This window comes from Cysteiniphilum litorale, assembly GCF_003428165.1.
In the GTDB taxonomy this organism is placed as follows: domain Bacteria; phylum Pseudomonadota; class Gammaproteobacteria; order Francisellales; family Francisellaceae; genus Caedibacter; species Caedibacter litoralis.
The window spans coordinates 1-57,671 of record NZ_QLIQ01000017.1; the positions used below are offsets into that span (position 1 = coordinate 1).

General features: G+C 39.2%; 50 protein-coding genes (1 of these 50 running past the window's edge). 26 read left to right on the forward strand and 24 right to left on the reverse strand.

Annotated features, from left to right (window positions below; genetic code table 11):
- Nucleotides 1-582: 582 nt before the first annotated feature.
- A complete protein-coding gene (locus DNJ75_RS07905; RefSeq protein ID WP_150468882.1) occupies nucleotides 583-1,326 on the forward strand; it encodes an RNA polymerase sigma factor sigma-70 region 4 domain-containing protein in 744 nt (247 codons plus the stop codon).
- A 22-nt stretch (nucleotides 1,327-1,348) separates the two neighbouring features.
- Here DNJ75_RS07905 and DNJ75_RS07910 read toward each other — a convergent pair whose 3' ends face one another.
- Nucleotides 1,349-2,170 (reverse strand): mTERF domain-containing protein, encoded by an 822-nt coding sequence (locus tag DNJ75_RS07910; RefSeq protein ID WP_117002912.1) that lies wholly within the window; start codon nucleotides 2,168-2,170, stop codon nucleotides 1,349-1,351.
- 287 nt (nucleotides 2,171-2,457) lie between these two features.
- Here DNJ75_RS07910 and DNJ75_RS07915 point away from each other — a divergent pair, with 287 nt between their 5' ends.
- A complete protein-coding gene (locus DNJ75_RS07915; protein ID WP_117002913.1) occupies nucleotides 2,458-3,210 on the forward strand; it encodes a hypothetical protein in 753 nt (250 codons plus the stop codon).
- A 36-nt stretch (nucleotides 3,211-3,246) separates the two neighbouring features.
- Here DNJ75_RS07915 and DNJ75_RS07920 read toward each other — a convergent pair whose 3' ends face one another.
- Nucleotides 3,247-4,956, reverse strand: coding sequence for an RHS repeat domain-containing protein (locus DNJ75_RS07920; protein WP_117002914.1), 1,710 nt, complete (start codon nucleotides 4,954-4,956; stop codon nucleotides 3,247-3,249).
- A gap of 84 nt (nucleotides 4,957-5,040) precedes the next feature.
- Entirely contained in the window at nucleotides 5,041-6,657 is a 1,617-nt protein-coding gene (locus DNJ75_RS07925; RefSeq protein ID WP_157968265.1) for an RHS repeat domain-containing protein, read from the reverse strand.
- 313 nt (nucleotides 6,658-6,970) lie between these two features.
- Here DNJ75_RS07925 and DNJ75_RS07930 point away from each other — a divergent pair, with 313 nt between their 5' ends.
- Nucleotides 6,971-7,438 (forward strand): hypothetical protein, encoded by a 468-nt coding sequence (locus DNJ75_RS07930; protein ID WP_117002916.1) that lies wholly within the window; start codon nucleotides 6,971-6,973, stop codon nucleotides 7,436-7,438.
- 42 nt (nucleotides 7,439-7,480) lie between these two features.
- On the forward strand, nucleotides 7,481-7,924 hold the full coding sequence (locus DNJ75_RS07935; protein ID WP_117002917.1) for a hypothetical protein: 444 nt from the start codon (nucleotides 7,481-7,483) through the stop codon (nucleotides 7,922-7,924).
- 164 nt (nucleotides 7,925-8,088) lie between these two features.
- On the opposite strand, the gene DNJ75_RS07940 is transcribed toward DNJ75_RS07935, so the two are convergent.
- From DNJ75_RS07940 to DNJ75_RS07980, 9 genes are all read right to left on the reverse strand, one after another.
- The gene (locus tag DNJ75_RS07940) at nucleotides 8,089-8,886 is read right to left on the reverse strand and encodes an alpha/beta hydrolase (RefSeq protein ID WP_117002918.1); all 798 of its coding nucleotides are present in this window, start codon (nucleotides 8,884-8,886) and stop codon (nucleotides 8,089-8,091) included.
- Between the two features lie 23 nt (nucleotides 8,887-8,909).
- Nucleotides 8,910-10,310 (reverse strand): SGNH/GDSL hydrolase family protein, encoded by a 1,401-nt coding sequence (locus DNJ75_RS07945; RefSeq protein ID WP_157968266.1) that lies wholly within the window; start codon nucleotides 10,308-10,310, stop codon nucleotides 8,910-8,912.
- A gap of 34 nt (nucleotides 10,311-10,344) precedes the next feature.
- Entirely contained in the window at nucleotides 10,345-11,808 is a 1,464-nt protein-coding gene (locus DNJ75_RS07950; protein ID WP_117002920.1) for a hypothetical protein, read from the reverse strand.
- 26 nt (nucleotides 11,809-11,834) lie between these two features.
- A complete protein-coding gene (locus DNJ75_RS07955; protein ID WP_117002921.1) occupies nucleotides 11,835-12,311 on the reverse strand; it encodes a hypothetical protein in 477 nt (158 codons plus the stop codon).
- Between the two features lie 80 nt (nucleotides 12,312-12,391).
- Nucleotides 12,392-13,786: an alpha/beta hydrolase gene (locus DNJ75_RS07960; protein WP_117002922.1), complete on the reverse strand. Its 1,395-nt coding sequence runs from the start codon at nucleotides 13,784-13,786 to the stop codon at nucleotides 12,392-12,394.
- Nucleotides 13,787-13,803: 17 nt separating this feature from the next.
- Complete coding sequence (locus tag DNJ75_RS07965; protein WP_117002923.1) at nucleotides 13,804-15,327, reverse strand: RHS repeat domain-containing protein; 1,524 nt, start codon at nucleotides 15,325-15,327, stop codon at nucleotides 13,804-13,806.
- 87 nt (nucleotides 15,328-15,414) lie between these two features.
- The gene (locus DNJ75_RS07970) at nucleotides 15,415-19,395 is read right to left on the reverse strand and encodes an RHS repeat domain-containing protein (protein WP_117002924.1); all 3,981 of its coding nucleotides are present in this window, start codon (nucleotides 19,393-19,395) and stop codon (nucleotides 15,415-15,417) included.
- 106 nt (nucleotides 19,396-19,501) lie between these two features.
- Nucleotides 19,502-21,055: an RHS repeat domain-containing protein gene (locus DNJ75_RS07975; RefSeq protein WP_117002925.1), complete on the reverse strand. Its 1,554-nt coding sequence runs from the start codon at nucleotides 21,053-21,055 to the stop codon at nucleotides 19,502-19,504.
- 9 nt (nucleotides 21,056-21,064) lie between these two features.
- Complete coding sequence (locus tag DNJ75_RS07980; RefSeq protein WP_117002926.1) at nucleotides 21,065-21,562, reverse strand: hypothetical protein; 498 nt, start codon at nucleotides 21,560-21,562, stop codon at nucleotides 21,065-21,067.
- 276 nt (nucleotides 21,563-21,838) lie between these two features.
- Between DNJ75_RS07980 and DNJ75_RS07985 the strand changes: the two genes are divergently transcribed.
- On the forward strand, nucleotides 21,839-22,306 hold the full coding sequence (locus DNJ75_RS07985; RefSeq protein WP_117002927.1) for a hypothetical protein: 468 nt from the start codon (nucleotides 21,839-21,841) through the stop codon (nucleotides 22,304-22,306).
- Nucleotides 22,307-22,464: 158 nt separating this feature from the next.
- Nucleotides 22,465-22,848, forward strand: coding sequence for a hypothetical protein (locus DNJ75_RS07990; RefSeq protein WP_117002928.1), 384 nt, complete (start codon nucleotides 22,465-22,467; stop codon nucleotides 22,846-22,848).
- Between the two features lie 6 nt (nucleotides 22,849-22,854).
- Here the strand turns inward: DNJ75_RS07990 and DNJ75_RS07995 are convergent, their stop codons facing one another.
- The 4 genes from DNJ75_RS07995 to DNJ75_RS08010 form a co-directional block, all read right to left on the reverse strand.
- Complete coding sequence (locus tag DNJ75_RS07995) at nucleotides 22,855-24,024, reverse strand: M20 metallopeptidase family protein (RefSeq protein WP_117002929.1); 1,170 nt, start codon at nucleotides 24,022-24,024, stop codon at nucleotides 22,855-22,857.
- Nucleotides 24,017-25,231 (reverse strand): cation:proton antiporter, encoded by a 1,215-nt coding sequence (locus tag DNJ75_RS08000; RefSeq protein WP_117002930.1) that lies wholly within the window; start codon nucleotides 25,229-25,231, stop codon nucleotides 24,017-24,019. Before DNJ75_RS08000 ends, DNJ75_RS07995 begins: the two co-directional genes overlap by 8 nt.
- A 79-nt stretch (nucleotides 25,232-25,310) precedes the next feature.
- Nucleotides 25,311-26,039, reverse strand: coding sequence for an outer membrane lipoprotein chaperone LolA (gene lolA, locus DNJ75_RS08005; protein WP_117002931.1), 729 nt, complete (start codon nucleotides 26,037-26,039; stop codon nucleotides 25,311-25,313).
- Nucleotides 26,040-26,044: 5 nt separating this feature from the next.
- A complete protein-coding gene (locus tag DNJ75_RS08010; RefSeq protein WP_373282848.1) occupies nucleotides 26,045-28,453 on the reverse strand; it encodes a DNA translocase FtsK in 2,409 nt (802 codons plus the stop codon).
- 353 nt (nucleotides 28,454-28,806) lie between these two features.
- Here DNJ75_RS08010 and DNJ75_RS08015 point away from each other — a divergent pair, with 353 nt between their 5' ends.
- From DNJ75_RS08015 to DNJ75_RS08025, 3 genes are all read left to right on the forward strand, one after another.
- Nucleotides 28,807-30,000: a glycine C-acetyltransferase gene (locus tag DNJ75_RS08015; protein WP_117002933.1), complete on the forward strand. Its 1,194-nt coding sequence runs from the start codon at nucleotides 28,807-28,809 to the stop codon at nucleotides 29,998-30,000.
- A gap of 31 nt (nucleotides 30,001-30,031) precedes the next feature.
- Nucleotides 30,032-31,081, forward strand: coding sequence for an L-threonine 3-dehydrogenase (gene tdh / locus DNJ75_RS08020; protein ID WP_117002962.1), 1,050 nt, complete (start codon nucleotides 30,032-30,034; stop codon nucleotides 31,079-31,081).
- A gap of 90 nt (nucleotides 31,082-31,171) precedes the next feature.
- Complete coding sequence (locus DNJ75_RS08025; protein ID WP_117002934.1) at nucleotides 31,172-32,584, forward strand: peptide MFS transporter; 1,413 nt, start codon at nucleotides 31,172-31,174, stop codon at nucleotides 32,582-32,584.
- Between the two features lie 111 nt (nucleotides 32,585-32,695).
- Here DNJ75_RS08025 and DNJ75_RS08030 read toward each other — a convergent pair whose 3' ends face one another.
- Together DNJ75_RS08030 and DNJ75_RS08035 are read right to left on the reverse strand one after the other, a co-directional pair.
- Nucleotides 32,696-33,580 (reverse strand): DMT family transporter, encoded by an 885-nt coding sequence (locus tag DNJ75_RS08030; protein WP_117002935.1) that lies wholly within the window; start codon nucleotides 33,578-33,580, stop codon nucleotides 32,696-32,698.
- A gap of 24 nt (nucleotides 33,581-33,604) precedes the next feature.
- Nucleotides 33,605-34,396, reverse strand: a complete 792-nt coding sequence (locus DNJ75_RS08035; RefSeq protein ID WP_117002963.1) for an SDR family NAD(P)-dependent oxidoreductase — start codon at nucleotides 34,394-34,396, stop codon at nucleotides 33,605-33,607.
- A gap of 131 nt (nucleotides 34,397-34,527) precedes the next feature.
- Between DNJ75_RS08035 and DNJ75_RS08040 the strand changes: the two genes are divergently transcribed.
- The 10 genes from DNJ75_RS08040 to DNJ75_RS08085 all read left to right on the forward strand — a co-directional run bounded on the left by DNJ75_RS08040 (nucleotide 34,528) and on the right by DNJ75_RS08085 (nucleotide 44,631).
- Nucleotides 34,528-36,351 (forward strand): RNB domain-containing ribonuclease, encoded by a 1,824-nt coding sequence (locus DNJ75_RS08040; protein ID WP_117002936.1) that lies wholly within the window; start codon nucleotides 34,528-34,530, stop codon nucleotides 36,349-36,351.
- Between the two features lie 3 nt (nucleotides 36,352-36,354).
- A complete protein-coding gene (hrpA, locus tag DNJ75_RS08045) occupies nucleotides 36,355-40,215 on the forward strand; it encodes an ATP-dependent RNA helicase HrpA (protein WP_117002937.1) in 3,861 nt (1,286 codons plus the stop codon).
- Nucleotides 40,216-40,698: 483 nt separating this feature from the next.
- The gene (locus tag DNJ75_RS08050; protein WP_117002938.1) at nucleotides 40,699-41,202 is read left to right on the forward strand and encodes a hypothetical protein; all 504 of its coding nucleotides are present in this window, start codon (nucleotides 40,699-40,701) and stop codon (nucleotides 41,200-41,202) included.
- Nucleotides 41,203-41,317: 115 nt separating this feature from the next.
- Nucleotides 41,318-41,674 carry a ribosome hibernation-promoting factor, HPF/YfiA family gene (hpf, locus tag DNJ75_RS08055; protein WP_117002939.1) on the forward strand — a complete coding sequence of 119 codons (357 nt, stop codon included), beginning with the start codon at nucleotides 41,318-41,320 and terminating at the stop codon, nucleotides 41,672-41,674.
- A 42-nt stretch (nucleotides 41,675-41,716) separates the two neighbouring features.
- Complete coding sequence (locus DNJ75_RS08060; RefSeq protein ID WP_117002940.1) at nucleotides 41,717-42,169, forward strand: PTS sugar transporter subunit IIA; 453 nt, start codon at nucleotides 41,717-41,719, stop codon at nucleotides 42,167-42,169.
- Nucleotides 42,162-42,608, forward strand: coding sequence for a phosphoenolpyruvate carboxykinase (ATP) (locus DNJ75_RS08065; RefSeq protein ID WP_117002941.1), 447 nt, complete (start codon nucleotides 42,162-42,164; stop codon nucleotides 42,606-42,608). The genes DNJ75_RS08060 and DNJ75_RS08065 overlap by 8 nt, the downstream gene beginning before the upstream one ends.
- Before the next feature lie 57 nt (nucleotides 42,609-42,665).
- On the forward strand, nucleotides 42,666-43,532 hold the full coding sequence (gene rapZ / locus DNJ75_RS08070) for an RNase adapter RapZ (protein WP_157968267.1): 867 nt from the start codon (nucleotides 42,666-42,668) through the stop codon (nucleotides 43,530-43,532).
- On the forward strand, nucleotides 43,529-43,924 hold the full coding sequence (locus tag DNJ75_RS08075; RefSeq protein ID WP_117002943.1) for a PTS sugar transporter subunit IIA: 396 nt from the start codon (nucleotides 43,529-43,531) through the stop codon (nucleotides 43,922-43,924). The genes rapZ and DNJ75_RS08075 overlap by 4 nt, the downstream gene beginning before the upstream one ends.
- Nucleotides 43,921-44,211 carry an HPr family phosphocarrier protein gene (locus DNJ75_RS08080; protein WP_224742239.1) on the forward strand — a complete coding sequence of 97 codons (291 nt, stop codon included), beginning with the start codon at nucleotides 43,921-43,923 and terminating at the stop codon, nucleotides 44,209-44,211. Before DNJ75_RS08075 ends, DNJ75_RS08080 begins: the two co-directional genes overlap by 4 nt.
- A gap of 96 nt (nucleotides 44,212-44,307) precedes the next feature.
- The gene (locus DNJ75_RS08085; RefSeq protein ID WP_117002944.1) at nucleotides 44,308-44,631 is read left to right on the forward strand and encodes a hypothetical protein; all 324 of its coding nucleotides are present in this window, start codon (nucleotides 44,308-44,310) and stop codon (nucleotides 44,629-44,631) included.
- A gap of 9 nt (nucleotides 44,632-44,640) precedes the next feature.
- Here the strand turns inward: DNJ75_RS08085 and DNJ75_RS08090 are convergent, their stop codons facing one another.
- Nucleotides 44,641-45,018, reverse strand: a complete 378-nt coding sequence (locus DNJ75_RS08090; RefSeq protein WP_117002945.1) for a YidH family protein — start codon at nucleotides 45,016-45,018, stop codon at nucleotides 44,641-44,643.
- Nucleotides 45,019-45,174: 156 nt separating this feature from the next.
- Here DNJ75_RS08090 and elbB point away from each other — a divergent pair, with 156 nt between their 5' ends.
- On the forward strand, nucleotides 45,175-45,873 hold the full coding sequence (elbB, locus tag DNJ75_RS08095; RefSeq protein WP_229667687.1) for an isoprenoid biosynthesis glyoxalase ElbB: 699 nt from the start codon (nucleotides 45,175-45,177) through the stop codon (nucleotides 45,871-45,873).
- On the opposite strand, the gene alr is transcribed toward elbB, so the two are convergent.
- Genes alr through DNJ75_RS08115 form a run of 4 tightly spaced genes read right to left on the reverse strand, consistent with a single transcriptional unit; the run spans nucleotide 45,804 to nucleotide 50,899 of the window.
- The gene (gene alr, locus DNJ75_RS08100; RefSeq protein WP_117002947.1) at nucleotides 45,804-47,024 is read right to left on the reverse strand and encodes an alanine racemase; all 1,221 of its coding nucleotides are present in this window, start codon (nucleotides 47,022-47,024) and stop codon (nucleotides 45,804-45,806) included. The two genes, elbB and alr, sit on opposite strands and share 70 nt — an antisense overlap.
- On the reverse strand, nucleotides 46,997-47,596 hold the full coding sequence (locus DNJ75_RS08105) for an anthranilate synthase component II (RefSeq protein WP_117002948.1): 600 nt from the start codon (nucleotides 47,594-47,596) through the stop codon (nucleotides 46,997-46,999). The genes alr and DNJ75_RS08105 overlap by 28 nt, the downstream gene beginning before the upstream one ends.
- Nucleotides 47,597-47,604: 8 nt before the next feature.
- Nucleotides 47,605-49,425 carry an aminodeoxychorismate synthase component I gene (pabB, locus tag DNJ75_RS08110; protein WP_117002949.1) on the reverse strand — a complete coding sequence of 607 codons (1,821 nt, stop codon included), beginning with the start codon at nucleotides 49,423-49,425 and terminating at the stop codon, nucleotides 47,605-47,607.
- Nucleotides 49,418-50,899 (reverse strand): class I adenylate-forming enzyme family protein, encoded by a 1,482-nt coding sequence (locus tag DNJ75_RS08115; protein ID WP_117002950.1) that lies wholly within the window; start codon nucleotides 50,897-50,899, stop codon nucleotides 49,418-49,420. Before DNJ75_RS08115 ends, pabB begins: the two co-directional genes overlap by 8 nt.
- Before the next feature lie 158 nt (nucleotides 50,900-51,057).
- Here DNJ75_RS08115 and DNJ75_RS08120 point away from each other — a divergent pair, with 158 nt between their 5' ends.
- From DNJ75_RS08120 to mutY, 5 genes are all read left to right on the forward strand, one after another.
- Nucleotides 51,058-52,404, forward strand: a complete 1,347-nt coding sequence (locus tag DNJ75_RS08120; protein WP_117002951.1) for a dihydroorotase — start codon at nucleotides 51,058-51,060, stop codon at nucleotides 52,402-52,404.
- Nucleotides 52,405-52,857: 453 nt separating this feature from the next.
- Nucleotides 52,858-53,505 carry an orotate phosphoribosyltransferase gene (gene pyrE, locus DNJ75_RS08125; RefSeq protein WP_117002952.1) on the forward strand — a complete coding sequence of 216 codons (648 nt, stop codon included), beginning with the start codon at nucleotides 52,858-52,860 and terminating at the stop codon, nucleotides 53,503-53,505.
- 404 nt (nucleotides 53,506-53,909) lie between these two features.
- Nucleotides 53,910-54,677: a substrate-binding domain-containing protein gene (locus DNJ75_RS08130; protein WP_117002953.1), complete on the forward strand. Its 768-nt coding sequence runs from the start codon at nucleotides 53,910-53,912 to the stop codon at nucleotides 54,675-54,677.
- 100 nt (nucleotides 54,678-54,777) lie between these two features.
- A complete protein-coding gene (locus tag DNJ75_RS08135) occupies nucleotides 54,778-55,311 on the forward strand; it encodes an adenine phosphoribosyltransferase (protein ID WP_117002954.1) in 534 nt (177 codons plus the stop codon).
- The gene (gene mutY / locus DNJ75_RS08140) at nucleotides 55,304-56,314 is read left to right on the forward strand and encodes an A/G-specific adenine glycosylase (protein ID WP_117002955.1); all 1,011 of its coding nucleotides are present in this window, start codon (nucleotides 55,304-55,306) and stop codon (nucleotides 56,312-56,314) included. The genes DNJ75_RS08135 and mutY overlap by 8 nt, the downstream gene beginning before the upstream one ends.
- A gap of 290 nt (nucleotides 56,315-56,604) precedes the next feature.
- On the opposite strand, the gene adk is transcribed toward mutY, so the two are convergent.
- Nucleotides 56,605-57,276 carry an adenylate kinase gene (gene adk, locus DNJ75_RS08145; RefSeq protein ID WP_117002956.1) on the reverse strand — a complete coding sequence of 224 codons (672 nt, stop codon included), beginning with the start codon at nucleotides 57,274-57,276 and terminating at the stop codon, nucleotides 56,605-56,607.
- Between the two features lie 283 nt (nucleotides 57,277-57,559).
- Here adk and rpsO point away from each other — a divergent pair, with 283 nt between their 5' ends.
- Nucleotides 57,560-57,671: the beginning of a 30S ribosomal protein S15 gene (rpsO, locus tag DNJ75_RS08150; RefSeq protein ID WP_117002957.1), read on the forward strand. Its footprint extends 155 nt past the window's final position; 112 of the gene's 267 nt are visible here — the first part of the coding sequence; it begins with the start codon at nucleotides 57,560-57,562; its stop codon lies beyond the right edge, outside the window.

Sequence of the window (57,671 nt, forward strand, 5' to 3'; positions counted from 1 at the left end):
GAAAAACTGCTATGAGTTATCCAGAGAGTTATTTAAAAGTGTCATTGCTAAGTTTGTGACTGAGTTCGCACCATCGATGGAATCGCTACTACCAAAATTCATGCCATCCATCAATGCGTAAGTCCTAATCTTATCTTAGCTTCCCCCATCATTCTTTTTGGTATGGATGTTGCATTTGCGCAATTATTTTTGCATATCAAATTAGGAAGGTTTCCTAATGGGCAGTTTACTGTTTTGGCAGTTTTAGCAGTCTATGCCTTTGTGATTAGCAGCCTTTTCATTCTAAACAGTCTAGTGAGGCATGTGAAAAAGTAACAACGACCATAAAGTTACAGGCAACGCGTTACGTATAAAGCAATAATGATTGATACAATGGCACATACTTGGTGCTGCACAAACCAACGGTATTAAAATCTTGGGCGTTACTGAGAAAGATATTAAGCACGTTCTTGCACGTGACTTATTTTGAGGTAAGATCAAGCCGTAAAACACATAGAATAAAGATCAAAACTGCTTGAATTAATAACTATAAAAGGTGATCATTAGTGCAAGTTTATATTAACAAATCTTCTGATGTTGCCTATGATGTATAACAGTGAGTCTTATGGTGTGATAAGTAGCTATGTCCATTCTGATGAAAAGGATGAGCTTATAGCAAAATTTGCAAAGGACATGCAAGGAAGAGTGATCGCTTGCAATAAAGCATATCTGCACTATGCCGGATTTAGGAAAGAATCTGATCTATTGGGGAAAAGTGCATCACAAGTGCCGTTATGGCGTGATATTTATGAGTTTTGTCTGTTGGGTGAAATGGTTGTTTTAAAAAGTGGCACAAAATACCTTAATATAGAAAATTTTCCGCTGCCATTTGGTGGTTCAAACATAGTAATCACAGAGAAGGAGCCATTATTTATTGAAGGTAGAGTTTGCGGTTTATTAGGGCGTTCTAAACCACTTTTAGGCGATGCGGGTATTACAATAGATAAGAACCCACTAGGTAGAGAAATTATAACGATTAGCAACCGCTACTTTCATACGATTGAATTACCACTTAAGTTGTTCAAAGTACTGATTTATGCTACTTGGTTTCAACTGGATTATAAGGCAATTGCTGAGCTACTGTTTTGTTCAGAAAGTACAGTGAAAAAGCACTTTAGCACGTTGTATGACTATTTCGTATTGTATAACAAACAAAGAAATCTTTATGAGTTAAAACGGATTGCTAACTTATTTATTAATCAGGTTGTTGTTGATATATGTTTTGATGTCTACAAACGCACCAAACTCAAACGTCCGAACTATACTGTTAAGTTAATATTTGATTGATCGATATACATGTCTGTATGATTTATAGTTGATGGAGATGTTTTAAGCGAATAAATACATAGGCAATAATTTCAGGCATGGATTTTACGAGATGATAGAGTTCATATTTGTTACTACATCCTAGACACTCACGGATGTATTCCAATCGATTTTCAATAGTACGTCTAGATTTTTTGAGGGTTAGAGCAATATCATTGGCATTAATATCACCAAAATAAAGGGCTTTAAGGATTAAAATATCTGTCATTGATAGGCTTTGTATTTCAGGAAATTGAGCAAAGAAGCGATCTAATATTCTAGGAGTGTCACGCAAGGCTATTAAGTCAGCGCTAATATTGCAAGCCTCATAGAAGCTTTTATTGGGGTGAAAAAATGCTTCAAAATCATTCATAATCTTATGTGCTATGTTATGATTCAGTGGTGAGTTTAAGTTGATAAATTCATTGCTAAGTACCCCTAGTAGTGAAATAGATGCATCGAAATTATGCTTAATGAAAATATTATAACTGCCAATGATCGGGTTTTGTTGCATGTAGCGGTCAAATTGCAGTATTCGCTCATTGTTTTTTTGTGTTAAAACATCGGTATAACGACCATATTTTCCAAATCCCAGCATATGTTCGTATACATAGGATTTGTCATGGATCTTGTCGTCAAAGGAATACCAGATCTCAGATACTTCTTTTGACATGAGCGGCAGGTTGTAGACTGTCCCATCTAGTAGTAAATGACTATACCAAGCTTCCTTTGCATAGAGTTCTTGACGTAGACGTTTTTGAAATGACAAAAATTTTCTATAATGACGTTGGTAAACAGTATGGTAGATTTCATCAATAACACTCATAGCTTATGGGGGCTTACTTATTGTTCTATTTGAATAAGGGCATAATTCTAAATTTTCCCATGATTATTTGCGTATTTTGCCTAAAGCAAGATTGGCAAGTGGGCATTCTAGAGTAAGCGGTAGCAATAGGCAAATGAAAAAAAATTAAAAGATCACTTATAGTGTGTTATTTGCACTGATAAGAGTAAAATTACTCTGTCATAAATATTTGTTGAGCAGTATAAATAGCCTGTAAGTTATCATTAAGTTGATGAATTTTAGAGATAAATATATGGGTGATGATAGAAATGCATGGAAATAAGCTAAAGCAAATAATAACTAGTTATGTTGAAATGGTGGATAAAGAGTCAGGAGTTGCCAGATTTGCCAAAGATTTAAATGGGAGAGTTATTGCATGTAACCAGTCGTATTATCAATTAGCAGGCTACTCAAGTGCAGCACAGTTGATAGGAAAGACGGCTGCTGAAGTGAGCGCTTGGCAGAATTTGTATGCATTTTGCATATTGGGTGAGCATATTGTGCTAAAAAGTGGGACTAAATATCTTAATTTAGAACGTTTCCCAGGACCCTTTGGTGAATCTGATCTCGTTGTCACAGAAAAGGAGCCTGTTATTGTTGATGGACGAATTTGTGGCTTGGTTGGGCGATCAAAACCCTTAAATCTTGAGCTTAAAGTAGATATTCGTAAGGATAAATATTTAAGAGAGGTAGTCATAGTTGATAATCGTTATTTTCACACCATTAATTTACCTATCAAGCTTTTTAAAGTTTTGATTTATGCCACTTGGTGGCAATTAGATTATAAAGCAATTGCACAGTTACTTTTTTGTTCAGAAAGTACGGTAAAAAAGCATTTTGGTGCACTGTATGATTATTTTCAACTGTATGACAAACAACGCAACTTATATGAGTTGAAAAAAATTGCGAATCTATTTCTTACGCAAGAAATTGTCGATTTATGTTTTGGTGTCTATAAGAAAAGTAATCTAAGGCGTCCAAATAGTCTATCTAATCTGGCATTTAAATATGCGTGTTTGTGAGATAGGAAGATGGTTGGTTAATGGTGAAAAAAGCTGTCATCGAAAGAAATGATTGTCGATGCTTGCGTGCCAAGTAATGGTTTCAGTGGTTAGGTTTGCAGTGAAGCCGTATTGAACTGCTGCAGGATGCTTTAACTCAATTATGTCTAAGTTTGCAGAATTTTTAGTTGTCCACGTATCATGAAATGTACCAGTTACTGTTTTATTTTGTAAATTTATTTCATAACATACTTTTTGAGTTTGAGAGCCATTTGCAATACCCCATTGAGCTACGACTTCTTTTACAACAGAAGCAAATGATGATTGATTTGCAATTTTCTTATAAATGTCATTTAAATCAAGTTGGGTAACATTTTCGCGGGTTATGTTATGGACTGTGCCATTTTCATCAATAAGTGTGAGTTTATTTCTGCCCAAATCAATATCAAATGATTCTAGGCTATTGTTATTAAATTCAGATAATCGAAACGTACCGATCATCGAGACAGGCAGTGTTTGAACTATACCCATAGCAGCTCCCGTGACTGTGCCAATCGCAGCATTCGTCAAAAAGCTGTTAGTATTAAAGCCTTGTTGAGCACCTAACGCCATAGCTAAACCTTGCGAAGTAGCTGCTTGTGTGATAGCACCTGCCGCAGCTGAAGCAACAATAGCGCCAGTAGTTCCGGCAATAGCAGGACTCAGTAAGGCACCTGTACCACTACTGACAATACCGGTAGCTTCAGCACTTCCTGCGGCAATCACAGCATTCTTCCAGCCAGTTGATTTCATTTGCTGTTGCCAGTTTTGATGATAGGTTGCATTGTTAATAGAGTCTGTGGCAATGGAGGCTGTGACAGCCCCAAAGGCAGCCGAAGGGATCACAAATGCTAGAGGTCCTGCTAAAGGCATCAATGCAATCGGCGCGAGTGTGCCAAATATGGTAGAACCGCCGTGACCCCAAATCTTCTGCCATACACTGCTATGCCCTGAAGGGTCAAACGCCATAATTGGGTTGTTGTCGCTATAGGTATAGCCATTGATACCGCCTGCGTCAAAGGGTGACAGACTATCTTGCTGCATAAACTGACGTAACTGTGGGTTATAGGCGCGATAGCCATTCCCTAAAAATTGCAAACCTGAAGTGTGATCACTCAATATACCGTTATAAGTTTTACTTGAGCTGTCTAAATCAAATACATCAAAGGGTTTTGGATCATGGGCTAAGGCATCACTTTCAAAGCCAAACGGTAAGTAGCGGTAATAGTGTTGCAGTTTGTTGTGATGATCGATCAAACTAATGGTGCTGCCAAGATTATCTTTAACATAAAAGCGTTTTTGTATGCCTGAAGGGTTAATGCGTAGTAAAGCTGCTTCGCTGTAATAATTTAAATTGCCATTTTGTAGATCGCCGTTAATGGCACCGTGGTTGTAGTAATGATAAAGAGGCTCGGCGTTGTTGACTATTTGTTTAATCTGCTGACCCATAGCACTATAGTGGTAGTGGATAATAGCACCATCTTTTTGGATGATTTTAACCAGCTCATCATTGCTACCATAGATGAGGTGATTCTCATTGTTATCAAAAATGATATTGCCATTTTGATCTTGTTGGACATTTATGATTGTATTATCATCAATGACATGGGTAAGTTGCATAGCTAAAGGATTAAAAGTGCTTGCATGACCCGTATTACAGTAGCAAAGCATGATTGTGAAAAGTACAATCGCATTTTTAAGTCTGAAGGAGATTAAGTTATCTTTCATAAAATGATCCGTAAAATGATTGATGATGGATATATATGTAAAAAATGTTCGATTTAAAAATGAGCTTGATATACAGAGCTATTTCTATACTCCATGTGTATAAGGCTGTTTTAGTCTCAAGATTGTATTCTCTAGTATAGTGATTTCATCGATCTGAAGTCGCATTACCGATGCATGTACAGTTTGGTTAGCTTGTAGCGTCGCTACCTGATCTTCTAAATAGCTTACTTGAGCTGCATGAATAGCTTCCAACTGTCTATAATTGTCTGTGACGGTCTGTAGTTCATTCTCTAATCTTTGTCTTGCTGTAAGTTCATTACCATGCTCGATCATATACATGACGACGTCATTATGTAGTGATTCAATATAATTATTTAATGGAGTTTCACCACTGGCAGGAGTTCGTACATATAAACCTTCTAATTGTGGGGTTTTTCCATCAGGTTTAACAATAATTTTCTTTGGGGTAGTTTGTATAATTCCTGCTGCTATGCCAATTGCAGTGCCAATCGCAGCATTTGTCACAAAGCTTTCAATATTAAAGCCTTGTTGCGTGCCTAACGCCATAGCTAAACTTTGAGATGTACCTGCCTGTGTGATAGCACCTGCAGCAGCTGAGGCGATAACAGCGCCAGTAGTTCCGGCAATAGCAGGACTCAGTAAGGCACCTGTACCACTACTGACAATACCAGTAGCTTCGGCACTTCCTGCAGCAATCACGGCATTTTTCCAACCGGTTGATTTCATCTGTTGTTGCCAGTTTTGATGATAGGTTGCATTGTTAATGGAATCTGCGGCAATGGAGGCTGCGGCTGCACCAAAGGCAACCGAAGGGATGACAAATGCTAATGGTCCTGCTAAAGGCATTAGTGCGATCGGTGCAATCGTGCTAAATATAGTTGAGCCGCCGTGACCCCAAATCTTCTGCCATACACTGCTATGCCCTGAAGGGTCAAACGCCATAATTGGGTTGTTGTCGCTATAGGTATAGCCATTGATACCGCCTGCGTCAAAGGGTGACAGACTATCTTGCTGCATAAACTGACGTAACTGTGGGTTATAGGCGCGATAGCCATTCCCTAAAAATTGCAAACCTGAAGTGTGATCACTCAATATACCGTTATAAGTTTTACTTGAGCTGTCTAAATCAAATACATCAAAGGACTTTGGATCATGGTCTAAGACATCACTTTCAAAACCAAAGGGTAAGTAGCGATAATAGTGTTGCAATTTATTGTGATGATCGATCAGACTAATGGTGCTGCCTAGATTATCTTTAACATAGAAATGCTTCTGTATGCCAGAAGGGGTGATGCGTAGTAAAGCTGCTTCGGTGTAATAATTTAAATTACCATTTTGCAGATCTTCATTGATGGCACCGTTGTTGTAGTAATGATAGAGTGCTTCTGCATTATTAACGGTTTGTTTAATTTGCTGACCCACAGCATTATAGTGATAGTAGATAATAGCACCATCTTTTTGAGTTATTTTAATTAGTTTATCATTGCTGTCATAACTAAGCTGATTTTCGTTGTTATCAAAAATGATATTGCCATTTTGATCATATTGAATGGGTTGTGCAGCGTTATCTTCAATAACGTAATGTAATAAATTTGCTTTATCTATGACTTGGCGGGTAGATGTAAATGTTGGAAGTGCATAGCTTTGATTGCCTAATGTTGATAGCAATATCGTAGACATCACTATTCCAAAATGATGACGTTTGTGCTTTGTGAGGTTACTTATTCCCATTGATTGATTACTCCATAGTTTATTGATGCAGATAAGTGTATGAGTACCTAACATAATAAAAGAGTGACCTACGGTTATGTTTAGTGATTGCCCAAATAAAACGTTAGTCAAGCACAAAATAACTTAGGGTTACTATTCGGGGAGAAGTGTATCTACTAAAGTGTGTTGACTACTTACTATCTAAAATCATATTAAAATTAATGCTTTAAAAGACGGCTTGGTAGATAAATATGAACTGTATAAACAAAAGGAGCTATTGCTAATGAAATTTAAACAGTTAAGTGCTATGGCATCATTACTCACAAGTGGAGGGTGTTTTGCATCATCACTTCATCCTGTGACATTTCAAAATGATACAAATGATACTGGGTTATCAGTAAATTACATCACGGGGCACAAATATTCAAAATGTATAAGTTATGTTAGCCCACAAGCATTAATGATTGCACCTGATGGGGCTGAAATATCTAATTTTAAGGACAGAGATAATAATTCATGTTCTAAAGCAAATAAGCGCGCATCATGGATTTTGAAAGTGGCAGGGGGTGGTGAGGCGATTATTACATTCAAACGCGAGCCCAGTAGCAAAGATATTTTTAATGTCTATACTTGGAACGAATTTCTTGTGGTTAATGGAGAAAAGGTCAAGGCAAATGATGTTATCCCGCTTGGAAATTATCAGCTTAAAATTAATAGCATGAATTATGTAACAGTAATCCCAAAAAAGTAAAGGTTTGATTATTTGAAATACAACACATACAGAGAAGTGGTTATGCAGAATAAACATATATTAACAGGCGGGATGCTATTGGTAGCAGCTTTTGGTTTTGCTGCAAGTTCGCACCCCGTCAATTTTCATAATGATAGAAAAGATACAGCGATAAGTATCCAGTATTTAACAGGGCATAAATACTCAAAATGTGTTTCGTATGTGCGCCCGCCAACACTCATGGTGAACCCAGGTCAGGTGCAAACATCTACCTTTAGAGATAAAGATCATCTAAGCTGTAATGGTATAGATAAATATGCCTCTTGGCTGATAAGAACTGTAGATGATGCATCTGCTATTGTTACTTTAAGACATGATCGAACTGGTGATTGGGTGACTTATATAGAGATTAATGGGCATATAGTCAATAATGGCGATACAGTGCCAATTAATGGCGGAAAATATGCTCTACGCGTAGATAATAATGAGAATATTGTATTTTATTGATTTGTCATGAGGCATTGGCTCGTGATGGCAGCGTGGATGAGCGTAGGGGAGTGCGCTAGATACCGCCCATAAGCTATTGTGTAGCATTTATACCATTGAATTTTACGCCCTTTTGAGTGATTGATATTTTAGCAATAGCGAATGCGTTAAGAAACAATGAATAGTTAATTTAGTGTATGTTGTAGTGTGTTTATCAGCCAAGCAATTGGTTTTTGGCTTTGTTCATCTAAATCCACTAAATGTGATCCTAAGTGTCCACCATTAAATGCTTTGGCGATCACTGGCACCTTAGCAAGTTGCAGTTTCTCACTATACAGTTGACCTTGCTCAAAAAGAGAATCCTCGTTGTTTAGCACAATAATGCTTGTCGGCATGTTCTCAAGCTGTGCATACAAAGGAGAGTATAATGTATTCTTCAAATCATTAGGGTCATGAATATAAGCATCGCGAAAATTTAGATATTTTCCGGGATTAACCATGTCAATGATTGGATTAATTAATATTTGTGCTTGAAGTTCCAGTTGATTTACCTCTTTATCTAATAATGCGCATACGGTTGCAATATTTGCTCCCGCGCTATCCCCAATTACTGCTAGCTTGCTTTCATATCGGTGAATAAAACATAGTGCTTTGTAACATGAGTTGATAACCATGTCACTTTTATGCTCAGGTGCTAAAGGATATTCTATTGAAAGCACTTTACACCCGACTTTTTGTGAAAGCATGCGGCATAAATTATCATGTGAGTCAATGCTGCCTGCAACAAAGCCTCCACCATGAAAAAATACTAAGGTTGTCTCTTTTAGTAAACCTTCAGGTTGATAAAGTCGTGCATTCATATTTACGAATTGTTTATCCAGATTAAATGCATTGGTAATTTCTCCTGTAAAAGGATAAACGGGGGAGTTCATGCTAATATTTTGTAATCTTTCTCGTAGTTGTTGAACGCTGGGAGTAGACATCAGGTTTTCCTTAGTTTTGTTTGTTATCTATGCTTATTTATAATGTTCAAATCGTTAAGTATATATTGATAAATCGCTTTTTGAATTTGATAAGTGGGGTGGACGTGATCCCAGAAAATATAATGCTGTGGATCAGCGCATAAACTACCTGAGTCATCTACTAAAAAATTTGCTTTTGCATCTCTAGAAAACTTACCTTGATAAGGAAGCTGAAGATGCTGATCTGTTATTGTCGTTAGATAACGATACTTAAAATAACCACCTTGCCAGCAGGATAAAGCATTATTTTCAGGATCAATGACTGTATTAAATTGAGCGTTAAATTTTTGAGGATCGTTTAGTAATAAAGAAAACATCTGATCGATATCAATAAATTTGATATGAGCATTACTTGAGGCAAATCGCTGTAGCTGAGAGTTATGTGCTTTAGTTAGCTTTGAAAGTATTATTTCATTGTTACGCTCATGCGATTCGGGGGTAAAGGATAAATCAGGAAGTCCAATAATTAAGGTATTTGCTGCATTAGCCTCATTAATAGCATTGATAATTTTATCGGTAACTTTGTGACTGATTTGCTGTATGTCGCTGTCAGATAAGGATTTATCGGCTGTTAAATAATCATTAGCACCAATAAAAAATATCGCTAGTTTTTGCTCATCTTTGCGCCAGTTTTTTTGATCTAGCTGGTAGGCTTTAAGTTCAGCGTCAAGATTATAAGGCAGTCCCAAGCTTGTCCATTCTGGTTCAAAAACAACGGTAGCGCCACCGACGGCATAATTGCTTACTTCGATATTAATGGCTTTAAGTGTATTTTTAAGTAGTACTGACCACGGTGCGCCATTTGAAAACATACCGCGATAATAAGGTGTGGATTTAGGAATCATGCCAGCGGAGTAGTGATATAGATTTCCTTGATCACTAATGCTATCGCCAAAGATAACTATACGCTGAATATCTGCTATATCACTCTTTGAGATATCATATGTTTGTTTGCAAGCAGATACAGTAAAGCTTGGAATCTCTTGTTTGCCAGAAAGCGTATAGCTATGCCATGAGTAGCTGTAGTCTTTGCTAAGTGGCATATGCTCAATTTCTATATCGCCATCTGCCTTGGTAAATGTGGCTGTATTATTTGTGAAACCATTGTTTAACAAGTAGCTAACACGCCCGTTATGTTTCAAACTATTAAATTGAATTTGGATGTTTGAGGTGGTGTGTTCAAGTGTATTGGTATTGACATAACTCCCAGCAAAAACATATTGATTTGGGTTAAGCTCAACCGTATAGCTTTGACCCGCCTCGTCGGCATTGATGCTAAACTGCACGGACTCAGCACAGTTATTCTCAAATGTCAGTGTTGATCTGGCATCTGCATAAAGATGGTTGATATAAGATAAAGCGAATAAAAGCGCTATTTTTTTCACTATAGACTCCTTTCTTGTTAGCGGTGATATAAAATTAATGTATGGTGCATTGTTGCATGCTGGTGTTGCCATTTAGCTGGTTGTAATACAGATCGCCTGTTTTGCTTAAGCTTATAGGAGCGCTAGTATTGATCGATTTAAAATTACCAAAATCATCATAAATAAACATTTGTACGTCACCAGGATAGTTCTCAGGACGAGCCCAGCCAAGATAAACAAGCTTATCATTGCCGCCAACATCAAGCCCAACACTCGAAGCCCCTTGTTTTGCATCATCAGAATCAGAACGATTAAAATAGGCTTGTGTAAACTGGTCCATGGTAGGGTGGATCAGCACATTGCTGCAGGCAAAGTTAGCTGCCTTAATATAAGTGATGAGTTTGGATCGGTTATCCCCTTGACATTGATTATCACCCAGTGGACATTTAGTATAAATGCCAGTGTTATCATAATCAAAGTAATTATAGTTATTCGGATCTGTCAGATTAGCGCCATTGGCATTGGTTCCAATATTTTGGGTTTGCGATGCGGTAAACGGCTCTTGACAACCATACATACCAAATTGCAGGGTCGAAACGGTTTCTCCAGAGGTGTTCTTATTCACTCGAGCATATAAAATATGTCCGGAGCTTAGCATATTGTTATGCATAATTTGATAGCCAAGCGCGATATGTAAGTCAAGAGAATCGTCTTTATTTTGTGGCAGTGGCAAACTGGTCTGAGTGAAGCAAGGTGCTCCATTTATCACATCATTAGTGGGCAAGCTACTTGCTAGTATGGCGTATTGACTAGTACTTACCGGAACGTCACCTTGTAAGTCTATGCCATAGATATTCATTTGAGGCAGTTGTTGTTGCGCACGCAGTTGTACATAAAAAATCCGACTGATGGAAGATGGATTGTCACCTAAAGCATTACGACTAAAAAGCATCATATTTTGATTGTTTGGATGCTCATAGGTTCCTGTCTTGAGGTTTTGGTTTTGGATGCTTGTAATACACATACTTCCTTGACCATTATTAATATTGAGCCATTGGTTTGGTGTCCAATCAATGTGTAATTTGGCACTGGCATCTGTGTAACTTCCATCTAAAAATGGGACTCCTTCGCGCCACGTATAGCTATTGAGATTGCCATCTTGTAACTTGGCAAAGAGATCCTGCTGACATGCCGTATTAGCGCCTTGTTCATCATGTGTTAAAGATAATTTATATGGGTTTTGTTGATCAACTCCTTGGGCGTTAGTGATATATAAACCGATACGATCCCAGATATGCTGTTGTGTATCTTCATCGGGCTGCCCGTCAAAGTTCAGTGTGACTAAAATGGGAAATTGTTGTAAGCCATTGGTATAACCATAAACAGTTGTCCCAGTTTGCTGATTAATATCACTGACCGAAATACCTGTGAGATTGACATTGTTGTTTTGTGTAGCTAAACCTATATTGGCTACGCCAAAAATTGATATGAAGGCTAATGACAATAGTTTAAATTTCATAAAATGATCCTCTTAAGTTATGCAGATTATCTAGTTGTAAAGTCGGTGATTTGACAGGCATCAATATAAGCAGAATCAATCCCTTTATTTAGACTGTTATAACAATCCTGTGGATTAGCAACCAAAAGTTGCTGTGGAAACTTGCTTTTGCTAATATAGCTTTTGGCAACACCATATTGGTTGGTTTTGGTAAAAATTCGAACCTCAACTTGAACGGTCTTCCCGCGAGAACCATTATATTTTTTGCAGGCAGGGACATAAATATTAAAGTTATTACTATTCGTGATGCTCAGAATTTGACTCATATCATTGTGATTGTAATGCGAGGTTCTTTTGCAAGTTCTGTGAAGATAAATACCAGTGACCCCTAACTGGGCAAAGGTGAAGCTGCGTACAACACCATTATTATCGGTATAACTTGGTGGTGAGATGGTGATATTTTCCCCTGCATTAGCTATGCCGCAAATAAGTAAACTGCTGCAAATAAGTGTTTTTTTTAACATGGTTGTATAAGCTCCGTGTGCTGTGATTTAACGCACGCTCATCATACTTAATGTTTTTATTTTTCAAGAGTGACGTGAGGTTATTTGAGAAGATAATCGTCTACATTTTGATCAATTGATTTGTCTTGTGTCAAGCGATAACTACAGTGCCCACCGCCATGATAACTCACCAGTGTCGAGTGTGGGATAAGCTCATGCATGGCTTTAGCATCGACATAGGGAGTTTGTGGATCATAATGATTAGCAAGCATTAGTATCTGAGGCGTATCATCAGTAAAGCTCAGCTTTGTTGATGCTTTCATTAAATTTTGCCAAAGTCCCGTGCAAGGCAATGAGAAATCAATCGCCATATGTTTGGTAATGGCGTCAAACGTTGGTTGGTTTAAAAACACTAGAAATGAATTGAAGTTAAGGTGATATGAATCCTGACAAATAACGGCAGAATAAGCCGCTTGAATGGCAAGTTGATCATTGCGACTAAAATCAAATAGGTCATCAATGTTCTGTTTTTGCATGATCTTGTCAATCAGTAGATAGATTTTGTCATAATCCTTTTCATTATTAACAAAGTCCATGAGGCGATATAAAAAATCGCTTTCTAACACTTGGTGTTTGTGGGCATAGACTTCACCGTATTTTACACGTGTTAATGCTTGGTAAAACCTTATCCATGGATTGGGATAGATAGGACAGTGTGTGTCTTTAGCACAAAGGTCAAAAGCATAATCAAAGCTTTCTTTATCAGCGATAGCCAGAGTTTTATTTGCCTCATATAAATTGCGATCAGCGCCCATTACCCCATCAAGCACAAGCTTATTAACATGTTGTGGGTATTTTGCCAAATAATACTCAGCTAAATAGGTACCATAGGATTGTGCAAGAAAGTTGATCTTGCCAAGATTTAACTGTTGGCGAATTTTCTCTAGATCTTGTAGCGTGTACTCTGTGCCCATACGCGTGAAAAGCTTGTTATCATGTTTTTGGCAGCTAAGGTAGATTTGATTGCGTAATTCAATAAGTCCTGTGATGGCTTGTGGTAATGCTTCAACTTTGGCAAATTGATCATAAATACGCTCATTGATGTGACAGTTAAGCCGTGTGCTTTGTCCGAAACCACGCGGATCAAAGCCTAAAATAGCATAGTCCTTTAATAGCCGTTGGCTAAATAGTGGTTGTAGATCCAATTCACTGACTGGCAACCAAGGGCCTCCTGGGTTATACAATAGAACCTTTTGCGCATGATAAGGATTGTAAAGCGTAAGATAAATATCAATATTGCCAAGCTCAGGCTGGTTATATTCCAATGGTAACTTCAGCGTTGCACAGAGATAGTCCTTTGAATTTTGATGATTGCTGCAGGCTTGCCAGTGAATGGGTGAGTCTGAGCTATTAAAACTATTACTTGCTGATAGTGATGTTAACGTAAAGCATGATAGTAATAATCCGCTCGCTAGTGAAGTGGTATGTTTTAGCATATATTAATATTACCTTGTTATGCAGTAATTAAACCAAAAGGCTTGTGAAGTGGTTGCTGTTCTGGTTTTTCACTGCTTTCTACAGTCAGGTTATGGTCACCATTAATGCGCTTGAATTGTTTGTTAGGCGTTGTTGACAGAGAGTCAGCCCTTTGTGGAAACTTGGAAGATGCTGTAGAAGCATTATTAACTGATGTTATAAAGTTGTGTGTTGCATCAGTCTGACTAGTGAAAGAATCTGCCTTAGCGAGACGTGTCTCAAGAGCATTTCTAACACGATAGGCTTTGAGATTATCAATATTATAGCCAACACTCATGCTTGCTGCATTTTTAACAACTGAAATGGCATAGCTCTCCCAGTCCCATTTACTCTGATAACCAGCGCCAATCATAACACCTTGCTCAATTGCAGGTTCAGAGAAAACCATAATCGCACCATAGGAAAGTTTCATGGATGCCGATGCCTGACTTCCTCCAACGGCACCGCCTGCTGCTCCAAGTGTTGTTCCTATCGCCACGCCAACATAACCGCCATTACGCATTTGTTTGGCAAAATTTTGTTTATTTAAGCCGGCATTTGTCGCTTGTGCAGCAACGGAAGCAGAGCCCCCAGCGATAGCACCGCTAATGGCTGCCATTATCATTGGGTGTGCCACGGCAGCACTGGGTGCTAATGCCCCGCCACTAGCAGCGATTGCCATGCCCATCGCTGTAGCTGTGGTAACGCCAACGCCCCAAACGATAACATGTTTTGCCCAATCGGGGATATGCCCTGAAGGATCAAATGCCATAACCGGATTGTTATCACTATAGGCATAACCATGTATGCCACCTTCACTAAAGGGAGATAGACTGTCATATTGCAGAAAAATACCTAAGCGAGGATTATACGCGCGATAGCCATTACCTAAAAATTGATTACCAGTCATTGCATCCATTGATATGCCATTGAAACCTTTTAAGTGTTGATCTAACTCTGGCGTATGCATTAAATCATCATTTTTATCGATATCGCTTATGAAACCAAAGGGTAGGTAACGATAATAATGATTGAGCTTTTTATCTGGGTTGATATGACTGATAATGCTGCCTAGATTATCGCTTATGTAATGCTGAGTCTCCAACATGTTACTTTGACGGCTTAATTTAAACTCCCCTCCATCAAAGTAGAATTTAAGCAAATGATGCTGCTGACTACCAATAAATTTATTATTGGCATAATAATGGTAAACAGGACTTTGATGTTGAAGTGTTTGCGCAATTTGTTGCCCTTTAGCATCGTAGCGATAATGGATTATTTTGCCATTAGACTGGATTGATTTGATCAATTCATTGTTGCTGTTATAGCTAAATTGCGTGGCTTGATCATCAAGTAGTAAATTCCCACCTTGATCATAGTTGAGCATGTTGCTTACACCATCTTCAATGATATGAGTTAATTGTGTTGGATGTGTTGCCTTGGCAACAAAAGGGATGCTTAGCGCTACTCCGATGAGTAATATGCTAAACTTCTGTGTGTTCATATCTGCTGCGTGTTCCATATAAGCTATCCTTCCCGATTAATTAATACATCCAACACAGTAACAGTATTAAGCATTCTTTAAAGTAACCACAGGTTATTTTTGTTGTTATGCACCATAGACATATTCGGTTTTATGCTCAATGGGCTTGTTATTTGCATCATGACCTTGGGTTGTGACTAAATCAAGTCGGTTTAACGCTTTGTTGTAGCGATAGCTGGCATGGTTAACAATATCACTATGGCTATCCGCAGGGCAGTAGAACGTATCAGTTGATGCGGCATCTTTTTCTTGACAGTCAAACGCCAATAGTTGCTGGGTATCTTTGTCATATTGATATTGATTAATCGTATGTGGTGTGATGGTTTTGATGATATTGCCATCATCATTATAGGTCATTGTATAATCATAATGCACACTGTTATCGGGTGTCACTTGACTGAAGTAAGACAGCTGCGGTAAGCCATTATGTCCGTTGTACTCATAGCGTTTGATCAACACTGCATTACGTGATTCAACTATTTGCCCGCGATCATCATAGCGATAGGTGGTTTTGCCTGCTAAGCTGTTGGTTTTGGCAATAACCCTACCAAGATGATCGTATTCATAATCAGTGGTTGTATGCGCCAGCGAATCCGCTGTTTGTGTCAATACCCCATAGTTATTAAGCACTTCCGTATAGGTAACGGGGATCAAATTATCTAATGTCGTTGTTGTTTGATAAACCGAGCCATCAGGATAGTAGCTGTAATTGATTTTGCTATTCTCATCCGAGACTTCAGTGACTTGTGTTGGAATCGCTGGGTTATCATAGCGATAGTTGATTGTTTTATCGGGTCGAGTAATTGTAATCAGTGAACCCAGTTCATTATAGCTATAGTTAAAAACATCACCTTTTGCTGTTGTTTTGGTCAGCAGATCACCTTGCGGGTTGTAGGTATAAGTGGTTGTAGCACCTTGGACGGTTTCGCTAATCAATTGCCCTAATGCATTATATTGACGTGATCCTAGGAGATAGGTGACATCATTATTCGCATGATCAATGACTGAAAGATTGGTTATCTTGCCATAAAGGGGATCATATTGATAAACAAGACTACTTTGTGTGGCTTGTTGATCTTTTTGAGTCACCTCTCCTTTATTATTGTAGTGATACGTCGTTTTGTTGCCATGTTCATCTGTAGTGTTCGCAGTGCGTCCTAGACCATCATAGCTCTCTATAGTAGTTTTATAGGTTTCATTTTGCGCAATAATGCTATCTATCGTGGTTGATAAGGTATTTGCATTTGGCGTATTGCCGTTGCCAAGCGCGCTTAGTGCATTCAGTAGCTGTGTTTTGGTTTGTGCATTATAAAGTGCTTTGCCATTATCAAATTGCGCATCAGATTTAGTTAAAATGACATAGCTGTGTTTGCCTAAAAACAGAGATTGTGTTTGGTTGTTTACTTTTGTTGCAACGACATTTTGTTCACTAACATTAATTAAGTCAGCTTGGCATCCAGTAGGTTGCCCCATGGCGTTATGGCAAGGACTATTTGGTGCGTCAATCACTTGACCATTGCTGTAAAGCTTAAGGCTGATGCTACGATTACGGATGCGGTCGTTGATAGAATAATCAGCACTGCCGTCGGGGTTGATGGTCAGATCATTATTACCTGCGACATCATAGTGATAATAAGTGGTTAACGTTTTGTTTTGGTCGATATAACTGGTTTTATCGCTTATTTGCCCAAGTGCATCATAGTGTTGCGATGCAAGCGGGCGAATACCTGCGGGCAAATCCGTTGCATAATTTGTCGTGCTGTGATTAGTATCACTGCCAGCGCGTGCAATCTCACGACCTAAACTATCGTAATATACAAAGTCAATATCACCAGTGGCAGCATTGGTTTGCTTCACAGATAAAAGCCCGCGTGTTGGATCAATATGGTACTCATAGTTATTAATGATTGGATTGGCGCGATTAGCAAAGGCGATGCTTTGGGTCACTCGCCCAAGTAGGTCATACTTGTAGGTCATAACATTGCCATAAGCATCTGATTCGCTAATCATTTGTCCTGTATAGGCGCTAATTGTTTTTGTTTTACCCTGAACGTGCTCTTTGCCATTAGTAATAGCTTCTTGAACAGTAATGGGTGCAAATGGTGTGCTATTGTCTTGATGGTAACTTGTCGTCATGGTGGCAGCTGAGTTATTGTCATCATTGAAGCTTTTTATCTTGTATAACGTGTTTAAATTTGTTGAAGTTGTAACGGTTTCGGCTGTAGTCAATCCAAAGTCAACTGCTGTTGGATCACTACTAGACACCGTTTTTTGCACACTTAATAATGGCTGACTAGCAGATAGTAGGGCGTGGCTGTTAGTAGTCGCAGTATGAATTTCTTTGCCACTGACATAAGAGCTGCTATAGCTTTGAGCGCCATTTTCACGATTAATATTGGCAATTGGATAATTGGTTGTGATGGCATCAGGGGTTATCATACCCTGGATGGTTGCAGGTGTTGTCGTTTCACTTGAAACAATATGGTCAAAAGGACCAGCAACACTGGCAGGATAATACTGATAATCGGTACGAATGCTATTTTGATCAATCTTAAAATTCATGAGTCCAGTATTTTGATCAAAGCCTGCGTAGCTGTATAAAGTGGCACCTGCTTGTCCGCCTTGACCATTGATACCAAAGCTTTGTTCTTGCATTGCAATAGGCTGTAAGTAGCCAGCGCTAAGTCCACTGAAGTATCCATTGCTACTTTGCTCATAAGTCTGTGAGGTTTTCTTAATGAGTTGTCCATTCGCATAGATTTCGGCTTTTATCGGGCGATGAAAATGGTCATAAGTTGTTGTCGTGGTTCGCGTGTTGCCATTGTCATCCTTTATTGTCTGACTTGATTGATAGGTATAACCACTTTTAACATTGACCAGCATTGGATCTTCATGGCTTGATGGTTTTGCCCCTGAGCCAAACCCAAGATAGTTATGTCCGCTTGGGTCGTAACTGTATTCGATAACTTGTGCGGGCTCCATCATGGTTTGACCATTTGACATCCAGCTTGGATATTGGGTGTTTGAGCGAATGATTTGCTTAGAAACAACAGGGATTGCCTGTCCTGTTAGGGTTTTAAGGGAGGCGTTGTAATCAACATGAAACGTTGCACCAGTAGGCAGTGTCAAATCACTAACAAAACCTAACGGATTATAGCCGATAATGGTTGTGGCTTGCTCGCCATCATCTATAGGCGTTGTCACGGATATAAGTTGCTTTCCTTGAATATTAAGCGTCACATTTCTAGGTGTGCCATCGATGCCTAGCGATTGTATGTTCACGGTGCTTGTTTGATAGTTTATTTTGATTCTGCGCACATTTTTGCTATTCTCATCACCGTCAGTTATGGCAATAAGTTGGTTTCCTTGATAACTATAATTGGTGGAGTAGCCTAAGGCGCTGACTGTCTTAACAATATAGCCCTTTTGGTTAAAATAGCTGACATTCCCACTGGCATCGGTAAAACGATAACTGCCATCTTTAGCTTGTTGGAAGGCAAATTGAGAACCTTGGAGTTTAGCATACTGCAGTTGATTACCTGGAAGCATGCGATAACGTCCGCCACCAGGGAGCAAGAAAGTTGCTGTTTGCATATCGACATAAGGTAAACTAAAGCTCCAACTAGGCGCTACAGGATAGGCACTAAAGGCATTTGACCCTGTGTATTCAATACTTAAATCAACTTGCCCACCTTGTAGTGCGTTTGCCCATAAAGAACCGACTTTGAATGAAACACCAAGGCTGCCGGTGCGTGGGTCAACCTCAAATCCGCCCATGCTTTTTAAGTTGTAGGCGTTGGAGACAATATCACTGTTGATAGCGGTAGCTGTTAAGTTAAGCTCGGCATGATTAGATGCTTTTGTTGTGGTAGTGTTTGATTCAGCTAGATCATTAGTGGCCTGAGGAGTTTCTAAAGATCCTGTATCAGGTGCAGTGACGATGCTACTATGATCTGTGCTAACATTTGCATAAATGGGTGAGCTCAGTAAGGTGCTTAATAATAAGCAGCTGATTTTTTTTAGTTTGAAGGTGTGTCTATCTTTCATAATTTTCCTTGATGTAAGTGGTGGTTAGTCAAAAAGCTATTCTAATTTAACAAAGCAACGGAAACTTTGAAGTGACTTGACGTTACATTTGATGTTGTCTTAAGTGCTAGAATACCCCAGCCCAATTAGCTACAGCCTTAAAGTTTTCGTCTGTACCATTAAAAGAAAACATATTCTCAAAACTCGTCAATCCATGAGCATTACTAAATTTATCGATATTAGCTCTATAAAAATTTTTCCTTGCCGCAAGGGGTTCCTTTCCACTATTTTTCGAAATATTAAAATTATCATTAAGTTCTGCTAAGCCATTCTCAGGTATTGGTGTTGTTGCTAGTGCCTCCTCAAAGGTTGGCATGGAATCGAAATTAAGCGATTTTCCGTTGTATCTAGGGATGACTATTTCCCTTGGCATGGAGGCATGGATTCCGGTGTGAATGATAGCATTTGCTGCAAAGTTTATGCCAAAATTCTGTAAATTAACCCCTTTTTGTAATCCGGTGGCGATGCTTAGGCTCTCTTGAGCGATAGCGCTTGCTGCAGACTTAGCTATCACATGTGCAGCCATATTTGAAGTAACCTGACCAATGCCGTATCCTGCCGCTTCTCCTGCGGCAAGAGTGCCAAGACCAACGACCACATTTTTCCAACCGGTAGAGCGCATTTGATGCGTCCAGTTTTTGCCGGTTCCAGCATCCGCGATAGAGTCTGCAATAACTGGAGTGGTGACTGCAACACCAATCGATGCAGCCGATAATGTGCTGGTATAGCCAGCAACAACAGCGGGGGTTGCTGCACCGCCTGTTGCCATAATCGCTAAGGCAGAAGCAATAGCAGTTAGCCCAAGACCAATGCCCATATCAATTTTTTGCCATTTACTCATATGTCCTGAGGGATCAAATGCCATAATGGGGTTATTATCACTGTAGGCATAGCCATTAATGCCCCCTTGATCAAATGGCGATAAACTATCGTATTTCAGAAATAAACGCAGTCTTGGGCTGTAGCTGCGATAACCACTTCCTAAAAACTGATTGCCAGTAACCTGATCTGTAAGCATATCATTGTAGCCCTTACTTGAGTCAGCTAAGTCAAATACATCAAATGTTGCGCTATCTGGCTTCATGTCACTTTGGTAACCAAAGGGTAAATAGCGATAGAAGTGAGCAAGTTGCTGGGATTGATCAATAAGAGTAACAACGCTACCAAAATTATTCTGTAAGTAATATGAGGCTTTTATTTGATTGTTTGTAACAGACAACTGCCCATGTTCAAAATAATGCGTGATATCGTTAACTTGCACGTCATCCAGAATTCGTCGATCCTGATAAAAATGATAAAGTGGTTCACTTTGATTGAAGGACTCTGCCATTTGCTGATTCAGTGCATCATAGCGGTACTCGATAGTATTACCATTGGTTTGCAATACTTTTATTAGCTCGTCATCGCTGTCGTATGTTAGGTGGTTGGCTTGATCATCGAACGAGATATTACCATTTTGATCATATTGAATGGTTTTAACAACGCCATCTTCAATGATGCTACGCAATTGGTCTGGGTTACTGGGATAATTTAACGTGGCATATGCGTGCCCGTAAGTGTAAAGCAATACTAAAGGCACTAAACTAAAATAGCTCAATCCTATGTGGCAAAAGTTTCGCATGGTATGTCCTTATCTACTCACTAGCCTTACCTTCCTGAAACTATCGAACACTAATCGGTAGTGGCTGCCAAAGTTATAAGATACGGGAAAATCGGTTGAAAAATCGTTTAAAATATCTGTTTCTGCTATTTTATTACCATCTACAACGATTATGTCATTGTATGTTGTATATGCTCTGCCATCTTGCACAGGCTCATGTTTAAAAGTGAGGATGGTAGAACTGCCATCTGCGGTTTTTAATACCCAAGAAGCACGTTTATTAGCGCTATTGCAGGTTCTAGAATCTTTGTCCATAAAAATAGAAAGCTCAGCATCTTGTGGATTGATATTAAGCGTGTGCGGTCTCACATACGACACACATTTAGAATATTTATGTCCGGTAATGTAGTTGACTGATAGCTGTGTGTCATTGGCATTATTTTGAAAAGTAACAGGATGTGAGCCGGAGGCAAAAGCACTCATGCTGCTTAGCAGTCCCAGTGTGATGCATAATTTAATGGTTCGCATATAAAAACTCCTTGGGTTTATGAAAAATATTAAACTTGTTAATGCTCTTATTAGGCTAAAGCATAGGGGTATCATAACGAGATAATACATATGCACCAGTAACTTAAGGTTCTTTGTGATTGATTTTAGAGCTTTAGGAGTGATCAATCGAGTTAATAAAGTGACCTGTGGTTGCTTGTGGGGGCAAAGTGCTTAGTGGTACATTCACGTTGTGGTCATGGTTAAGAATAAAAAGCCGTGGTCACACCAAACTTAAATTTAGCCACAAGGAGATATATGAAACTAAAACAGTTAACCCCAGTACTTTTTCTAATCATTAGCAGTCACGCTTTTGCCGCATCCTCGCATCTTGTTACTTTTCAGAATAATGCTGGAGGTGATGTCAATGTGAATTATCTAAAAGGGCATGCCTATTCAAAATGTGTGTCTTATGTTGATCCAGCACATCTAACTATTCCAATGAATGCTGCGAAGACATCAGTGTTTGAAGATCGTGATAGTAGGTCTTGTTTAAATGGTAATAAAAGAGCTTCTTGGGAAATTATTGCGCCTAATATAGATAAAATAGTGATTACTTTGGAGCATAAAAAAATTGGAACCCGTTGGCGAACTTTTTTCTCGACAGAGCATGGCATCGTAGCAACTCCAACCAAGGTCTATTTTGATAAACTACGCTATGCGCTAGATATTAAAGATATTAATACAATCACTATTTTAAAGTGCACCTTACCTTGGCAGTGTTGATATCACTGTTTTAAAATAATGCACGAGCAGTATTGCAAAAAATCCCAGATATTAACACAAACCAACTAGCCAAAGATCAGGTTTTTAGGCTACACTTTGGGTGGGAATTAAATTACAACGATATTCCGATAATCAACATTTAAAAGGAGCTTAAATTTATGAATAAAGTAATTAGACCAAAACGTGTGTATGCAGCCATTTGGATGCTCTATGGTGTGAGTATTCTGGGGCTGTTGGATTTAATGACATCCTCGACTTTAGTTATGGTGCCAATGGAGCATGTTTGGCTTGACGTGGTTGCTTACATTGTGCTCATTGCAGTCGCATTTGTAATTAGTCTGGGGGTTAAAGCGGCAAAATGGATTTATATAATCCTTGCGATTATCTGGTATGCATTTTTAATCTTTTATTTGCCAGAGCACGCCAGTCACCCGCTTAATTTTTGGTTAGTGTTTATTGAAATTATTTTAATCATTGCCGCATTTTATATTTTGTATCAGCCAAAAGCCGTGCGTTGGTTTAATAAGACGCAAAGTGTGTAACTTCCTTTACTGATAGCCTAAGCATAGCGCTAAGTAATACTTCACACCATAGATCATGGCATTCACAGATAAGTCAAAGGTTGGTTCATGCACCATCGAGGTGAAGCCTAAAGTTTCATTACGCACGCCTAAAAATGCATAACATGCTGGAATCTCTTTGGCAAAGTAGGAGAAGTCCTCTGATGCCATCCATGGGATATGAGATAGTAGCGTGTTTTTCTCACCGACCACATGATTTGCTGCGGCAATGGATTTTTGTGCGCAGTTGGCATCATTTTGCGTTTCAGGATAACCAGGCAGATAATCGATATCAACCGATCCAGCATAAGTAGCGGCAATGCCATTGGCAATTTCATATAAGCGCTTTTTAACGAGCTCGCGCGCAGCTTGGCTAAGATAACGAATACAGCCCTTAAGTTTAGCCTTATCGGCAATCACATTATAAGCACTGCCAATATTAAGTGCGGTGATAGAAAGCACTGCAGGGTCAAAGCTTGAAAGGTTTCTTGAGGCAATCGTTTGCACAGCGTTGACAAATTGCGTTGCCATAATCATCGGATCATTGGTCGTGTATGGCGTGCTCGCATGCCCACCTTTACCGATAAAGGTAAGATCAAATAGATCAACACCGGCTAAGGCGACAGGTTGGCAAATTTGCATTTTCCCTTCATCAATCGAGGGTAAGACATGGATACCATAAATAGCGCTAACACCTGCTAATGCACCATCTTTGATCATTGCCAGTGCGCCACCGGGTAAAACCTCTTCAGAAGGTTGAAATAAGAAGCGTACATTAATTTTTAATTGAGCTTTTTGAGTAACCAATGTATGCGCTGTGGTGAGCACCATTGCACAATGCGCATCATGCCCGCACATATGTGCTTTGCCATCGATGGTTGACTTATAATCACACGTGTTTTGCTCGTGTATGGGTAACGCATCCATGTCAGCGCGCAGTGCAATCATCGGGTAATCAGGGTTGACAATCAAATCAGCAATAAGTCCTGTTTTGCCAATATTGCGCTTAATCGTTAATCCAAGCGTCTGTAGTTTGCCCGCGATAAAATCGGCAGTATTTTCAACATCAAAGCCAAGTTCGGGGTGGCGGTGAATATGCTCACGCACTTCGCGTAAATAGTTTTGATCAATCGTTAAGTCGTCAATGGTATTAGGCATTGAGAGTCTCCTTTTTTGACAAATGTTTAAGTGTGTTTGCTGTAACCAATGAGGCAGTTAAGCAGCTGATTAAAATCAGCAAAATGGTACTGTTTAAAATCGCATTACTTAAAATACCTGTTTTATAGCCGACCAAAATAATCGCTAAAGTTGTAGCAGCGTGCGCGCTACTTAAGCCAAAGATTAAACGACCATCAAGAGGTGATAGTTTAAGTGTAAGCTGGGTAAATTTAGCGGCAAGCCATTTACTTAAAAGCGCAACAATGATTAAAGTAATCGCGATACCTAAGACATGATGAATATCAACAAGCACATATAAGTTCACAATCATACCAACGCTAATCAGAAAAACTGGAATAAACAAAGTATCACCAATAAAATGAATTTCGGCCTTTAATTTTTTCTTTTTGGCAACAAAACGATTTAAGGATAGACCTGCAAAAAACGCGCCAATAATCGCATCAACCCCGATGATCTCAGCAAGTAATGCCAACAGAAAAACGACTAATAGCACAAAGGTGTAGTGCAGACTTTTCTTGCGCGCAAAGAGATAAAAAAATCCCTTAGCAATATAGGGGATAACAATAAAGGCAATCAAACTAAAAAGGATAAAACCAATGACAAGACTTATTAGCATTATCATACTGCTACCTTCTTGATGCAGTCCGGTAACCAATGCCAGAATAAGTAGCACTACTGTATCGGTAATAATGGTGCCGCCCACGGCAATGGCAACTGCTTGGCGTTTGGCGTGTCCTTTTTTACTGACCATCGGGTAAGCGATTAAAGTGTGAGTTGAAAACATAATCGCAACAAGGATTGCTGCATTGGCTTGAAAACCAAAGCCATAATGAAAAACGGGAAAACCTATAGTAAAAGGGATAATAAAGGTTAGTATGCCAAAGAGTATGCTTTTGCGTTTATGTAGTTTAAACTCCTTCATCTCAAGCTCAAGACCTGCTAGAAACATAATATAAAGGAGCCCCGTGGTAGCAAAAATCGTTACCGCAAGGTTTTGATCTAAAATATTTAAGGCATGGGGGCCGACGATAATACCGGTGATAATCAGCCCGATAATGCTCGGTATTTTGCTGTAATGACAAATTACTTTAGCCGCAAGAATGAGCACTAAAACAACGGCAAAAATGCTTACAGGATTATCTAGCGGTAGGGTAAATAAGTGTTTAAGCGTCTCAAGCGTATGCATGAATAATCCTTGTTAATTATGTTTTGAAAGGCGTATGCAATACGCCCCTACGTAATTACTATTATCGGCAAAGTTGTTTTTAACCTAATACATCAACACCTTTAGGTGGCGTGAAATCATAGGTTTTAGCAGGGATCTTTGCAGTAGAAATATCATAAAATTCAATATGCGTGGACTGCCCAACTTCTGTTTGGATAAGCATGGACTTTGGTGTGCTGCCAGCGAAAGTAATATCGATATATTTAATCAAAGATTGATCATTCACTTTAGGTGTTAAGCGATAAGTGTGCTCGCCATTTTGTGTTATGCTAAAGAGCTTTTGCAATACTTTACTATCACCGGTTAATAGCAGCAAATACGGTGCTTGTGAGATGTTTTTCGGCACCTCACTAATTGTGACTTGCTCTAAATCTTCATCATAGTTCCAAAGTTTTTGACCATTGGATAACAGCATTTGTTTTTGTGGCGACTCAACTTGCCATTTAAAAAAGCTTGGTTTGCTTACCCATAATTCACCCGTGCTCGTTTCTTTAATGCCTTGTTGTGGATTAACTAAACTTTGGCGAAATTTGGCATGCATGTTTTTAAGGTTGGTTAATAACCTAAACAATGTACTATCAGCATCATTATTCTTGATATTTTCGATATTCTTAGAATTCTCAAGAGTGGCAGTTTTAGTTGCTATTGGTGTGCTGTTTTTGTCCGCTGCAAACGCAGGCTTTAGTAGTACGCCAGAGAGTAGGGTGATGGAGGTTAAACCTAAAAGACTATATTTAACCAACGGCTGTATTTTTTGTATATTGTTCATCGCTGTCACCTTTTTACCAGTACTTCGCGCATACCATTGCTTTGCATTTCGCTAACAAGACCAGCTGCTTCCATTTCCTCTATTAAACGTGCTGAGCGGTTATAGCCAATACGCAAGCGGCGTTGGATGTTTGAAATTGATGCGCGCTGTGTTTCAAGTACGATTTTAACGGCTTCATCGTACAGTGGATCAGTGCTATCAGCACCAGTCTCGCTGTCACCTCCTTCTTCATCTTCACTAGCGGTGATGCTATCGATATATTCAGGCTCGCCCATTTCTTTCCATGCAGCGACCACGCGATGTACCTCATCATCATCGACAAAGGCGCCATGCACACGAGCAGGTACGCCTGAACCAGGCGGTAGATAAAGCATATCGCCATGACCTAGGAGCTGTTCAGCACCTTGTTGATCTAAAATGGTGCGCGAGTCAATCTTTGATGACACCTGAAAAGCGATACGTGTTGGAATGTTGGCTTTGATCAAACCCGTGACGACATCAACCGATGGGCGTTGTGTTGCAAGGATTAAGTGGATGCCTGCCGCTCGCGCTTTTTGTGCCAAGCGTGCAATCAGTTCCTCCACCTTTTTACCCACAACCATCATCATATCGGCAAACTCATCAGCAATGACAACGATGTAAGGTAGCTTCTCTAATAATGGCGCATCTTCATCGTGTCCTGGACGCAGCTTAAGCCACAGTGGATCTTTCATTGGATCGCCTGATTTTTCCGCTTCAAGGATTTTCTCATTTAATCCGGCAATGTTTCTAACACCCGCAGCTGCCATAAGTTCGTAACGTCGGTCCATTTCTTTAACACACCAACGTAGCGCATTAGCCGCCTCATTCATATCAGTAACAACCGGTGTCAAAAGATGTGGTATACCTTCATAGATCGATAACTCAAGCATTTTTGGATCAATCATAATAAGACGCAGATCATCCGGTGCTGATTTATAAAGCATACTGATAATCATCGCATTGACACCAACTGATTTACCAGAACCAGTCGTTCCTGCAACCAATAGATGTGGCATTTTGGCAAGATTAGCTGTTTCAGGTGTGCCTGCAATGTCAACACCTAGCCCCATGGTCAAAGGTGAGCTTGATTCGATAAATTTATTATGCGCCAAAACTTCTTTTAAACGCACCATTTCACGCTTTTGATTCGGTAGTTCAAGACCCACATAAGGTTTGCCTGGAATCACTTCAACAACACGCACACGTGCGGCAGAGAGAGAACGTGCTAAATCTTGCGCTAAACCACTTAATTTACTAACCTTAACCCCAGGGGCTAGTTCAACTTCAAAGCGTGTGATTACAGGTCCTGGGTAACTGCCAACAACTTTAACCTGTACGCCAAAATCAGCCAGTTTCTCTTCCACCAATAACGCCATCTTTTGTAAGAACTCTTTAGAGATAAGCTCTTTTTTTGCTTCAGGATCATCAAGTAGATCTAATGATGGTAGACCAGTAATTTTATCGGTCTTATTTTTAGGTTTTTTAGATATTGATGACTTACTTATAGGCACTGGTAAAGGGATGTCATTGATCTCAGGTAATGCCTCATCATCAAGCGCTTTTGTTAGTGATTTTGGTGTGAATTCATCATCAAAAGGCTCAAAAGAGATCTCGCGATCATCTATGTGTTGATTAATGCCTGGATCATTGTAACTCAAGTGATCAAGTGTATCATGCTCAGCCATTAAGTTATCTTGCTGTTGTTCTTTTTCTCTTTCTCGTTCTTTCTCAGCATTTTTTGCCAGTAATTTTTGCTCTTTTAACTCGGCCTTTTCATCCTTTTTTTGCTGCTTTAGCGCTTCTTTTTGCGCTTTTTGTTCAGCGCGCGCTAGCGCTCTTTGCTCTTTTTCTTCAGGAGAGCTTGTGAAAAAGTCTTTTATTGTCATCACAATAAAACGAATAAGAGCAGCAAGTGAGCGAATCCAAAAACCACCTGAAAACAAGGTTAATCCTAAGGCAAAAGCAACAATAAGCACCAAAATACTGCCGGCAGTGCTTAGGTATAAAATGGCATATTTAGCGACTTCCTGCCCTAAAATGCCGCCAGCGCCTTCAGGCATGTAGACACTAAAAACAGACAATCCAATCTGAGCCAATCCGCTTCCTGAAAACACCAATAAAATAGCACCAGCAAAACGCATAAGCATCAGCAGTATGCTACTCTCAGCAAAGGTTTTACGCTCAAGGAAAAGCTGCCAGATGCCATAGACCAATAAAAAGGGAATCAAAAAACCAAAGACGCCACAAATGCTTAAGATAATGTTGGCAGTATAAGCACCGACAATGCCGGCGTAATTGTAGACCTTATCTTGTGATTGCGCGATCGTCCAACCTGGGTCGTTACTGTTATATGAAAAAAGCGATAACAATAAAAACAAAGCAATCGCACCCATTAATACAAGCCAAGTAATCCGTAAGCGATCAACCAATAGTGGATGAAGCTCCTTTTTAACGGTTGCTTGATTGGCAGATTGTTTTGCTGTTTTAGCTGTTTTGTCGGCTCTAGTCTTCTTAGAATCCGCTTTTTGTGATGTGTTTTTCTTACTTTTACGCAGCAGCGCCACTCTTAATTCCTCATATTCATCGAGATTAAACGCCCTTATCATACCAAGGGCAAAACAAAGCAGGCAACTCGTTTTGCCAGAATGTTGATAGATTAACGGTTGGGCTTGTAGCTAGCAGCGCTTCTCAGGTAGAATGGCGCAAGTTTATTTGCTATTAAAAAACTAACATAAGGAAACTTAAGATGAATAACGCATTTTATGATCATTTACGTCAAGGGATTAATGAGATCAAAGAAGCAGAAACCTACAAAGGTGAGCGTATTATTAACTCACCGCAATCCTCAGATATTACCCTTAAAAATGGAGCACATGTTATTAACTTTTGTGCGAATAATTATCTAGGACTTGCCGATAATAAAGACTTAGTGGAAACTGCTAAAAAAGCATTGGATCAATATGGTTATGGCGCGGCATCTGTACGCTTTATTTGTGGCACACAAACGCCACACAGAGAGCTTGAAGATTTGATCAGTCAATATCTAAAGATGGAAGAGACGATTGTGTTCCCATCATGCTTTGATGCCAATGGTGGCGTGTTTGAGTCTATATTGACTGCCGAAGATGCGGTGATTAGTGATGCGTTAAATCATGCCAGTATTATCGATGGTGTGCGTTTGTGTAAAGCGATGCGTTTTCGCTATAAAAATAATGATATGAGTGATCTTGAAGCGCAATTGCAAGCAGCTGATGAGAAAGGTGCACGCTTTAAGCTCATTGTCACCGATGGTGTTTTCTCAATGGATGGTATTATCGCCAACTTAAAAGGGGTCTGTGACTTGGCGGATAAGTACAATGCACTTGTGATGGTGGATGACTCGCATGCCACAGGTTTTATTGGTGAAGAGGGACGTGGCACACCAAGTTATTGTGGTGTTGAAGGTCGAGTGGATATTATTACCAGTACGTTGGGTAAAGCATTGGGTGGCGCTTCAGGTGGTTTTGTATCAGCGCGTGCGCCAGTTGCTGAGATGTTAAAACAAAAAGCACGTCCTTATTTATTCTCAAATGCCTTAGCACCGATGATTGCAGCAACATCAATGGCAGCGATTAAATTGGCGATGAGCTCAGATGAAAGACGTGATGTGTTGCAACGCAACCAAAAACACTTCAGACAAAAAATGACCGCAGCAGGTTTTGATCTGATCCCTGGTGAGCACCCGATTATTCCGGTGATGTTATATGAAGAGAAAAAAGCGGCTGAAATGGCAGAGAAGTTACTTGAAAAAGGTATTTATGTGATTGCATTTTCGTATCCGGTGGTCCCTAAAGGTTTAGCACGTATTCGTACACAAATGTCAGCAGCGCATACGCTTGAGCAGATCGATAGAACAGTGCAGGCATTTACTGAGGTTGGTAAGGAAATGGGGATTATTTAAAATGCAAAAAGTTCAAAAAATGCAAAAAACGATGAAGGCATTATCTAAGCTTAAAGCTGAGCCAGGTATCTGGATGACCGAGTTACCTGTTCCTGAAGTCGGGCATAATGATGTATTGATCAAAGTCAAAAAAACAGCGATTTGTGGTACGGACTTGCATATTTATTTATGGGATGAGTGGTCGCAGAAAACCATTCCGGTACCAATGGCTGTTGGGCATGAATTTGTCGGTGAGATTGTCGATTTAGGCTGCGAAGTTAAAGGCTTTAAAATTGGTGATCGCGTTTCAGGTGAAGGACATATTACCTGTGGGTTTTGTCGCAATTGTCGCGCGGGTAAGCGTCATTTATGTCGCAATACCGTTGGTGTTGGGGTTAATCGCCAAGGCGCGTTTGCTGAATATTTAGTGATTCCTGCGGAGAATACCTTTAAAGTACCTGATTATGTTAGTGATGATATTGCCAGTATGTTTGATCCTTTTGGTAATGCGGTGCATACTGCGCTATCCTTTGATCTTACCGGTGAAGATGTACTAATTACAGGTGCCGGTCCTATCGGCATTATGGCAGTGGCGATTGCGCGTCACGTCGGTGCTAAGCATATTGTGATTACTGATATCAATGATTATCGCTTAGAGCTAGCAAGACAAATGGGCGCAAGTGTTGCCCTAAATGTCAAAGACCATAAAACAGCAGCGGAACAAGCTAATGCGCTAAGAAAGACGATGAATAAGCTTGGCATGACCGAAGGCTTTGATGTTGGGCTTGAGATGTCAGGCCATCAAGCGGCAATTAATGCGATGATTCAAACAATGAATAATGGTGGCAATATTGCTTTGCTAGGCATTGGTGGCGCTGAAGTTACCGTGCCATGGAATGATATTGTTTTTAAAGGCTTGCACTTAAAGGGTATCTATGGTCGTGAGATCTATGAAACTTGGTACAAGATGGCAAGCATGGTTGGCTCAGGCTTAAATGTAAACCCTGTGATTACACACCAATTTGATGTTGATGATTTCTTAGAAGGGTTTGAACTAATGAAGTCAGGGCAGTGTGGAAAAGTTATTTTGAACTGGGCATAAATCTAATAATTTATATCTTATATTTCTTGCTTTTTGCTTACTTTTATTATCGAATATTCCCCTTTCTAGGGAAAACGATTAGAGAAACATATGAACGTATTAAAAGGGCAAGGTAGTGTCCTAACCATCGCAAGTCTGACTGAATTTGGTGAGCGTTATAGCTACTACGTGATTCAGTCATTACTTATCTTCTTTTTGATTCACAAATTTAATTTACCTGAAGCAAAGGGTGCATCTCTTGTGGGTACGGTGCTTAGCATGGTATATATCTCAGCATTGGTTGGTGGGTATATCGCCGATAAGCTCATCAGCTATTACCGTGCGGCAACACTTGGTGTGGCGTTTATGATTGCTGGGAGCTTAGTGTTAGCCGTTGCAAGCTCTGAGAACTTACTTTTTCTGGGTCTTTCATTTATTTCAATTAGTACGGGATTGATTAAATCAAATATAAGCTCATTTATCGGACGATTTTATGATAAGACCAATGCGACAGAAGGGCAGCGTGATTTTGGTTTTAATATCTTTTATGTTGGGATCAATTTAGGGGGCTTTGCTGCATTATGTGTTGCTTCTTACTTAAGTGAAACCTATGGCTTTGCCGCGCCCTTTTATTCAAGCTTGATCGTGTCGATACTGGTACTGATCAATTTGATCGTTGGCTTTTTTATTTTGGCAAAGCACATTAAAGAAGTGAAAATCAATTTAGCCATTGTCGCTAAAACCATTCTAATCTTAGCAGTGTATTTTGTGGTGGTCTTTCTGGTGTTAAAGAATCCAATCATTGCCAATGTTGCCATTACAGTTGCAGGACTAGGGTGCTTTATCGTTATGCTTGTCTCAGCGCAAAAAAAATACTGGCGTAATGTCATTGTTGCTTTTATCTTTTTTGCCTTATCCATTTTGTATTGGGCACTATTTTTTCAGATCTTTATTTCAGTGTTGCTGTTTATCTCAAAAGGAGTGAATAATAACTTATTGGGTTGGCATATCTTAGACTCGCAGTTTTTAAGCTTTGAATCGGTAGGAGTCTTAATCTTTGGCTTTTTTATGGGGAAACTGTGGTTGTCATTAGAGCGCAAAGGCAAAGCAGTGCAAGATATTGATAAATTTAATATTGGTTTTATCTTACTTGCCGTTGTTTTCTTAGTCATTTGGGTTGGTATTCAGTTGACACCTAAAGGTCAAGGCGTTCCTGCAATATATATGATTATCGCCTTTTTAATTATGGCAATCAGTGAGCTATCATTATCAGCGATTGGTTTGTCACTTATCACAAAATTAGCACCACCTAATTATGTTTCTTTATATATGGGAATCTGGTTGGTAACCCTTGGTATTGGCGGCAAACTTGCCGGTGTCATTGCCCAGTGGGCACCTGTGACTGGTGATATCCATAGTATTAAAACTGGAATGTCTGAAGGTTTGCAATTGTTTATTGTCTTAACGATAGTCGGTGCTTTGTTGTGTTTATTGTTAAGACGATTTGTGATTGCTAAGCGATGAATCAAGAATAACTTGTGTTTTAATTTCCCCCTCACCCGTGCAACCTAAGCCGCACGAGCGATCCCACAAGGGGGAGAGGTACTAGCTGGTGCAATTTATTTATAGCGTTAATTAGCCTTTTCTGGCGCCAAATACGATAGATAGTAAAATCAGTAAAGTACCAATGCCTTGCACTAATGTAATATGCTCACCTAAAAAAATAAATGAAAAAGCCAATGTTGAGATCGGCATTGCCGCAGTAACAAGTCCTGCGGTACTGGCACTCACCTGATCGCATCCCATAAACCAGAAAAGATAGAATAAAGCAGAGGCAACTGATACTAAGAGTAAAACAAAATAAGCATTAAAGCTTAAACCAAGTAACTCATGCCAGTTAGCGAAAAATAACAGTGGAATCATCGCAATGGCATTGATTAAATTCATCAAAAATGCCGATTTTACAGCGGGTAATTGAGTGTTTTTAAACTTGCTAATGACATAATAAAGTGCTTCAGGAATCATCGCTAAAAAGATGATCATATCTCCAATAATTGATAATGCTGAAAAGTCGTGACTTGATAGGCTTGAGCCATTAATCGCAATTAAGCCAATGGTGGCAAAGAGGATACAAAGTGCTTTAAAACGGGTAATGCGTTGGCGGAAAATAATAAACGATAAGATAATAATCATCGCCGGCAGTGTGCTGGTAATAAGTCCTGCCATACTGGCACTGGTGAATTGAATCCCTGAGAGCATCAACAGGTTAAAGAACATGCCTGCACATAGCGCTTGCGCAATCAAAACAAACCAATCTTTCTTGTTAAGCGATGAAATAGTGCTTTGTGCATTATTTGTTTTTTTAATAAAGGGCATGCATGCCAAAAGGACAAGACTGCCAACAATAAAGCGTATTTCAAGTAAGGCAATAATCGATAAGTGTGATACCAAAAATTTGGAGCCGGTGATATTAACCCCCGTCACCATTTGTGCAACGATTAATGATAAGATGCTCCACATAAATCCTCTCCCAATATTGGCTTATTATGATCTGGTGATATTTAGTGGCGCCCAACTTTGGCAGGTTGGCATCACCTCAAGTGTGTTGATATTAATATGTTGAGGTAATGATGTCGTGAAATAGACAATCTCAGCAATATCATGTGCAAGCAATGGTTCAGTTTGATCATACACTTGATTGGCTTTTTGAGCATCTCCCTTAAAGCGCACTACGGAAAACTCAGTTTGTGCAAGCCCTGGTTCAATATCGGTGACACGAATGTTTTTGCCCTGAAGATCAGAGCGTAACGCACGCGAAAACTGTTGAACAAACGCTTTGCTGGCACAATAGACATGCCCACCTGGATAGGGCCAATTCGCAGCAATGGAGCCGATGTTAATAATATGACCATGGTTGTTATCAAGCATCAATGGCAATATGCGCTTGGTAACATATAACAGACCATTAATATTGGTATTAATCATCGTTTCAAAATCAAGCTCATCGGCATCTTGAAAAGAGGCTAAGCCCAATGCTAAGCCTGCATTATTAATCAAAATGCTGATGTTTTTCATATGCTCAGGTAGTGCACTAATGACTTGATCAATGGCATCCTTATCGGTGACATTCAGCTCGGCAATATGGATGGGAAAGTCTTGATTGAGTGTTTTAGCTAATGCTTGTAAATGACCAAAGCGGCGCGCAGTTAAAATGACGGGGTGACCGTTGGCATTATACTTGCGTGCCATTTCAGCACCAAAGCCCGAGCTTGCGCCTGTTATAAACACAACGGGTTTAATGTTGGTAATAGATGATTTAGTAGGTTTGTCATGCATGATGTGTCGACCTTGGTTTGTCGGTGGGTAGAGACAAAGTGTACGAAAAAAAAGTGCAACAATCATCCCTGTTGATCAGCTTTTTTGATACCATAGCGAGAATGAATCATTAGCTTTGTTTAGTCGTATTAATGCAGCTTGATAGTTTAGTAATTTTTAAAAATCGCCCAGCGCGTGTCATTGGGTTTGTTGATAAGAAAGTTGAAATTCAATTAGAAGATGAAAAAACCGTTAAATTACCTGAGAAAAACTTACTGCTGCTGCATGATGGCGGCTTTAAGAAATTTGAGGTGTTAACGACTGATTTAGGTGAGGGTGAGCTCATTGATGCTTGGGGATTGTTGCAAGGTGCTAAAACCAATTATAGTGAGTTGAGTGAGCTTATTTATGGTGAGTATAATTGCACAACAGTTTATGGCACGTGGCAAATTGTGCAAAAAGGCCTGCATTTCTTCGCGCATGAAGATGAGATTGGGGTTAATACGCCTGAGGCGGTAGATGACATTATTAAACAAGCACAAGAGAAAGCACAAAAAGCACAAGCATTAGAGACTTTTATCACGCGCTTAAAACAAAAAACCTATGCTCCAGAGGATGAACCTTTTGTTAAAGAGTTGGCATCATATGCTTTGGGACAAGCGGCAGGCTGTCGTTTTTTTAAATTAATTGACAAGGAAGAGACCCCAGTTAATGCCCATGCATTGCTGCTTGATATTGGCTATTGGGATGAGTTTGTCAACCCTTATCCCATGCGTTTAGATGCGGCTTTACAAGCCCCTGTTTTTGAGTTGCCTGAAATGCAATCTCAGTCGCGTGTTGATTTAACCCATTTAGCAAGTTATGCAATTGATGATGAGGACAGTCACGATCCAGATGATGCGTTGAGTTTTGATGAAACAACGCAAAAACTATGGGTGCATGTTGCAGATCCCGCGAGTTTAGTAGATGTTGATGGTGAGATTGACAAAGAAGCACGCGCTCGAGGGAGTAACCTTTACTTACCTGAAGGCGTCATTCCAATGTTGCCACATCAGATTACTGAGGACTTAGCATTGGGTCTTCATCCGACATCTCCGGCTTTATCAATTGGTTTTAAGCTGATCGATGGTGAGGTTAAAAATATTGAGATCGTATTATCAACCATTAAGGTAACGCGCTTAAGTTACCAAGAAGCAGAGCATAAATTAACTGAGGCACCATTTAGTCATTTTGTATGTTTTTCTAATGAATTTAGCAGCTATCGTCGAATGCATGGTGCTGTTGAGCTACAGTTTTCAGAGGTGAAGCTCAAACTGCGTGATAAGAAAGTCAATATCATTCCTTTGGCAACATTGCAAAGTCGCAATATCGTGCGCGATGCGATGTTAATGGCAGGCGTGGCAGTTGCGACCTTTGCTGATCAGCATGAAATCCCATTGCCTTTTTCAACACAGCCAGAGCATGATCTAAGCGAAGAAGAACAAACACCTCAATTGATGTCAGAAATGTTTGCCACTAGAAGACGTTTACAAAAAGGACAATATAAAAGTAGTGCCGATAGACATGCAGGCATGGGATTAAATGCCTATGTGCAGGCAACTAGTCCATTAAGGCGCTATTTGGATATGGTGGTGCACCAGCAGATAAGACGATTTTTAAAATCTGAAACTTTGTTCTCAGGTGAAGAGATTCTCATGCGTATTGGTGAAAGTGAATCAGGCATTAAAGCTGCGCGTCAAGCAGAAAGTTTTAGCAATAATCACTGGAAATGTGTTTATCTAATGCAAAATCCTAACTGGCAAGGCGAGGCGGTAGTGATTGAGAAACAGCAAGGCAATCGCGTTACTGTTTTTATTCCCGGTTTGTCATTGATCAAGAAATTAACATTGGCGGAGTCTGCAGAGCTAGATACAACGATCACAGTGACCTTAAGCGATGTGAAGCTTGCAACACAGGATATTTATTTTAGGGTTTAAAATATGCAATCAACAATCCATACGCTGTCAACGATTATTTATGATGTACAAACAAAAGATCGTGCGCGATTAATGATGCGTTTCAGCGAGCTTGCCAAAGCGCATCATACGGATAATGATAAATGGCAAAAATTGCTCACTGACGCGGATCAATCCAAAGAAAAGGTGGCACTGCGTTGCACGAGCATGCCTAAGATTAATTATCCTGATTTGCCAGTTAGTCAGCGGGTTGATGAGATTAAAAAAGCCATTTGTGATAACCAAGTGGTGATTATTGCAGGCGAAACTGGCTCGGGTAAATCAACGCAATTACCCAAAATTTGTCTTGATTTAGGTTTAGGTGCCAAAGGACTTATTGGACACACGCAACCAAGGCGTCTGGCAGCGCGCTCCATTGCCAATCGCTTAAGCGAAGAGACCAACATGCCACTAGGGCAAGGCATTGGTTTTAAGATTCGCTTTAGTGATCAAACCAATGACAATACCTTTATCAAGGTGATGACCGATGGGATTTTGTTAGCGGAAATTCAAAATGATAAATATCTCTCGCAATATGAAGTCATTATTATCGATGAGGCGCATGAGCGCAGTTTGAATATTGATTTTCTATTAGGACATATTCACCAGATATTAAAAAAGCGTCCTGATTTAAAGCTTATTATTACTTCAGCGACGATTGATCAGGCACGTTTTGCTGAGCATTTTAATGCACCAATTATTGAAGTCTCAGGACGAACTTATCCGGTTGAGATTCGTTATCAAGATCCGCTAGACTTTGATGATGAGCTATCACAAGCAGATCAGATTTTGCGTGCTGTGCATAGTTTGCATCATGAAAAATCAGGTGATATTTTGGTATTTCTAGCAACGGAGCGTGATATTCATGAAACAGCAGAAGTATTAAGGAAAGCGCAATTAAGACACACCGAAGTTTTGCCATTATTTGCGCGATTATCCAATGCTGATCAAGATAAGATATTTAACCCACGAGGCGTTGGCAGGCGCATTATTTTATCAACGAATGTTGCCGAGACCTCATTAACGGTGCCTGGTATTCGCTATGTGATCGATAGTGGTGATGTGCGTATTAGTCGATATAGTTATCGCACTAAAGTGCAACACTTGCCGATTGAGCCAATTTCACAAGCTAGTGCCAATCAAAGAGCGGGGCGTTGTGGACGCGTGGCTGAAGGAATTTGTATTCGACTTTATTCAGAAGAAGACTTTCTATCACGTGCAGCATTTACCGATCCTGAGATTTTACGTACGAACTTAGCGTCAGTTATTTTACAAATGGAAACCTTAAAGCTTGGTAATATCGAGAAGTTTCCCTTTTTAGAGAAACCCGATTCGCGTATGGTCAAAGATGGTTATCGCTTACTGCATGAGATAGGTGCCTTAACTGAACACAGCAAAAAACATCATCTGCAAATCACGCCAATTGGGCGACAAATTGCCAAGTTTCCATTGGATCCGCGTTTGGCGCGAATGCTTGTCAGTGGTGCGAAACTCGGTGTTTTGCGCGAGATTCTGATTATTGTCAGTTTTTTAAGTATTCAAGATCCGCGTGAGCGACCGATGCAGTTTCAGCAAAAATCAGATGAAATGCATAAACAGGATCACCATCAAGACTCAGATTTCTTGGGAGTGGTTAATCTATGGCAACGCTTTCATAATGAAACTAAAGGCTTGTCTCATCGCTTAACACGTGAATATTGCAAAAAGAATTTCTTATCTCCTTTGCGAATGCGTGAATGGCGAGAGGTTTATTTCCAACTGCTGAATCTAGCGAAGACCTTTAAGTGGACAATCTCAGAAAGTGAATCAAGCTATGCACAAGTCCATCAAGCACTATTATCAGGGCTATTAGGCTATATTGGCTTTAATTATGAGCTTAAGGAATACTTAGGCGCTCGCGGTATGAAATTTTATATATTTCCTGGCTCATCGCAGTTTAAACGCACACCAAAATGGCTGTGTGCTGCTGAAATTACTGAAACGACGAAACTCTATGGGCGAATGATCGCTAAAATCGACCCTGCTTGGCTAGAGTCTATTGCCGAGCATTTAACCAAAAAACATTATAGCGAACCGCATTGGAGCCAAAAGCGTAAAGCAGTGATGGCAAGCTTGCGTATTACGTTATATGGCTTAGATATTGTGGTTAATCGCAAGGTGCAATATAGTGATGTTGATCCACAAGTCTCGCGTGAGTTATTTATTCGTCATGCTTTGGTGTATGGTGAGTTTGCAACAAATGCTGCATTTTTCCAAAAGAACTTGAGTCTATTAGAAGAAGTCGAAGACTTGGAGCATAAGGCGCGTAAACGCGATATTGTCGTTGATGAGGAGACTCTATTTAGTTATTACGATAAATTGATTCCAGCGGATATTAACAATGGTGTGGTATTTGAAAAATGGTATCAATCCTTATCAAACTTTGAGCGTGAGCAGCTGGTCTTTGACAAAAAAAGTCTGATGCAGCATGAAGCACATGAAGTGACCAACAACGCCTATCCTGATTTCTTTGATTTTGGCAGGTTTCAATTACCGTTGAGTTATCATTTTGACCCAACTGCAAAAGATGATGGGGTAACGATGACCGTGCCATTAGTGCTATTAGATCAAATCGATGCTAATCAATGTGATTGGCTTGTACCTGGATTATTGGAGGAAAAAGTTATTGCTTTGATGCGTGCACTTCCTAAGAATATTCGTAAAGCCTGTGTGCCGGTGCCCCATTATGCCAAAGCTGTGATTGAAGCAATTGACATTGATTTAGCTGCCAATTTTTATGATATTCTAGTGCGTCAACTCGTGCGTATTACCGGTATTTCATTTGACTCAAGTGTTTGGCAGGATGCGGCTATTGAGGCGCATTTATATATGAATTATCGTGTGGTTGATCCGCAAAACAAGGTGCTGGCTGAAGGGCGTGATCTAAGTGTGATTCGTGATCAATTGCGTGGTGTTGAACGTCCACAGGTAAGCGTGGCTAAAAAGAACAATGATACACTTTATCAAGCGTGGGATTTTGGTGAGATTGCATTAACGCGTGATGTCACAGAACACAGTATTAAATTGAGTGTTTATCCATGTATTGAGACACGTGAGGATGGTGTGGTATTGACACATAAATCAACCCTACTGGAAGCGGAAATCGCCACAAGGCTTGCAACACGTAAGCTGTTGATACTTTCCTGTTCACATATCAATCGCACATTGGTTGAACGCATTGCGCATAAGAAGAACTTACATTTATTATTTAGTCTTATTAAAGAGACGAAATGGCAGGATGAGTTAATTGCCAAAGCTTATGATATTGCTTTTGCGATTGAGAAAAAGCCTGTTGTGCGCACGCGCGGGCAGTTTAATGCGATGCATGATTCAGGAGGAGGTCAGTTGGTATCAACGATCGAAAATCTATGCAGTGATATTGAAGCCTTAATGTTAAGCTATCAAAGCTTACATAAATTACTTAATCGCAAGAAATTGCCTTTTGATTTATTAGCACTTTATCAAGAAGTGCATACTATCGTTGATGGTTTGGTTTATAAAGGCTTTATTGTTAAAACGCCTTATCATTGGTTGCAGCGTATTTCACTCTATCTACAAGCACTTAGCAACCGCTTGGAAAAAGCACCAAGAGCAGCAAAACAGGATCGCCAGTATCAAATTGAACAAGAGGAACTCATTCATTTGCTTAAGCAAAAAATGCAACAAAAAGGCGTGATTAACACCCTTGAGATTGATGAGATTCATTGGCTTATGTATGAGCTATGGATCTCATGGTATAGTCAGGACGTTAAAACTATTGAAACGGTGTCAACAACGCGATTGAAAAAAAGAATTCAAGCGTTGTAATATACCGCCTGCAACGCACTTTACAGAGTTTCTACCGTTGCACTTCTCGTGCTTGTGAATGATTGAGTTTTTGCAGCTAAATTCAACGCAACAAACACGTAGCCGGTAGCTTTCTAAATTCTTACAAAAAGTCGGGAATTTCAGTTGGTCTAATATAGTGGTGATAAGAAGAGATCACCTTGCAGTATATAGATGATGAGAAGGGAGGGAGTATACTGCAAGGTAATTTCATGGTCTCAAGGTTACGATCACAGGACATACTGAAAGAGAAGGGAGAGAGAAAAAAGTTTGCTCTGTGATCGTGATCCCCTTGAGTGATGTCAGTATCACAAGCCAATATTAAGGTAAGCTTAAGATATTAAAATAATTCTAAAAAAATTGTGTATTCAAAAAAGATCAAAGAAGCATGATCTGTATTTGCTTTCTAGCAAGGGCTTTGCTAAAAGATAATGTACTTAATTCTAAAAAAACATGTGATAGATTATGCGGACAATTAAAAAATATCTTGCGGCTCCTGTTTTTGTTTTGTTGGCTGCAAGTTTAAGTGTTGCAGACACTACTGCTAAAGCAAATGATCAGGCTAAAGTGGAAGATAATCCGGCGACACAAAGCTGCTCAGCAAAAACCAGTGATTGCAATTTTGGTAGCAACTGGGAGTTGTTTAAACAAAATGTGTCAGATACAACAAGTTCAGGGGCGCAAGTAGCTAAAGATGCTGCCAATAAGGCGAGTGACTATGCGCAGCAGGGTTGGGATAAAACAAAATCAGCAACCGCTGAAGGTTGGCAAAATACTAAAGATGCTAGCAATGATGCTTGGGAGAAAACTAAAAAATTAGCAGCTGAAGGCTGGCAAAACACCAAAGAGGCTGCACAAAAAGGCGCTGAAAAAATAGATAACTATTTTAATGCAAATGAAAACGATAAGCGTAAAGCCCAAGAGCCAACGAATTCAAAAAATCAAGCACAATTACAAGAAAATAATTGATAAAATTATGCTGAACTTGCTGGCAATTCATGCGTGTTGGCGCTATCTTTGAATTATTCAAAGTTGACTTACAAACCCCCACGATACTCGTGGCTATACAATGGAGGACTGCACTATGCAAATTCAAATTACAGGTCGTCATTTAGAAGTTACCCCTGCATTAAAGCAATACGTCGATGAAAAGTTGAGTAAGCTTGACAATCACTTTGACCATATTATTGCTGCACGCGTTATTTTGTCGGTTGAGAAAGGCAAACAAATGGCTGAAGCCGTGATTAATGTGCCAGGGACTGAGTTTGTGGCTAAGTCAGACTCTCAAGATATGTACGCAACGATTGATATGTTGCAAGATAAGCTAGATGCTCAAGTAAGAAAGCATAAGCAAAAATTAAAAGATCATCGTGCTGAGCGCCCTGAAGCCGAAGCATTAATGGCTGATGACGAAGTAGTGGATATTGACGAGGAACGTTGATAGAATAACGCACCATTTCGTTGAATAATCAACCATGAACCTATGAATTTCTTATCTTCGTTTATTTCTCCACAGCGTGTTATTAACAAAGCAGCCTTGCAAAGTCAAAAGCGCGTTTTCGAGGTATTAAGCCAGTTATTAAAAGATGATGATATCGATATCACGTCGGATACGATTTATCAGAAACTTTTTGAACGTGAGCGTATTGGTAATACTGCTATCGGCAAAGAGGTTGCCGTACCTCACTGCCGAATTGAAGGCTTAACAATGACGCGTTTGGCTGTGTTAACCTTGGAAGAAGCCATTGAATATGGTGAGGAAGATCGTAAAGTTAGTATCATAATTGCCGCAATTTTTCCACAGAATGTCAATGATGTGCATATTAAGTTTATGGCTGAATTAGTGAAGTTTCTGAAGCAGGAAGGTGTGCTTGAGAAAATCAAAGATGCCAATTCAAATGAAGCACTTTATCAGCTTTTTTTAGGTAATGCTTAACCCTGTTAATACATTAAGAAAAACAATGCAATATTGGCATGCAAGCTTTGTGGCTAATAATATAGGTACAGGATTATTGGTCATTGGCGCGCCAAATGTTGGTAAAACCGAATTATGTGATTATTTAATTAAGTATTTGGATTTTTATCTTGTGGCAGATGACTTGGTGAGAGTCGCTCAAATCAATGATATTTACCAAGGAATCTTATGTAATGAACAATATTTTGGTGTTATGCATCATGAAAAGAAAGGTTTTATTCAAGTTGAAAAAGCACTAGATCAGGCTGTCATTAGCCATGTGGTCTATTTATATTGTCAAGAGAAAGATCCAAAATATATTAACAAAGCACAAACCTTAGCTTTACCTTTGATTGAAATGGATGTCTTTAATAAAGCTTGGCATGAGTGTGCTAAGCAGTTGCAAAATAAATTAGGGTAAATACGAAAGCTTTGGTAAACTGAGCAAATTATGATGAGTGGAAATGGTAAAAATTGCGTGAATAGTGCATCCAAATCGGTTGTGCTCTTGGCTGGTGTTTCTGGTGCTGGCAAGTCAACTGTTTTGAGTATATTGGAAGATCAGGGCTTTTTCTGTATTGAAAATCTGCCTTTATTTTTATTGGAAGAAACGCTTGCGTATGTTTTAAGCAATCCGCAATACAAACAAAATATTGTCGTTTCATTGGCACCTCATGCATTTTTAGGTAATGATACGTATGATGTTAAGCATTTTGAGGAAAAGTATCGTGTGCATCTTGCCTACTGGTATATCGAAGCCAGTAGAAATGTACTGATAAAACGCTATGATGAAACACGTAGACGTCATCCTTTTTCTGATAAATCAACAACACTGGAACATGCAATTGATACAGAGTTTACGATTTTGGAAAGCTATGCGAGTATTGCTGATTATACGTTGGATACAACCAATTTAAGTTTGCAAGAGCTTAGAGAAATCGTCTGTCAAAAACTCCTAGGTAAAGATAAATTATCCAGTCAACTCAAGATTTTTTCCTTTGGCTTTAAATATGGGATGCCACAAAAGGCCGATTATCTTTTTGATGTCAGGAGTTTGCCTAATCCATATTGGGATAAACGTTTGCGCTTGCAAACAGGACTTGATGTTGATGTGATTGAGTATTTGCAAAAGCAGCCACAAGTGTTAGAGATGATAGCTGATATCAGTAAGTTCCTTTTAAAGTGGTGTGAGCTACAACAGCAACAAGGCAAAAGCTATATTGATATCGCCGTTGGTTGCACAGGAGGTCAACATCGATCAGTATATATTGTTGAGCAGTTGGCTGATCAATTAAGAGCAAGTTTCAATAATGTGATTGTGAGTCATAGGGAGTTAAAAGGATGATTGGAGTTGTACTGATTACGCATGGTCGCATTGGACAATCCATGCTTGAAGTAGCGACGCGTTTGGTTGAGATTCAAAAAGATTATATCCAAGTGGTGTCTTCCTGCTCATATGATCAGCCAGAATTGTTGGTGCGTGTTGAAAACGCATTCAAAAGCATGCCTGATTGTGATGGCTTTTTGGTGTTGACAGATCTTTTTGGTGCAACGCCAACGAATGTGACACAATCATTTATGCGTGCATATAATCTAGCCGTTATTACAGGGCTTAATATGCCTATGCTTTTAAAGGCATTGACATATCATAAGCAGGCGCTATCTTTAGATGAGCTTGCAGGAAGAGTTTATGACGCATCAAAAGCATGCATCGTATTAGAAGAAGGTGATAAGTGAAAGAAACACAAATGAAAGAGATTGATTTGGTATTGATTAATCAATTAGGGTTGCATGCGCGAGCAGCCTCAAAGTTGGTTAATTTAGCCCTTCGCTTTGGTAGCGAAATTGAGGTGGAAGTTGTCAAAACCGGCGTTAAGGCAAACTGCAAAAGTATCATGGGGTTAATGATGCTTGGAGCAAGTTGTGGGACATCGATTCGATTAAGTGCAGAAGGTGATGATCAGGAAGAAGCACTAGATGCCATCAGAGTACTAATTCAGGATCGATTTGGCGAAGAAAGTTGAAAATTAATAAAAATCTTAAGCTTGACTTAAGTTTACATTTTTAGAATGTGTCACATTATTGAGTTTTTATAAACCTAGACAAAAGAGGAACAAGTCATGGCAAATCAGTACACAGGAAGTTTTGAACACATTATTCAGCAGAAATATAACTGCAGTGCACGAGAAGTATTAGAACGTTGCGCAGATGAGGGGATGACCTATCAAGACGCTGAGAAGATGCTTGGATTTAAGCATGGTACGATTCGTAAATGGGCAAATCGCTTTGATATAAAGTTAAAATCGGGCATCGTTGAAAAAACAGTTAAGCGTGATAGTTTTATGAAGATGTTTAAGCAAAAAGGCTTAAATAAGTATAACGTCTTAAGCCGCTGCTGGGGTGTTAAAAAGCGTAAGCTCGCATTTATCTCAACAAATGGCTAATTAAGCGAGTTAATAAATCAGCATATACCACGCATAAGTCACCATAAATACAGTAATTACTAATAATAGCAGTCCTAGAAAAATATCTGGGACGCGTGTTTTGTAGCTGATTGTTTCAACGGCAGTAATATTTTTCCGATTTATCGCAAAGCGCACTGATGAAATAATGATGATGACAACCGCGATAAGCATGATTAAAATGCCAATGATTTCAGCGGATTGTGACATCATGTTACTTGCTCTTACACCAACCCCTTTGGCCATAATGCGTAAGAAGATATCAAACTTCTCAATTAAAAAACCAAATGCCATCAGTGCAATGGCAGTCCTAACCCAAGATAAATACGTACGTTCATTCGCAGCGTGATCATTGAAGTGCTCTATCATACTCATCCTTAGCTTATTTCTTACATTCAACTTAGTCTGAGTTTAGACGATATTATTTTTGTTTACCCTGATATTTATTGCATTACTTGTCTGACAATTTATGATTAGCTATTGTAAGGTACAAGAATATAGGAAGTTACAAGAATATAGGAAGTTATGATGCATAATTCAAAGAAAGTAGCCGTGTTATTGGCAGGGTGTGGTGTTTATGATGGCAGTGAAATTCATGAAGCGGTGTTGACATTATTATCTTTATCAAAACGTGGTATTGAATATGAGGTAGTTGCGCCAAATATTATGCAGCATCATGTGGTCAACCATCTAACAGGTGATGAAGAGGCTCAATCACGCAATGTATTGGTTGAGGCAGCACGTATTGCGCGCGGTGAGATCAAGGATCTATCCTTAGTCAATGCAGATGAGTATGCAGCGTTGATTATCCCAGGTGGCTTTGGTGCGGCTAAAAATCTATGTGATTTTGCCTTTAAGCAAGATAGCAGTTTTGTTGTTGAGCCAATTGTTTCAGCATTTATTAACAAGTTTAAAAATGCACAAAAGCCTGTTGGCTTTATCTGTATTGCTCCTGTTATTGCCGCAGCAATATATCCCCATGTGGCGTTAACGATTGGTAATGATCAAGCAACGGCTGATATCGTTGAGCATAAAGGCGCTAAACACATTAATAAATGTGTTACTGAGGTTTGTGTTGATCAAGGAAATAAAGTGGTAAGTACACCTGCGTATATGCTAGGTCAAAGTATTGCAGAAGTTGCGTCAGGAATAGATCACTTAGTTGAAGCAGTTGTGTCTTTGATTACAGATTGTGTTGTCTCTGCATCAGTAGAAGTTAAATAAAATCTTTTAACGCGTGGGTTAATCGCGGTAAGCATGGCGTAACTTGAGGTGCCTATGTGTTTGGCAACATCATCAACTAACAAATCATGGTTGCCAAACAAAGTGACATTATCACCAATATAAATATCTTTATTCATGCCAATATCAATTGCCATAAGATCCATCGAGACTTTGCCGGCTGTTGGGTAGACCTTGCCGTTAATTGCCACCATAGTGCCGTTAGGAGCAGCTTGTGGATAACCGTCACCATAACCAATTGTCACAATGGCGATTTGGGTTTTTGATTTGGCAATATATTGGCGGTTGTAACCAACAGAATCTCCCACATCAATGGATTGAATTGCAACAACATGACTATGCAGCGTCATCACAGGTTTAAGTGTACACCTTAATAATGGATGTGCAGCAGCACATGCACCATAAAGCGCTAAACCAATGCGAATGGTGTTGGTATTAAAATCATTATTATTTAAGAGTGAGGCAGCTGAGTTAAAGGCACTAATATGTGTAAATGATTTATCTTTGATTAATGCTTGAAAGCATTGTAGTTGCTTTAATGTAAAAGATTGATCACAAGATTCTGATTCTGCTAAGTGGGTTAGTGCATTGATAGGTTTACAATATGATTGTGCTTGAGTGTAAAGCGCTTCAAACTCATCTTCTGATAATCCCAAGCGGTTCATTCCTGTGTTAACTTTAAGCCATATCTCAGCGTGCTTACTTTGAAAGTACTCATCAAGTAGCTCGTATTGATAGGCACTATGAATAATCGGAATAAGTCTGTAGTCAATGAGTGTTTGTACCATGTCTTTGGAGAAAAAGCCTGAAAAAACAATGACCTTGGTTTTTTCAATCCCTGCCAAAATAAGCTCGATACCTTCCTCAACACTGGCAACGCCAAAATACTCGCATAAACCATCTAATGCCTTGGCAATCTCAACGGCTCCATGACCATAGGCATTTGCTTTGAGCATAATAATCATGGATTTATTTGCATGCAATGCACGGATATTGGCAAGATTAGCCAAAAGATGAGAAATATTAATATTCGCAAAGGCACGTAAATTGTGATGTCTTGCTGTCATGGCGATAATGTTAAAGGCTGTTAAATCAATTGATTGGACTAGGATAACGCCTTTTGCTCTAAGCACAAGCGCTTATTCGCTAAAAGAAAGTTTTGTAATGTTTTTAATCCTGATTCTGTTAAATAAGCCTCAGGGTGATATTGGATGCCATAAATAGGCAAGTGCTTATGCGCAAATGCCATCAGTTCATTATCCATCGTCAGCGCGATTGGTTGTAAGTCATTAGTTAAGCTGTCTATATCAACAATCAGTGAGTGATAACGGGTCACTGTCAAAGGTGATTGTAGTCCTTGGTAGAGTGAGTGGTTGGTAAAATGAATTAAACTGCATTGTCCATGCATAATATTGGTTGCATGAATAACCTTGGCGCCAAAGTACTGCGCTAATAACTGATGACCAAGACAAATACCTAAAATAGGTATATTACTGTCAATGATGCGTTTGATTTGAGGGTATAAATGCGTTAATTCATCAGGATGCCCAGGACCTGGTCCTATAATTACTGCAGTAAATTGGCTATAGTCAATCGATTGATCAAGCTGATCTGATTTGAATGAGATGATTTCTTCACCCAATTGGGCAAAATAATCCATCAAAATATGGGCAAATGAATCATAATGGTCAATAAACAGTAACATCTTAATTTTTATACTTCTTGCATGGTTGTTTGTGCGCTTAAAAAGCACGGTATTTTACCTCGAACATCATTCATAAGGTAAATGTTTTTGCTTAATTTTAGTTCGTCTATAGAGATCGAGCGCTCATGAATTTGCCCAGATTGAAGTAGTTTAGCGCGCGCAATGCCAGGCAATAAACCATCACTAATAGGTGGAGTATATAAAGCACCGTCGATTTCAACGACAATATTATAAAAACGCGCCTCAGTCAGGTGATTATGCTCATTGAAGAAAATAAGCTCGCAATTTGGCTTATCTGCGATATATTGGCTGTGTTTCTGCGTATAAAAGCCACGTGTGCTGTGATCATCGGTTTTATGCTGCCATAGTGGGTTATTTGAGTCTATTTGCTCAGGGCAAACAATCAGTTCAATATGATCAACTGTCAGTGATTGCTCAAGTTGTTGATGCGTAATCGTAAAAAGCCCTTGGTAATTCACAGCAACTCGAAGTTTATATTGTTCACTGTTTGCCGTGATAAGTGTTTCACAATATTGCAATAATGTATGTCTTAACTGAGCTATATCCAAAGTAAAGTGTAAAACAGATGCTGAATTTAATAAACGCTCAAGATGTAAGTCACACGATGTAAGCCCATTTTTATCATAAAGCATGCTTTCAATCAGTTGAAACTGAGGCTGATACAAGCGTTTGATAAATTGAATTTTGGTCGTCATTTCTTGCCACTCATCATCTTGTGTAGACTGAATGGTAAAACCGCCACCAACACCGCAATGCCATAGCTCATTATTTTGTTGGGTCAATGTGCGAATAGCAACACTAAAGCACATATCATTATTTGGCATAATATAGCCGATACAACCTGTGTATAAACCTCGCGGGGGTTCAAGTTGCTGAATAATTTCCATCGTGCGTTTCTTGGGTGCGCCAGTAATCGAACCACAAGGAAATAAATGCTCAATAATATCAGCAAAAGGAATGTTGTTATCCACTTTTCCGGAAATCGTTGAAGTCATTTGATAAACGCTTTTGTAGGTTTCAATCGCAAAGGGCTTGGTGACTTCAATCGATCCGGTATGGCAAATACGAGCAAGATCATTACGCAATAGATCAACGATAATTAAATTCTCTGCTTTGTTTTTTGGGTCTGTTCGTAAAAACTCATAGGATTGTAGATCATCATTGGGATCATCAAAACGTTTGCTGGTGCCTTTCATCGGGTTTATTGTAATAGTCTCACCTTGCTTTTTAAAAAATAACTCAGGTGAAAACGATAAAACAGTCATAGGCTTAAATGGCAGAAATGCACTGTAGCTCACCGGTTGTTGCGTTTTTAGTTGTGTGTAAAGTTCATGAGCATTTAAGCTGGATCGCAACTTAATGCGCTTGGTATAGTTGATCTGATAGCTTTCACCATCGGTTAATGCTTGTTGCACGCGTTCAAAGTCTTTGACATATTGCAACTGAGAGAGTGGATCATAAATAAGGTCTATTGCTGGGCTTTTAACAGTGGTTGTCTCAGTTTGAAATAGATCCGGTGAATATTGCTCAAAGGCAACAAAATGTAAAAGTGGGGTGATGTCATCTGTGAGATTTGTTTGCATGGAAGCAAAATCAGGGTTTAGATAATAAGCTACTTCATAGCTGATAAAACCAACAAGATATAAGCCTTGTTGTTGTAAGTCTGCTAATCTTGCAAATGCAGATTTTAGCATCTTAGGATCAGAGCATAGGACTTCACTATGTGGTTTGCTAAAATAGAAACTCTTGTCACGGCTGTCTAAAGTATTTTCAAGATAAGCAAATGAAGGTAGGTGATTATTAGGCATTGTTGATCTCTGTTTTTAAGCGAAAGCGGTCAATTTTACCGGTGATATTAAGTGGTAGTTGCGGGTATAAATAAAGCTGATCAATATGTTTATATGCAGCAAGAAAAGGCGTGAGAAAGGTATTAATTGCCTCTAAAGTAAGTGACTGATTGCCTTTGGTAGCAATGCAGGCACAAACAAGCTCACCCCAAATATCATCTTTCTTGCCAATAACTGCAACTTGCTCAATTTCAGGCATTTGATAAAGATAATGTTCAAGCTCTAAAGGGGCAATTTTAGATCCGCCCTTGACAATGATATCTTTAATGCGCCCAAGAAAGTATAGATGATGTGTATCATCAATGTAGCCATAGTCGCCTGTGGCTAACCATTGTCCTTGATGAGAGATCGGCTGCATCGGTGCTTTGATATATAGCTCGCCAATGTCCTTATTATTATCGTTAACAGGCTTAAGATGATCGTGTTCAATCGCTTCAATTTTTATCTTAATGTCATCAAAAATCTTGATCTTATTGTAAACGCTAGACGCTGTAAGATTTTGTGCATAACCATAAACTTCGGTCATCCCAAGACCATTAAGCAGTGACGCGTTAAAAGTCTTTTTGATTAAATGTATTAAAAACTCACTGGGCTGATCACCGGCAACACTTAAGTGTCTAAGCTTATGACTTATTGGCGTTTTTTGGGCTTTAAGTGCTAACTGGTAATACATCGTTGGTAAGAGTGCCAATGCCGTAATCTGATATTGATCAATCAATTTGAGTGAGGTCGTTGCGTCAAAGCTAGGTGCTAATACCATGCAATTGCCCAGAGCTATGTTTGGTAATAGCTGATAGGAAAAGGCGTAGGCATGGTTAAATGAAAGGTGCACAAGAGATATATCACCTTTGTTAAGACCATAATCAAATTGACGCGCATAGGCATAAGCTAGAATTTGCTGCGTGTAATGTCCATGAAAGTTATAATGCCCACCCGTGCCAGAGCTTATATGATAGGTAATGCCTTCGCTCTGGGCTTGAGATAAATCGCAGATTTCAGTGCCGGAAACTTTCTTTAAGCTTTGCAAATAATCTAAAGCATTATCGATAATAACAAGTTCAATTTGCTGAATTTGGCAATAATGATTAAGTGCGTCAGAGTACTGCTTTGGTTCTATCATTAACAAATCCGGCTTGGCTCTTTTAACAAGCTCAAGTAATTCATTGGCAATAAAGCGTGGGTTAACTGGTATGCAATTGACTCTTTGATACCAACTTGCGAAAAAAAGTCCAACAGAAAGCGGTGAGTTATTTATTGCAAACATGACTCTCGTTGTATTGTTTTCTGCTAACCAATGGGCAATGCTAAAAGTATAATCATGCATGTCTGCATAGCTAAATATTTGATCTTGATAGATAAACATTGGGGTATTATCTAAGCGTTTTAGATGCGCTAGAAAGTGATCAACGGTTTGAATGTCTAAAGGTGTTAGCATATTAGCTTCTTTATTTATGCATAAAGCGATAGGGTGGTATTTTAGGATAAAGGTCAGCTTAAAACAATTGAATCTTTAGTGCATGCTTTGCTATAAAAAGACAGTATGCTGATATAGAATGATGATATTGCAAAGTGAGCTAAAAGGATGATAAAGCGATGTCAAATTATTTAATCAAGTCACCAACGATTGTCAATGAGGGTAAAATTTTTGTCGCTGATGTCTTAGTCAAAGATGGTAGAATTGCCAAGATTGCCCAAGATATATCTGTCACTTCTGGTGTTAAAGTCATTGATGCTGAAGGATTGCATTTGTTACCCGGCATGATCGATGATCAGGTGCATTTTCGTGAACCTGGGTTGACATACAAAGCAGATATTGAGAGCGAATCAAAAGCGGCAGTTGCTGGAGGTATCACCTCTTATATGGAGATGCCAAATTGCAATCCAGCGACGGTGACAATTGAGCGACTTCATGCAAAAAAAGCGCTAGCTGCCACCAAATCGCATGCAAATTACGCTTTTTATTTGGGAGCAACGAATGATAATGTCGATGAGCTTAAACGTTTAAGTCCAGGTGACGCTTGTGGTGTTAAGATCTTTATGGGGGCATCAACTGGTAATATGTTGGTTGATAATGTTAAAACCTTAGAAAGCTTCTTTGCTAATTCACCGATTCTTATTGCGACACATTGTGAAGACACACCGATGATTGCGCAAAATGAAGTGGCATATCGTGCGCAATATGGTGAAGATGTGCCATTTGACTTACATCCTTTGATTAGAAGCAGAGAAGCTTGTATTAAATCATCTACTTTGGCAGTTGGTCTGGCTAAAAAGTTTAATACTAAGCTTAATGTGCTGCATATTACCACCAAAGATGAGTTGCAATTGTTTGCTGAGAATAAAAATATCCCGCTTGCAAATAAACGCATTACGGCTGAGGTTTGTGCGCATCATTTATTCTTTTCACGTAAGGACTATCATACACGAGGTGCTTTAATCAAATGTAATCCGGCAATCAAAGAAGAAGAAGATCGTTTGGCGTTGCTTGAAGCGGTTAATAATAATGTACTAGATGTTATTGCTACGGATCATGCACCCCATACTTGGGCTGAAAAGCATCAAAGTTATTTTAAGGCCCCATCAGGGTTGCCGTTGGTGCAGCATGCGTTATTGTCATTACTTGAACATTACCATCAAGGTGTTTTTTCCTTGGAGAAAGTCGTCCAAAAAACATCACATGCGCCAGCGATAATCTATCAGGTTGAAGAGCGCGGCTTTATCCGTGAAGGGTATTGGGCTGATTTGGTATTAGTGGATCTTAATGCGCAACAGCATATGAGTGATGTTGCGGCAAAATCCAAATGTGGTTGGTCACCGTTTAGTGGCTTGACTTTTTCATCAACCATTAATAAAACATTTATTAATGGTGTTTTGAAATATGACCATGGGCGTATTGTTGCAGATGACTTGGGTGTGAGCCTGGATTTTGCTAACTTTTAATGCGGTGATTAAGTTACTTGTGATTTGTGTTAATTGATTTGTGATCATTTGCTTTATTATTATTGGCAATCCAATAAAAACCGTAGTAAATCATGTTGTAGCCTCTTGGTTATTTTTGTTGATGACTATTAATTGTGTGATTTGAATTTGATTGTTTAAACTCTCTTTGAATGTGTTCTTGTGCTAACCAGTGCATCATATAAAAAATCATCGTTATCCTTATGTTGGTATTAAGTTGATATGTGGCTATTATCTAATCTTTTTAGAGGGAATGCAGTTTCAATAATGTAATTGTCTGTATTAAATTTGATACACTTTGTTTTTTAGTTGTTCCTTGAGCTTTGTAATGAAACCTAGAAGTTGATTTTTGCGCTAGCTATAAACATTGCAAAATAACGAGTGATAAGTATATTAGACATACTTTAGGATTAAGGTTGAATTAGGTTAGTGACAATGAATGACTATAATTTTTTTGATGTTGCCATTGAAGCATCAGCACTTAAGTTCGGTGAGTTTACGTTAAAATCGGGGCGTATTAGCCCCTATTTCTTTAATGCAGGATTGTTTAATCATGGCAAGACTTTGCACCAATTGGCAGAGTGTTATGCAGCTAAATTAATAGAAAGTAAGGTGCAATTTGATGTGTTATTTGGTCCTGCTTATAAGGGGATCTCTTTGGCAGCACTTGTTACCTCTATTTTATATAGCCGCTATGGTAAAGATGTTGGCTTTTGTTACAATCGCAAAGAGAAGAAAGATCATGGCGAGGGTGGCGTGCTTGTTGGTGCGGATATCAAGGACAAAAAAGTATTAATTATCGATGATGTGATTACTGCGGGCACGGCGATTAAAGAGGCTATTGAGGTTATTAAAAGTCATGGTGGAACTATTGAAGGAGTTTGCGTTGCGCTAGATCGTCAAGAAGTGGCACCTAATGAGGAAATATCAGCCGTTCAAATGGTCGAAAAAGCTTATCAATTCCCTGTTTATGCCATTGGTAATTTGAGTGATTTAATTGGCTACCTTAAAGTAAAAGGGCAAATTGAGCATGAATTAATTGAGCGCATGAAAGCCTATCAGCTAAAGTATTCGGTAGTGTGAGTTGACTAATCAAATGGTTCAGCTACCATTATAATGCCCCAAGAAATTTAAACAGTATCTTTTGAAATCAACTTCCGATATATTGTTGAAAGTGAAATGAATAGATACCCTCGGGTTTACCCGGGGGTATCTATGTGTCACAGTATGAATAGTGCTAGCTTGAGTAAATAAGATTTGCAAAGCTGGTAAAAATTTATTTTGTATGATTTGGTATTTTTCTTGTGTGTCGCAATTGCTGCATAATGATAACTGTACATTGATGCAGCATGTAAACATTGAAAACTAAAATTATGATGTCGAATATATGATAATTCTGGAGTTGCAACCTCGGGGGAGTGCGCGATACACTCATCGTTAAGTATTTGACGATGGATATATAAACTTAACATTTTAGGAGGATTAAGATGTTAAATAGTATAAAGCAACTTTCAATTATTGGAGGTATGCTACTTTCAGTCACTGCATATAGCGATGTAACCCTTTATGGTCCGGGTGGTCCGCATACGGCATTACTGGATGCAGCAAAAGCGTTTGAAGAAAAAAATGATGTTAAGGTGCATGTGAATTTTGGTCCTCAAGCAACGTGGCAGGCAAAAGCACAGGAAAATGCAGATATCCTATTTGGACCATCGCAGCAATCAGCATTGGCAATTGTTAATGATTTTAAAACGAACTTTAATGTTAAGGATATGCAATCACTATATTTGCATGATGCAATTATTTTGGTGCAAAAGGGCAATCCTAAGAAAATCACAAAGCTTGAAGATTTAATTAAACCAAATATTAAAATTGCAGTTATTGATGGTCAAGGAATGAGTAATACTTCAGGCACTGGTGTTTGGGAGGATATTGTTGGTAGAAAACAGGATGTGGCATTTTTCCAAGCATTTAGAAATAATATTGAGGTATTTGCCATTAATAGTGGTAGTGCATTTAAAGCATTTAAAAGCAAGGAAGTAGATGCTTGGATTACTTGGCGTGATTGGGCATTCTCCAATCCTGACGTAGGTGATATTGTTAATATTAATGATGATTATGTTATTACGCGTGATTTCAATGTTGCTATTAATCAAAATAACACCAATTCACAAGTCAACCAATTTGTAGATTACTTAAAGACGCCTGAGGCACAAGCAATTTTTGCAAATTATGGTTGGTATGTTGGTAAGTAATTTTATTCAAATATGCGACGTTGATTTTTTTAAATGACAACATTCATTTCAACGTGCTACCATGGGCGCAATCTGTATCAGAGGAAATTCCTTTTAAATAATGAGCATTATAACGATTAAATCTTTAATTACCGCTGTGCCTGATTTTCCAAAGCCGGGTATTTTGTTTCGCGATATCACGCCATTATTGGCAAATGCTGATGGCTTAACACAAACGGCAAGTCTCATGGCAGAACGGATCAAAGAAAAGGGCTTAAAACCCACAATTATCGCAGGACCTGAGAGTCGTGGGTTTATTTTTGGTGTAGCGTTAGCAAAGCATTTATCAATTGGCTTTGTGCCAATTCGTAAGCCTGGTAAGCTGCCGCGTGCGGTGCATACCTGTGAATACGAGTTAGAGTATGGTACCGATAGATTAGAAGTCCATCAAGATGCTTTTTCTAACGATGACCAAGTATTGTTGGTAGATGATTTATTAGCAACAGGTGGTACCGCGAGTGCTTGTGTTGAGTTGGTTAGAAAAGCTGGAGCCAATGTTCTGGGGTCATTATTTGTAATTGAGCTTAATGGACTCAATGGACGCGATAAAATGCCACAAGACATCTTTATTGACTCATTAGTTCAATATGACTGAAATTAATATTCATTTTAATATTTCACATTATCAAAGCACTCTACTTAAATGGTTTAGCCAAAATGGGCGTCATGACCTACCATGGCAGGGTGATTTTAACCCTTATCACGTGTGGTTATCTGAGATTATGTTACAACAAACACAAGTTAAAACCGTTATTCCATACTTTCTCAAGTTTATTGATAGATTTCCGCATATCAGTGATTTAGCGCAAGCAAATCAAGATGAGGTAATGCAGCATTGGGCAGGGCTTGGCTATTACGCACGCGCTAGAAACCTGCACAAAACAGCGCAAGTCATTTGTCAGAAATATAACGATGTGATACCTGATCGCATTGATGATTTATTAGCATTACCCGGCATTGGTCGATCAACCGCGCATGCAATCTTATCGATTGCATTTAAGCAAGTAACACCGATTATGGATGGTAATGTTAAACGTGTATTTGCACGTGTTTTTGCGATTGATGAAGTTTTATCAGGTGCTGCCAGTGAGAAAAAGCTATGGCAATTGGCGCATAAGCTTATGCCAAAAGACAAAACGCAAAATTACACACAAGCACAAATGGATTTGGGGGCGACAATCTGTACACGAACCAAGCCAAAGTGTGGGCTTTGTCCGTTACAGGGTATTTGTTTGAGTTTTGCCAATAATCAGGTGAAACAATATCCACGGAAAAAAGAAAAAAGGGCGAAGCCAGTTCAATCAGCGGTGTTTCATCTTTATCAATATCAAGATGAGCTGCTACTTATCAAAAAACCGAATAAAGGCATTTGGGGTGGGTTATACGCGTTGCCAGAGTCTGCGTTACATATTGGTGAATACAGTCATATGCTATGTGAAGAGCAAAAGCATATATTCACGCATTTTGAGCTTTATTATGATATTAAGGTCTATCAATTAACTCAGAAAGCAACGATTGATAATGCTTATTGGGTTAGCAAGGATAATATAAAGGAGTATGCATTGCCTGCACCATTGGCAAAGCATTTGATTTGCTAACAAGGGCTAAGACTCAATATTCACCCACAAGTGCTCACCGTCCCCTGAGCGTAAGTCGAAGGGTAATCACACTTCATAAAGGCTTCGACTTACGCTCAGCCAACGCTTACGCAATAAAAGTGGTCAGGAATGTGGTCATAGCCCCAACAAGTAATGCATATTAGAAAAAACGATGATTTTTAAACATCCCGTCAGCCTACGGCTGCCACCCCTCTTTGCAAGAGGGGTGCCAAGTTTACGAGGCGGGGTGTTGAAATAGAAAAAAGTGCATAATTGGATGAAATGTAACATTAGGCAGTTGCGTGCTGGCTAAGTACTTGGAAAATTTCTTTGGTCACTGTATCAACACTTTGATTGCCATCAACTTTAACATAAGTAGGCTTTTTAAGTTTGGTGCCCGCGGTATCAAAATGCTGGTAGTATTCAATCAATGGTGCAGTTTGCGCATGATAGACACTTAAGCGATTTTTAACCGTTTCTTCTTTATCATCTTCACGTTGAATCAACTCTTCACCGGTTTGATCGTCTTTGCCAGTAACTTTTGGTGGGTTATTATCAACGTGATAGGTGCGACCTGAAGCCTCGTGAATTCTGCGACCTGACATGCGTTTGATGATGATATTGTCATCTAAAGTGATCTCAATAATAAAATCGATATTAATGCCAAGCTTTTTAAAGGCGTTGGCTTGTCCTAATGTGCGCGGTACGCCATCAAGCATAAAGCCATTGTTGCAATCAGTCTGTGATAGGCGTTCTTTAACGATTTGCATAATAAAATCATCAGAAACAAGCTCGCCAGCATCTAATATTTTCTTTAGCTTCATGCCTGTTTCAGAACCTGATTTGATCGCTGCTCGCAGCATATCACCTGTGGAGATCTGTGGAATATTGAATTGTGTTTCAATGCGCTTTGCTTGCGTGCCTTTGCCAGCCCCTGGAGGGCCTAGAAGAATAATGTTCATGTGGTTTCCACTAAAAGTAAAAATAAAATGTGACTCTATGATAAAAAGAAATGGTTTAAAAGTCTTTTAAAAAATTGGTTAGGTTTGAATTTTCGTTCGTTTATCTATTCTTGCTTAGGATAGTTTATTTATTCTCTACATAAGCTTTGCCTTTGCTTGTTGTTTATCTAAAAAGCATGTATTATACGGCGTTGCTAAACTGTCACGATATTTTTTACGGTTAAATGTACAAAATATCACATGGGAAGTTTAACAAAAAAAATAAATCTTAGGAGAAAACACTATGTTAAGCACCGAGCAAAAACAATCGATCGTTTCTGAATATCAACGTTCAGAAGGCGATACAGGCTCACCAGAAGTACAAGTTGCACTATTGACAGCTCGCATTACCGGGC

Excerpts from the sequence above, each read along its gene's own strand:
- DNJ75_RS07905 (WP_150468882.1), top strand. The coding sequence starts at position 583 with ATGATGTATAACAGTGAGTCTTATGGTGTGATAAGTAGCTATGTCCAT.
- DNJ75_RS07910 (WP_117002912.1), bottom strand. The coding sequence starts at position 2,170 with ATGAGTGTTATTGATGAAATCTACCATACTGTTTACCAACGTCATTAT.
- DNJ75_RS07915 (WP_117002913.1), top strand. The coding sequence starts at position 2,458 with ATGCATGGAAATAAGCTAAAGCAAATAATAACTAGTTATGTTGAAATG.
- DNJ75_RS07920 (WP_117002914.1), bottom strand. The coding sequence starts at position 4,956 with ATGAAAGATAACTTAATCTCCTTCAGACTTAAAAATGCGATTGTACTT.
- DNJ75_RS07925 (WP_157968265.1), bottom strand. The coding sequence starts at position 6,657 with ATGTCTACGATATTGCTATCAACATTAGGCAATCAAAGCTATGCACTT.
- DNJ75_RS07930 (WP_117002916.1), top strand. The coding sequence starts at position 6,971 with ATGAAATTTAAACAGTTAAGTGCTATGGCATCATTACTCACAAGTGGA.
- DNJ75_RS07935 (WP_117002917.1), top strand. The coding sequence starts at position 7,481 with ATGCAGAATAAACATATATTAACAGGCGGGATGCTATTGGTAGCAGCT.
- DNJ75_RS07940 (WP_117002918.1), bottom strand. The coding sequence starts at position 8,886 with ATGTCTACTCCCAGCGTTCAACAACTACGAGAAAGATTACAAAATATT.
- DNJ75_RS07950 (WP_117002920.1), bottom strand. The coding sequence starts at position 11,808 with ATGAAATTTAAACTATTGTCATTAGCCTTCATATCAATTTTTGGCGTA.
- DNJ75_RS07955 (WP_117002921.1), bottom strand. The coding sequence starts at position 12,311 with ATGTTAAAAAAAACACTTATTTGCAGCAGTTTACTTATTTGCGGCATA.
- DNJ75_RS07960 (WP_117002922.1), bottom strand. The coding sequence starts at position 13,786 with ATGCTAAAACATACCACTTCACTAGCGAGCGGATTATTACTATCATGC.
- DNJ75_RS07965 (WP_117002923.1), bottom strand. The coding sequence starts at position 15,327 with ATGGAACACGCAGCAGATATGAACACACAGAAGTTTAGCATATTACTC.
- DNJ75_RS07970 (WP_117002924.1), bottom strand. The coding sequence starts at position 19,395 with ATGAAAGATAGACACACCTTCAAACTAAAAAAAATCAGCTGCTTATTA.
- DNJ75_RS07975 (WP_117002925.1), bottom strand. The coding sequence starts at position 21,055 with ATGCGAAACTTTTGCCACATAGGATTGAGCTATTTTAGTTTAGTGCCT.
- DNJ75_RS07980 (WP_117002926.1), bottom strand. The coding sequence starts at position 21,562 with ATGCGAACCATTAAATTATGCATCACACTGGGACTGCTAAGCAGCATG.
- DNJ75_RS07985 (WP_117002927.1), top strand. The coding sequence starts at position 21,839 with ATGAAACTAAAACAGTTAACCCCAGTACTTTTTCTAATCATTAGCAGT.
- DNJ75_RS07990 (WP_117002928.1), top strand. The coding sequence starts at position 22,465 with ATGAATAAAGTAATTAGACCAAAACGTGTGTATGCAGCCATTTGGATG.
- DNJ75_RS07995 (WP_117002929.1), bottom strand. The coding sequence starts at position 24,024 with ATGCCTAATACCATTGACGACTTAACGATTGATCAAAACTATTTACGC.
- DNJ75_RS08000 (WP_117002930.1), bottom strand. The coding sequence starts at position 25,231 with ATGCATACGCTTGAGACGCTTAAACACTTATTTACCCTACCGCTAGAT.
- lolA (WP_117002931.1), bottom strand. The coding sequence starts at position 26,039 with ATGAACAATATACAAAAAATACAGCCGTTGGTTAAATATAGTCTTTTA.
- DNJ75_RS08010 (WP_373282848.1), bottom strand. The coding sequence starts at position 28,453 with ATGGGTGCGATTGCTTTGTTTTTATTGTTATCGCTTTTTTCATATAAC.
- DNJ75_RS08015 (WP_117002933.1), top strand. The coding sequence starts at position 28,807 with ATGAATAACGCATTTTATGATCATTTACGTCAAGGGATTAATGAGATC.
- tdh (WP_117002962.1), top strand. The coding sequence starts at position 30,032 with ATGAAGGCATTATCTAAGCTTAAAGCTGAGCCAGGTATCTGGATGACC.
- DNJ75_RS08025 (WP_117002934.1), top strand. The coding sequence starts at position 31,172 with ATGAACGTATTAAAAGGGCAAGGTAGTGTCCTAACCATCGCAAGTCTG.
- DNJ75_RS08030 (WP_117002935.1), bottom strand. The coding sequence starts at position 33,580 with ATGTGGAGCATCTTATCATTAATCGTTGCACAAATGGTGACGGGGGTT.
- DNJ75_RS08035 (WP_117002963.1), bottom strand. The coding sequence starts at position 34,396 with ATGCATGACAAACCTACTAAATCATCTATTACCAACATTAAACCCGTT.
- DNJ75_RS08040 (WP_117002936.1), top strand. The coding sequence starts at position 34,528 with ATGCAGCTTGATAGTTTAGTAATTTTTAAAAATCGCCCAGCGCGTGTC.
- hrpA (WP_117002937.1), top strand. The coding sequence starts at position 36,355 with ATGCAATCAACAATCCATACGCTGTCAACGATTATTTATGATGTACAA.
- DNJ75_RS08050 (WP_117002938.1), top strand. The coding sequence starts at position 40,699 with ATGCGGACAATTAAAAAATATCTTGCGGCTCCTGTTTTTGTTTTGTTG.
- hpf (WP_117002939.1), top strand. The coding sequence starts at position 41,318 with ATGCAAATTCAAATTACAGGTCGTCATTTAGAAGTTACCCCTGCATTA.
- DNJ75_RS08060 (WP_117002940.1), top strand. The coding sequence starts at position 41,717 with ATGAATTTCTTATCTTCGTTTATTTCTCCACAGCGTGTTATTAACAAA.
- DNJ75_RS08065 (WP_117002941.1), top strand. The coding sequence starts at position 42,162 with ATGCTTAACCCTGTTAATACATTAAGAAAAACAATGCAATATTGGCAT.
- DNJ75_RS08075 (WP_117002943.1), top strand. The coding sequence starts at position 43,529 with ATGATTGGAGTTGTACTGATTACGCATGGTCGCATTGGACAATCCATG.
- DNJ75_RS08085 (WP_117002944.1), top strand. The coding sequence starts at position 44,308 with ATGGCAAATCAGTACACAGGAAGTTTTGAACACATTATTCAGCAGAAA.
- DNJ75_RS08090 (WP_117002945.1), bottom strand. The coding sequence starts at position 45,018 with ATGATAGAGCACTTCAATGATCACGCTGCGAATGAACGTACGTATTTA.
- elbB (WP_229667687.1), top strand. The coding sequence starts at position 45,175 with ATGATGCATAATTCAAAGAAAGTAGCCGTGTTATTGGCAGGGTGTGGT.
- DNJ75_RS08105 (WP_117002948.1), bottom strand. The coding sequence starts at position 47,596 with ATGTTACTGTTTATTGACCATTATGATTCATTTGCCCATATTTTGATG.
- pabB (WP_117002949.1), bottom strand. The coding sequence starts at position 49,425 with ATGCCTAATAATCACCTACCTTCATTTGCTTATCTTGAAAATACTTTA.
- DNJ75_RS08115 (WP_117002950.1), bottom strand. The coding sequence starts at position 50,899 with ATGCTAACACCTTTAGACATTCAAACCGTTGATCACTTTCTAGCGCAT.
- DNJ75_RS08120 (WP_117002951.1), top strand. The coding sequence starts at position 51,058 with ATGTCAAATTATTTAATCAAGTCACCAACGATTGTCAATGAGGGTAAA.
- pyrE (WP_117002952.1), top strand. The coding sequence starts at position 52,858 with ATGAATGACTATAATTTTTTTGATGTTGCCATTGAAGCATCAGCACTT.
- DNJ75_RS08130 (WP_117002953.1), top strand. The coding sequence starts at position 53,910 with ATGTTAAATAGTATAAAGCAACTTTCAATTATTGGAGGTATGCTACTT.
- DNJ75_RS08135 (WP_117002954.1), top strand. The coding sequence starts at position 54,778 with ATGAGCATTATAACGATTAAATCTTTAATTACCGCTGTGCCTGATTTT.
- mutY (WP_117002955.1), top strand. The coding sequence starts at position 55,304 with ATGACTGAAATTAATATTCATTTTAATATTTCACATTATCAAAGCACT.
- adk (WP_117002956.1), bottom strand. The coding sequence starts at position 57,276 with ATGAACATTATTCTTCTAGGCCCTCCAGGGGCTGGCAAAGGCACGCAA.